The following is a 56,896-nucleotide window of genomic DNA, read 5'->3' on the forward strand; positions in this document are numbered from 1 at the left end:
GCAGTGTCGGGCGCAAGCTGGCAACGCTGAGCCGCTACCAGATGGACAGCGCCGAACGCCTGCAACTGCCCTCGCCGTCCGGCCATTTCATCAGCCGACTGTTTCAACCCCAGCCTGCGCTACTGGTCAGCTACCTGCCGCTCAAAGATGGCGGGCGCCTGGCAGTGACGAATACGCATTTAAGCGATGCCGAATCGGGCGGCGACGTGCAACAGCGACAGGTCGCGGCGGTTAGTGGGTTGCAACACGCCTTCGAGAAAAACGGCACGCTGTGGATCACTGGCGGAGATTTCAGTTTGCTGCCACAGGGGCAATATCAGCGGCTACCTTCCGGACAGCGCGCGCCGTATTCGGCGGAGAGCGAGCTTCGGGGCTTGTGGGAAAGCTTCCCGATGATCCCGAGCAATGAAGACGTAGCCGGTGAGGATCGTCGCACGTGGTACACCCGCTTCCCCAACGACCCGAGCATCAGCGGCCCGGACCGGACGCAGGACTTTCTGTTCTACAGCCCGAAGCTGAAGCGGGTGGAGGCGCGGGTGAGGCAGGCGGATACCCTGTTGATCTCTGATCACATGCCGGTGATTGCGCGATTCAGGGTACCGGCGAAGGTCGAGTAGAAAAGCGCCTCTAAAGCCTGCTTCCCAGGTGCATGGCAGGGGCGCTTGATCTGAACAGACCAGTGCTGGATTGCCCGGCACCGGTCGCTGCAATCAGAACGTGACGCTGGCCGTCAGCCGCGCGGTTCGGAGCGCCCCCTCCTCGACCTGGAGCGTGCTGCTGCCCGTGGTGGCCGGGTAGTATTCCTTATTGAACAGGTTGTCGATGTTCAACTGCAGGCTGGTCTTGTAGTCATGGGTGGGCAAATCCCAGCGCACAAAGGCATCGGCCGTTGTGTAGCTGTCCAGCCAGAAGCTGTTGGCGTCGTCCCCCGGCCGCTCTCCGACGTATCGGGCACCTGCACCGACATGCCACTTACCGGTTTCGGCAGGCAGTGCGAGTTGATGGCTGAGGTACAGGCTCGCAGTATGCATCGGCGCATTGGGCAAGCGGTTGCCTTCCTGCTCGGGTGACTCTTCGTTTTTCAGCACTTCCGTGTGGTCGTAGGCGTAGGTGCCAATGATGCTCCAGTTACGCGCTATCTCTCCGGTCACATCCAGCTCAACCCCTCGTGAGCGGGCCTTCCCCACCGCTTCGTCGATGCTGTCGCCGTTGCTTTGCAGCACGCTGTTCACAAGGTTCTTCTTGACGATGTCATACACGGCCAGGTTCACATTGAGCGCCTGGACCGGGCTGTATTTGATGCCGACTTCGTAGCTGCGCCCTTCGGTAGGCTTGAAGCTGTTGCCCGCGTCGTCAGCATCGTTAGGCACGAAGGAACGGCTGTAGTTGGCGTAGAGCGCGACGTTGTCGGTCGGCTGGTAAACAATCCCGCCAAAAGGGAGAAACTTGTCACCGTTGGAGTCGGCGCCCGGTGCGTACGAACTGCCCAGCCCCTGATCGCTGTATTGATCCCAGTGTTCCTGACGCCCCCCGAATACCAGAATCCAGCGATCATTGAGGTGCCAGTTGTCCTTGAAGTATGCCGAGGTAGTGACCAGGTTATTTTCGGCGTTGCTCTGGACCGCGCTGACCGTCGAAGGCTCAGCCAGATTGCCGTAGGTGGGGTCCTGAATGTTGAGGTTGCCGGTGGTGCTGCTGGCATTGCGATAGGTTTTACCGCGGTATTTATCCAGCGACTCGTTGTCCACCCCGACGACGATCTCATGCCTCTGGCCGAACAACTGCTGATCGCCTATGAAGTCCAGAGCGGTATAGCGGCTCTCATAATCATAGTGCCCGCCATTGGCAATCCGGCGCAGGGTGTCGCCTTTCAAGGTGCTCGGCTGTGCAATCGCCAGGCTGTAACGATCCTCGGTCCATCCGTAGGTCAACCGGCTTCGCCAGGCGTCATTGAGCTGGTACTCGAACTTCGCGGTGGTGCTTTGGCTGATGCCGACGGTCTTGGCCCAGCGCTCATCCAGACGGTCGCGGTAACTGATGTCGGCCGGGTGGCCATTGGCGAACACGGTGCCGCGGTCAAAGGGGCTCGCGTAATCGTTGTAGGTGTACGCCAGCGAGAAACTGGCGCGGTCGCCCACCCAGGCGATCGATGGCGCAATCAGCGTGTGCTCATCGACACCATAATTACGCCAGTAGTCCTCGTGGGAGCGCTCGGCAACCAGCCGATAAGCCAGGTTGGTATCGCCCAGCGGCCCAGTGGTGTCCAGACCAAACGTCCCGCCGCCTTCACTGTAACCAGACCCGGTCAGAGTCGTGCTTTGGGTGAACTGCGGCTGCTTGCTGATCACATTGATCAGCCCGCCCGGCTCCAGCGCGCCGTACATGAGCGATGCCGGGCCTTTCAGCACTTCTACGTGATCGGTGGTGGCGCCGAGATTGCGGCCGATCGCCGAGCGCACCCCGTCCCGCAAAATGGAGTTGTCGTCGTTGCTGCCAAATCCGCGCTTGATGACAGCGTCCTTCGTGCCCCCCAACGTATTCGTCTGGCTCACACCACTGACAAAGCGCATGGCGTCGTTGAGATCTTTGACCTGATAGTCATCCAGGGTTTGCGCAGTGACCGTGTTGACGGTCTGTGCTTCATCCCGATTCTGGGTGGAGGTCTTGCTGGCCGTACTCCCTTCAGAAAGCGTATAGCTCCCCGAGCCGTCAGCTGCATCGCGTGTGGACTGGATGACACTGGGCGCCAGCTCGGTGACCGGCTGGGCCGCCATTGCAAGACCAGGTAGGGCAGAACACAGCAGGACCGATGCATGAGTCCGGTTAAAGAGCTTGACCACGAGCTGACTCCGTAATGAAAAGAACGCTAATGCGATTCGTTACTATTACACGGGTTGAACGCGTATTTACCTCACATGGCTGATGAAGTTTTTTTTGATCCGCTCGGGGTCATGCCTTTGTGCAGCCGATCACTTCCTCGGCTTCACCCGCGCGGTCGGTTCGGCGATCAACGGATCGTCCGGCCAATAGTGCTTCGGGTATCGCCCCTTCAAATCCTTCTTCACCTCGGCATAGGTACTGCGCCAGAAGTTGGCGAGGTCTTGGGTGACCTGCACCGGGCGGCGTGCGGGGGATAGCAGGTGCAGCTTGACGATCTGCCGGCCGTTGGCGATGCGCGGGGTGTCGGCCAGGCCGAAGAGTTCCTGCAGGCGCACTGCCAGAATGGGCGGGGACTCGCTGTAATCCAGGCGCACCGATGAACCCGACGGCACGGTCAGGTGATGCGGCGCCAGTTCGTCGAGCCGCTGGGGCAAGGGCCATGGCAGCAGGTTGTGGAGGATCGATGACAGGTCCAGATTGCCAAAGTGGCTCAGTCGCGTGACCTTGCCCAGGTACGGCAGCAACCAGTGCTCCAGCGTCGCCAGCAAGCCATCGTTGCTCACGTCCGGCCACTCGCTTTCGCTCAGCTTTTGGAGATCCATCTGACGCAACAGGCCGACTCGCGCCTGCCACTGGCGCAGCTCCGGTGTCCATGGCAGCAGCTCCAGCCCTTTGCGCCGCACCAGCGCGAGCAACGCCTGCCCCCGTGCTGAATCGTCCAGCCCGGTGAGCGGCTCCCGGCTGATGATCAGTTCACCGGCCTTGCGCTGACGTTCGGCGCGGAATACGCCCTCGCGCTCGTCCCAATCCAGTTGATCGAACTGCGTCACCTGTTCGGCGAGCACTGTGTTGAACAGGTCGGAATCGAACTCGGCGGCCAGATAGATGCGTTCTTCGCGCTGGCCCTGGCGGCTGCCCAGGTCGGCCACCACCAGCCACGGCTGTTTCATCAGTGCGTCTGGCTCGGCGAACAAGGCGGCACGGCCGTTGGCGAGTCGATACTCCGCGCCGCCAGCACGGCGTTGTTGCGCGACGCGATCGGGATAGGCCAGCGCCAGCAACGCGCCGAGCCAGCGCGGGTGATCAGGATCGACGACCGGTTTCCGGGCCGCGCCCCTCAGATAACCCCGATATTGGCGGGACAACTGCCGCGCTCGCTGCACGCCGCCCTGTGCGCCTTTCGCGGCGCGTTCTGCCCCCGCCAGCAACGTGAGCCGACTGTGCAGATCGGCACCGGCGCCGCGCAAAATGTCGCGCTCGCCCAGCAACGCTGCGACGTCGCACGCCAGTGGTCCCAGACCCAGTTCGTGACCGCGCAGCAGCAAATGGGCGATGCGTGGATGCGCGGGCACCTCCGCCATCGACTGGCCGTGAGGCGTGAGTTTCCAGTCTTCGCCCGGCTTGCGCGTCAGAGCGCCCAGCCGAGCCAGCAGGTCTTGCGCCTGGGCGTACGCGGCGGCAGGCGGCAGGTCCAGCCACGTCAGCTGCGCCGGTTCGACGCCCCACCGCGCCAGTTGCAACGCCAGGCCAGCGAGGTCGGCCTGAAGGATTTCCGCCGCGCCGTAGGCCGCCAATTGATCGTGCTGAGCCTCGGACCACAGCCGATAACAGACGCCCGGCTCAAGCCGCCCTGCCCGACCCGCCCGCTGAGTGGCGCTGGCCCGGGAAATCCGCTGGGTGTCGAGGCGCGTCATGCCGCTGCCGGGATCGAAACGCGGCACCCGCGCCAGCCCCGCGTCGATGACCACCCGCACGCCATCAATGGTCAGGCTGGTCTCGGCGATGTTGGTGGCCAGCACGACTTTGCGTTTGCCCTTGGGCGCGGGTTCGATTGCCGCGCGCTGAGCGCTCAGGTCGAGCTCGCCATGCAGCGGACACAGCAGCACGTCGCTGCGATCGCCGACCGCTTCAATCAGTTGCTGATTGACCCGACGGATTTCGGCCTGCCCCGGCAGGAAAACCAGCACGCTGCCGGACTCGCTGCCCAGCGCATCGAGCACGGTCTGCACCACCCGCGGCTCGATGAACTCCCCCGGCTGAAACGGCCGCCCCCACTGCATCGACACCGGAAACATGCGCCCTTCGCTGCTGACCACCGGCGCATCGTTGAGCAAGCTCGACAGCCGCGCGCCTTCGAGCGTCGCCGACATCAGCAGAATCTTCAGCGGCTGCTCGTCACGAAACAGCGAGCGACCGTTGAGGCTCAGGGCCAGCGCGAGATCAGCGTCGAGGCTTCTTTCATGAAATTCGTCGAAAATAAGGAGGCCGACACCTTCCAGCGAAGGGTCTTCCTGCAAGCGCCGGGTGAGGATGCCCTCGGTGACCACTTCGATGCGCGTGTTGGGGCCGACTTTGCTGTCCAGGCGAATCCGATAACCCACCGTCTCGCCGACGCCTTCTCCCAGCTCGCTCGCCAGTCTTTCAGCAGCAGCACGAGCAGCCAGACGCCGGGGCTCAAGCATCAGGATCGTCTGTCCACCCAGCCACGACTCGTGCAAAAGCGCCAGCGGTACACGGGTGGTCTTGCCCGCGCCAGGCGGCGCTTCGAGCACGGCCTCATCCCGGTCGGCAAGGGCCTGGCGCAAGGCAGGGAGAACGGCATCGATGGGCAAAGAATTCATGGTGGCTCCCAGATCAGCCGGGGAGTATACCCACGAGCATCGCAGGCCCCCAGCCTGTGTGGGGATGCGTTTGCGAAGGGCGCCAGAGAACAGCGTGCTGCCGATTCTCAAACGCCAGAAACAAGGAAGCCCCGCAAGCGGGGCCACAACTTAACCTAGTCTCATCACCGTTTCAAAAAGCCCGGGAGTGGAGGTGCTAGGGCAGCGACGCAAATTTATCACAGAACAGAGCAACGTCAAATCCGAAGATGGGTTCTCAACGCAGTGGCTTTCCTGCCTTAGAATATTTCTCGCTATCAGCGGTGTCTTGATCTGGCAGCGGCATTGCCGTGTGAAGTGAACGAAACCCGCACGCACTGCAGACCGCCTCAGCGGCGGCTTAGCTTCAATGGAGATCCCACGGCGTGTAAAATTTCGGCTTTTCGCCCAAGACAGTTCTTGGCGGCAGTTTGGTTTCCAGGAAGGTTAATTTAGCTATGGTTTGGAACACGCTGGAGGCAAAGCTCTCCACTCCCCGGATGTCCCGTTATCTTCAGAAGAATCAGAACAAGCACGACCGGGCAGCGGAAGCGTATGTCCACAACATGAAAATTGCCGAATCTCTGGTATCGATTTTTCATGTGCTTGAGGTATCCCTGCGCAACGGCATACAGAAGGAGATGGCTATCGAATACAACCGGCTCGACTGGTATGAAGAGTGGAATGACCCTGCCGACGCAGACCTTCAAAAACTCTACAACAAGATCGCCGATGCGAAGAGAGCCCTCGGTGCGCGCAGGGTTAAGGCTAGCCCCGACAATATCGTGGCAGAACTCAGTTTTGGATTTTTGGACATCCTTGTTCAACCGCGCAACCACCAACAAGCTGTCCAAACCTCTGATGAGAGTTTTCTATTCGTGCCCTAAAAGCATGCGTCAGCCTGACAAGATGCGTACACGACTGAATAAGGGGCGCGACTTGCGAAACAGATGTTTCCATCATGAGCCTCTGCTTTGGCAGCCGCTTATGGATATACACCGAGATATTTTGGAGGTCGTGAAATGGATCGACCCGAGCCTGCATGCTTGGGTCCAGGGCCATGACCGGGTTGCGTCGACCGTACACGAATGGATGACATGGAGAGACGCGCCAGTACCCTCACCAACCCCGTGTCAACTCCAAAGCGCCCCAGCATCAACCTGTTTTGCTCATCCCCCCAACGAACTGTCTTCCCCCACGGATACTCTTATTGATTAGGCATTTGCCTTGTATAGTTGCGCCTTCTTCTGAGGAGATCCCCATGCGCATTCCTTCCCGTTTGATTGGCGGTGTTCTGGTCGCCACCCTGCTGACTCAACTGACTGCCTGCGGCAGTATTTTCTACCCGGATCGTCGCGGCCAGATTCAGGGCAGCGGGCGAATGGACCCGGCGATCGTGATACTCGACGCCATCGGCCTGTTGTTCTACATCATTCCCGGCGTGATCGCGTTCGGCGTGGACTTCGCCACTGGCGCTATCTATCTGCCAGGCGGCACTCACGCTCAGATCGATCCGCAAAAGCTTGAACCGGCGGTGCGCACTGACGGCACAGTCGACAACGCCAAGCTGCAAGCCATCATTCAAACAGAGCTCGGCCGTACCTTGCCGCTGGATGATCCTCGTCTGATCCAGCACAAAGGCAGCACCCAGCAGCTTGCCTCCCTGGGCCTTGTACCGTCCGCTTGAGTCTGTGATTTAAAGGAAGCGCCATGAGCACCAGTCCCGAACACGCCCGCTTATTGCGTCTGGCAACCCGCGCCTCGCTTGCCGTGGCGAGCATTCTGATCGTTGCCAAAGCGGTTGCGTGGTGGCTCAGCGGCTCAGTGAGTCTGCTGGCCGGCCTTACGGACTCGATGCTCGACGGCGCGGCGTCTTTCCTCAATCTGCTGGCCGTGCATTACGCGCTGCGTCCCGCCGACGATGATCATCGCTATGGCCACGGCAAGGCCGAGGCGTTGTCGGGCATGGCCCAGGCGCTGTTCATCGCAGTAAGTGCGTTTTTGATCGGCTTTCAGGCGGTCGACCGCATCCAGCACCCGCAGCCCCTCGGCGCTCCCGGGTTGGGTTTGCTGGTGATGGTGTTGTCGATTGGTCTGACGATTGCCTTGCTGATGTTGCAGCACCGCGTGGTAAAGGCAACCGGTTCGGCGGCGATCCGCGCCGATTCCCTGCATTATCGCTCTGACCTGCTGCTCAACTTCAGCATCATGCTGGCGCTGGGCTTGGCCTATTTCGGTTACTCCCAGCTGGACGCTTATTTCGGTCTGGCCATCGCGTTCTACATTTTGTGGAGCGCGATTTCCATTGCCCGGGAAACGGTGTCAGTGCTGATGGACGCTGAGCTGCCTGTCGATGTCAGCGCAAAAATGCTCGAGCTGGCCCAGGGCGTGCCGGGTGTGCTGGGTGCCCACGACCTGCGCACGCGGATTTCGGGCAATCACTGGTTTGTGCAGCTGCACCTGGAGTTGCCGGGCACGCTGACGCTGTCGGTGGCGCACGATTTGTGCGAGCGGGTGGAAGCGGCAATTCAGCACGAATTCCCCAAGGCCGAAGTGCTGGTGCACGCGGATCCGCAGGAAGTGGTGGGGCGTGAGGATGGACCGGTTTTGAATTGACACGGGCGTAGGACCGGCTTTAGCCGGGAACGCGTCTGGTGTCATACCGCAAATCTGATGGCGCGCGCACTGGCCTCTTCCCGGCTGAAGTCGGTCCTACTATCGGTGTGTACTTAGTGGGACTGGCTTTAGCCGGGAAGGCGTCGGTTGTCACACTGCAAATCTGATGGTGTGCGCACCGCCCTCTTCCCGGCTGAAGCCGGTCCCACAAAAACAGTGCGCTGCGCATTTTGCATCCCAGGCTACATCCCGCACTCACTGCTGAATGCTATACCCCCGCCCTGCATAACAACTGGCCATCGCCTGACGGTAGACACCCAGCACTTCCGGTGCCGGCTGATAGGCCGCGCCTGCCGGGTCGAAATTGCTCTGCTGCACGGCGTAGCGGTAGCAGTCGTAGCGGTCCTGTTCGATTTCCTGTTGCGGCTTGCCTTCGGGCGGATAGGCGACAACGTCATAGGGATTCGCGGCCTGCTGAACGGGCTGCGGCGAGTACACCGGTTCGACATTCTGGGGAGGCTCGGCGACCACATATTCCTGGGTGTTCTGCTCGTAGGTGTAATAGGTGCCGGCGGCGACGAAGAACAGCGCGCTGCCAAGCCAGACCTGTTGAGCGTAGTCAGGCAGATAGCGCACGCGGACACCCCGTGGGGGCTGGACGACCACATAACGCGGGCCCTGTGGGCGATACCAGTAGCCGCCTGAGTAGAAGTAGTCCCCGCCGCGATACGGCACGCGGGAATATCCGCCCGGCATGCGATCGATTTCGTAACCCGGGCGATAGCGCGGGCCCGAACCCCAACCATCGCCATGACCACCGGGACGGCCGGGCTGCCAGTTACCGTTATCAGGACGACGGTCGCCGTCGCGCCAGCGGTTGTCTCGGGGCTGGTCGCGGTAGAAGCCCTGCCGCGGCTCCTGGGTCTGAACCACTGTGTCCGGCCGACCCTGAATCGGCAGGCCGCCTTGGCGATCCTGCAACTGACGCTGTTGTTGCTGCTGCTCTTGCTGGCGTCGTTGCTGATCCTGCTGTTGCTGGCGCTGCTGTTGCTGGCGCTGTTGTTGCTGTTGCTGCTGTTGGCGTTGATCGTCGCGGAGGTCGCGCTCGCGTTCCTGCTGCTGGCGCTGCTGATTGGCGCGCTCTTGCTGGTTCTGCTGAATCTGGCGGTTTTGCTGCAGCTGCTCCTGCTGCCGCTGCTGTTGTTGCTGCTGCGCCTGCTGTTGGCGTTGCTGCTGCTGACGCTGCTGATCGTCGGCAAAACCGCGCTGCTTCTCCTGCTGCTGACGCTGCATCTCGAACCCGCGCTGTTGCTGTTGGCGCTGCTGCTGCTGTTGTTGCTGTTGCTGTTGCTGTTGCTGTTGCTGTTGCTGCTGATTATTGTCGTCGGCCCACACCTGAGCACCGATGCTCAAGGCCAAGAGACTGACACCTGCCAAACGCCAGATGCGCGTGTTCATGCTTTCCTCACTGCGGCGCGGATACCTGTTGATAGGACTGCTAGTCGGGTGCGCCGTTCGCCGCACTCTATCAGCGTGGCGGATGAAACTGTAGAAGCACCACTGCGGCCTGAGCTGAAAGGCAGGCACAAAAAAAGAGGGCTCAATGGCCCTCTCTGGAATGCTTCGTCCTGGCTCGACGCTTTTGACGTCGGCTCACCTCGCATCGTCTTCTGGACAGTGCGTAGCCCGGTGGCCTGCTCAACCCTCTCGGGTTGGAGACCGCGGCTGGCCTGATTCGGCGGGCCGCGCTGGACGCTGTGTCCGGGCAGTGATTCTGGTTAAAAGAATAGGCTTTGGGAGACGACACAGGATTGCGAATATTGCTGATGAAAACACCACTTGCGCAATAATTCACTTCAGATTAATAATCCTGCGCAATCCATTCAATAAAGGCGCTTATGGTGAGCAAGCTCGACAGATATGACTTGAGTATTTTGGCCGAACTGCAAAAGGACGCGCGCATTTCCAATCAGGAGCTGGCCGAGCGCATTGGCCTGTCGCCTTCACCCTGCTCGCGTCGCGTCAAGCAGCTGGAAGACGATGGTTATATCGTGGGGCAGGTCGCGCTGCTGGACCGCAAGAAGCTGGGCCTTAGCCTGACGGCCTACGTGCTGATCGGCATGGACCGCCATACGCCCGACCGCTTCGAGAATTTCGAGCACCACATCCGCAACCTGCCGCAGGTGCTGGAATGCAGCCTGGTCACCGGTATCGACGCCGACTACCAGTTGAAGGTGGTCGTCCCGGACATGGATCACTATCAGAAATTTCTGCTCGGCCACCTGACCCGCATCGACGGCGTGACCAGCGTGCGCTCCAGCTTCGTGCTCAATCAGGTCCTAGCAAGCACCGAATTGCCGCTGGTGCATTTGCGTGGGTGAAGCGCGTCCGCGCAGGTACAGGGTTTTTGTGGGAGCGACCGGGGTGGCGATCCACCTTGCTCGCGAAGAGGCGGGTACAGCCGCTAAGTCTTCAGCGGCTGTAACGCAGTCTTCGCGAGCAAGCTCGACTCCCACAGGGGTTGCGTTTGCTTCGCGACGGCCTGTCGTTTTTACTCAAAGCTTTGCCGGCACTTCCCGCCACTGCCCCTGATCCAGCCCATCAAGGCACCAGTCGCCAATCCGCACGCGCACCAGTCGCAACGTCGGCAGGCCGACCGCTGCGGTCATCCTGCGCACCTGGCGGTTGCGTCCTTCTTTGATCACCAACTCCAGCCAGCTCGTCGGCACGCTTTTGCGAAAGCGCACCGGCGGGTTGCGCGGCCACAGTTCCGGCTCGTCCAGTTGCCGGGCCTGGGCAGGCAAGGTCGGGCCGTCGTTCAGCTCGACGCCGTCACGTAGCTTTTGCAGTTGCTCTTCCGTCGGCTCGCCTTCCACTTGCACCCAGTAGGTTTTCGCCAGCTTGTGCTTGGGGTCGGCGATGCGCGCTTGCAACTGGCCGTCGTTGGTCAGCAGCAGCAAGCCTTCGCTGTCGCGGTCCAGGCGACCGGCTGGGTAGATGCCAGGGATCTCGATGAAATCCTTGAGCGTCGCCCGGCCTTCGCCATCGCTGAACTGGGTCAGCACGTCGAAGGGTTTGTTGAACAGAATCAGCCGAGGTTCGGCGGGCGGTGCTTTGGCGACACGCCGGGGCGCGCCCGTGCGATCAGGCGAAGGACGGCGGGGATCAGGACGTTGATTGCGGGGCATGGTAAACCGGTAAAGATGACGGAAACGGAAAAGACCACTAAAACAGAAAGGGCCACTTTAGTGGCCCTTTCGTTGAACGCCTAGCGCCTTAACGGAGCCCTTAGCGGAACGGCGGTTCGTCGAAGCTGCGCAGCTTGCGCGAATGCAGCGAGTTGAGCTGCGTGCGCATCAAGTCCAGCGCGGCGATGCCGATCTTCAAATGCTGGGTGACCGCACGCTCGTAAAATGCGTTGGCCGAACCCGGCAGCTTGATCTCGCTGTGCAGCGGTTTGTCCGAGACACAGAGCAAGGTCCCGTAAGGCACCCGCAGGCGATAACCCTGGGCGGCGATGGTGCCGCTTTCCATGTCCACCGCCACGGCGCGAGACAGGTTGATCAGCGGCCGCTCCTGAGCCCAGCGCAGTTCCCAGTTGCGATCGTCGTAAGTCAGGACCGTGCCGGTGCGCAGACGCTTCTTCAGATCGTCGCCGCGTTCGCCGGTGACTTGGGCGGCTGATTCCTGCAACGCCAACTGCACCTCGGCCAGGGCCGGGATCGGGATATTCGGCGGCAGCACGCGGTCAAGAATGCCGTCGCGACGCATGTAGGCGTGGGCGAGGACGTAGTCACCGATGGTCTGCGACTGACGCAGGCCGCCGCAGTGACCAATCATCAGCCAGCAATGCGGACGCAATACCGCGAGGTGGTCGGTGATGTTCTTGGCGTTGGACGGGCCAACGCCGATGTTGACCAATGTCACGCCATGGCCGTCTTCGGCGATCAGGTGGTACGCCGGCATCTGGTAACGGTGCCAGACCACGCCGGAGACGATGGCCTGGGCTTCGCCGTAATCCATGCTCTTGTCGACAACAACGTTGCCCGGCAGGACCATCTTCACGAAGCGCGGGTCGTCGCGCAGTTTTTCCAGGCCATGCACGATGAACTGGTCGACGTAGCGGTGGTAGTTGGTCAGCAGGATCCACGGCTGAACATGGCGCCAGTCGCTGCCGGTGTAATGCACCAGACGGCGCAGCGAGAAATCCACCCGGGCGGCGTCGAACAGCGCGAGCGGCAGCGGATCGGTGTTGGCCCAGTCGTACAGACCGTCAGCGATGCCATCGGTGGCCGCCGACAAATCGGTGCTCGGGAAGACCCGCGCCAGGGTCGCGGCGGTGACGCCGGTACCGGCTAGCTCATCGCCCTGCTCGACCACGTAGGGGTACGGAATGTTCTGCTCGCTGACGCCCACTTCCACCGTCACGGTGAAGTCGTTCATCAGCGGCACAAGCTGTTCGAGCAAATATTTGCGGAACGCCGCCGGGTGGGTGACGGTGACGCTGTAGGTGCCCGGCAGCTGAACCTTGGCGTAGGCGCGGGTGGTCAGCGGCACTTCGCCCTGGCAGTGATAGGTCAGACGCAGTTCGGGGTAGCGAAACGTCAGACGCTCGGCGGCGGTAGGTTCGACGCGGTCTTTCAGGTAGCGCTTGAGCGCCTGGCTCAAGGCGGTGGTTGCCCGTGCGTGCAGCTCAGCGAGCCGGTCCACGGCGTGTTCGGCAGTTTCTACGACAATGAAAGCTTCGGTCACGATGCATATCCTTCTTATCTTGCAAGCGCATATCTTGCCTGCAACAGATGACGAAGGCACGAGTTGCCTGTGGCCGACGCGGCAATGGACGCGTTATAGCTGCGGCGATGACCGCGCGACCAGCGCCTGAACATCCATCCCGCGCGGCAAGGCGCCGTAGACGCGTCCCGGCCGCTCAAGGCGTCCGGCGATAAACCCGTCGCTGACCACGGCATTGCCCGCTTCCAGCAGCAGCTTTGCCTGCAACGCGACGGCGATGTCTTCGGTCAGTTGCCGGGCGCGGTACTGAATGTCGCCGGTGTCCTGAAATGCCTGCTTCAACTGCTGAATATGCGCGGCCAGACGCGTGTCGCCATGACCGTCGCCAAGCTCATCGAACAGCGCATCCAGCACGCCCGGTTCTTTGGATAACGCCCGCAGGACGTCCAGGCACTGCACGTTGCCGGAGCCTTCCCAGGTCGAATTGACCGGCGCCTCACGGTAGAGGCGCGGCAGAATGGTGTCCTCCACATAGCCTGCACCACCCATGCATTCCGCCGCTTCGTTGATCATGGCCGGCGCGCGCTTGCAGATCCAGTACTTGCCCACCGCCGTCACCAGCCGTGCGAAACGGGCTTCGTGGCCGTCGTCCAGACGCTCCAGCGAGCGTCCCATGCGCAGGGTCAGCGCGAGGGCCGCTTCACTTTCCAGCGCCAGATCGGCGAGCACGTTTTGCATGAGCGGCTGCTCACTGAGCAAGCGACCACTGACGCTGCGGTGGGCGCAATGGTGCGCGGCCTGGGTCAGCGCCTGACGCATCAACGCGCTGGAACCGGTCATGCAATCGAAGCGAGTCATCGCCACCATTTCGATGATGGTCGGCACGCCGCGCCCCTCCTCGCCCACCATCCACGCCAGGGCGCCGCGGAATTCCACTTCGCTGGAGGCGTTGGACCAGTTGCCCAGTTTGTTCTTCAGCCGCTGTATGTAGAACGCGTTGCGGGTGTCGTCCGGGCGATGGCGCGGCAGCAGGAAACAGGTCAGGCCCTTGTCGGTCTGCGCCAGGGTGAGAAAGGCGTCGCACATGGGCGCTGAACAAAACCATTTGTGCCCGACCAGTTCATACGCCTGACCGGGCCCGGGCAGGCCGACCGGATAGGCCCGCGTGGTGTTGGCGCGCACGTCGGTGCCGCCCTGTTTCTCGGTCATGGCCATGCCGATGGTGGCGCCGGCCTTGTGGGCGATGCCGACGTTGCGCGGGTCGTAGTGGGTGGCGAGGACCTTCGGCAGCCAGACCTCGGCCAGGTCCGGTTGAAGGCGCAGGGCCGGGACGCTGGCGAAGGTCATGGTCAGCGGACAACCGCTGCCGGCTTCGGCCTGGGTGTGCAGATAGCTCATCGCCGCGCGGGCGACGTGGGCACCTTCCCTGGGATCGGTCCACGGCAGCGACGGGATGCCGTGCTCGACGGCGGTTTGCATCAACTGGTGGTACGCAGGATGAAACTCCACCAGATCGATGCGATGGCCGTAGCGATCATGGCTGGCGAACACCGGCTTGTTCTGGTTGGCGAGAAAACCCGCTTCCATCAACGGGCCGCCGGCCAGCGCGCCGTAGGCGTCGATTCTGTCTTGCGCCCAGCCTGCGCCGAAACGCCGGGACCACTCTTGCAGCGGCAGGTCGATGCGGTACAGGTTGGTGCCGTCCAGAGAAGGCGGCTGATTGGTGACCTCGTGGGTCTCGGCGAACTGGTGCAGATTGATGGGCTGGTCCATGAGGCGACTCCGGTCCGGGCAGCACGGGGCGGTTGGCTGCTGACCTAGTGAATCACGCACACTGCGCCGGCGACAGCGCCATAGAAGACGAAATCACGGCGGTTTTGCCTTGTGGGCGCACGATCTCGGAATGGATGCAGATCAACTGTAGGAGCGTGGCTTGTCCCGCGATCTGGCGCGGAGCGGCAGCACACTTGGCATCGATTTCTCCTGATCCACCGCATGCGCCGATTCGACGACCGGTTCCCGGCCGATCGCGGGACAAGCCACGCTCCTACACCGTTTGCGCGGCGATCTGCACATCCAGGCTCAAGCGGAACTGGCTACCATTGCCCGGTTCGGACTGATGGCTCAGGCGCCCGTCCTGCAATTCAATCAACTGTCGGCAAATTGCCAGGCCGATGCCCAGCCCGCCGTATTCCCGCGTTGTCGATCCATCCACCTGGAAGAAGTTGGCGTACAGCGTTTCTTCATCAAGTCGACTGAAGCCGATGCCGGTGTCGATGACGTCGATCACCAGCCGCACGTGCTCGGCGTCTGGGCGCTGGCCGTTGACGCGGATTCTGATCGAACCGGTTTTGGTGAACTTGATCGCGTTGTCCAGCAGGCACTCCAGGCACTGGCGCAACTTGACGCCGTCACCTTCAAGGCTGTCCGGCAGCGTTTCGTCCAGCTCCACACTCAGCGCCAACGCCTTGCTGCGGGCCAGCGGCTCGAACCCACTGCGCAGCTGAAACAGCACATGGCGCAGGCTGAACGGCTCGCTGCGCACAGTGACCCGACCGGCTTGCAGTTCGGTCAGCGTGAGGATGCCGTTGACGATGCCCATCATGCTTTGCGCCGAATCGGCGGCGGTCTGGCGATACAGCTCGATCTCGCTCTGCGCCGCGTCCATCTGCATCAATTCCAGCGAACCGATCACGCCGTTCATGGGCGTGCGCAGTTCATGGGTGAGCGTGGCCAGAAACTCGTCTTTCAATCGGTTACTCACCGCCAGTTGCTGGTTGAGGGTTTCAAGCCCCTGCTGCGATTCCGCCATGATCTGCGCCTCACGCTCGCGCATGGCGTTGATGCGGTCGGCCAGCGCCAGCGACAGCAATGCCACCTCGATCACCGAACCGATCTGGCTGGCGTACATGGTCCAGAAGGTGTTGGGCAAATGCCCCAGCAGCATGGTCGCGTTGACCACCCCGCCGATCAGGAACGCCGACCAGCCGATGATGAAGTACCGCGCGACCCGCCGGCCCTTGAACCACGCCGCCAGCCCGATCAACAGCACGACCGGCGTGAACAACAACACCAGCCCGGTCACCAGGCGCAGCGCAACGCCGTAATCCATGCTCAACGCGAGGGCCATGATCAGCGCGGCGCAAACCATCATCACCCGCAGCGGCACGTCCAGCCAGCGCCCGAGGCTCGGCGTCTGCAGGAATTTACGGGTGAACTGGCTGGCAAACAGAATCGCGGCGGCGATGAGGAAGGTGGTTGAGGTATTGGCCCACCACGGGTTATTCGGCCAGAAATACTCGATCGCCGCGCCGTTGACCGACACCTGATACAGGCCGAAAAAGGTGATGTAGAGGATGTAATACAGGTACGCGGTGTCGCGCACGCTGAGGTAGATGAACAGGTTGTAGACGAGCATCACCGCCAGCACGCCGTAAATCATGCCGAGGATGTACAGCCGCGACGGCTGCTCTTCTATATAGGCGTGACTGGCCCACAGATTGAGCGGCGCCTGCACCGAGCCGTGGCTGGCGACGCGCAGGTAAACGGTCTTGGTTTCGTGGGCGTTCAGGTTGAGATCGAACACGTAGTTGTTCTGCTTAATCTGCCGGCTGGCAAACGGCAGCATGTCGCCGGTCTGCCAAGCCAGACGGGGTCGCGCGTCGCCGTCGCCGAGGTAGAGATCAACATGGTCCATCGGCGGGTAGGCCATTTCCAGCAGCCAGTCGGCGGACGCCAGCGGGTTGCCGGGGCGATACGTCAGACGCACCTTCAGCCAGAAAGCGGAGCGAGAGTACCCGGCGTTGAGCGACTGACCGGCAAGCGGTTGGAAGCGTGAGGCGCCCTCAGGGGACGAGACTTGCTGGATGGTTGCATCGCCGGTGGGGTCTTCGAACACTTGGGTGTCGCGCCCCAGTGCCAGGCTGCGGGTCTTTTCATCAAAATCGACGGCGCTGGCGAACATCGGCAACAGGCAGAGCAGGAAGATCAGCACCAGGCGCATGGGGCACCGCCTTGGCACTGATGAAGTCCACGAGCTGCCGTGGGCAAATCGCACGGCTTCGCAATTCTGCGAGCGACCGCTGTATCGGTCGAATAGGTCAGCGGGCAACGCACTTGCATTCACTCTTCTGGCGGAATGTATGAAGCGCCACAGGATAGCGACCGATAGCTCGATGACACCATCTAAATCTGCGCATTGTGCGGGGCGGGTTTGTTCCCGTGTAGGACTGGCTTTAGCCGGGAAGGCGTCGGATGTCTCACCGCAAAATTGATGGTGTTTGCACTGGCGCTTTCCCGGCTGAAGCCAGTCCTACTAACAGCATGCGTCCTGCCGCAAAATTGATGGTGTTTGTACTGGCGCCTTCCCGGCTGAAGCCGGTCCCACCGGCAAAAACTTTAGTGGTAAGCTCGCGCACCATGAATATCTATAGCTCCCGCCCTGTTGTCCTCTGTCTCTCCGGTCACGACCCCAGTGGCGGCGCCGGCTTGCAGGCAGATATCGAAGCCCTGCTCGCCCAGGGTTGCCACGCGGCTCCCGCCATCACCGCCCTCACTGTTCAAGACACCGTGAACGTCACTGACTTTCGCGTGCTGGATCGTGAGTGGGTGCTGGCGCAAGCCAATGCCGTGCTCAACGATTCCGTCGTCGCGGCAGTGAAGCTGGGCATGCTGGGTTCGCTGGAGATGGTCGACACCGTCGTCGAACTGCTGACGGCGCATCCGCACCTGCCCATGGTCTGCGATCCGGTGTTGCGTGCCGGTGGCGGCGGTCGGCTGGGCAAGGACGAAGTGGGTTACGCCATGCGCGAGCGTCTTTTGCCTCTGGCGACTATCGCCACGCCGAACCTGCCGGAAGCGCGCATTCTGGCTGAGCTGCCTGAAGGCACGGCCGATGAGTGCGCCGAGAAGCTGCTGCCGTTCTGTGAGCACCTGTTGATTACCGGCGGTCATGGCGATGAGCACGAAGTTCACAACCGCCTGTACATCCGCGGCGGTCAGTCACGCACCTTTACCTGTCAGCGTCTGCCGGGCAGCTATCACGGCTCCGGCTGCACACTGGCCAGCGCACTGGCGGGAAGACTGGCCCAGGGTCAGGACCTGATCGGCGCTGTGCAAATGGCGCTGGACTACACTTGGCGCACGCTGCGCGATGCCGAACAGCTGGGCCGGGGACAATTCGTTCCGCGCCGCCTGCCGCTGGATTTCTGCTCGTAACGCCACGAAAAAGAGGCACCTTGATGAGATTACGTGGCTTGTATGCCGTGACCGACAGCCAGCTGTTGGCCGGCAAATTCCTGTCTTACGTCGAAGCCGCCCTCGATGGCGGTGTGACCCTTCTGCAATACCGCGACAAATCCGGTGACGAGACCCGCCGCCTGCGCGAGGCCTCAGCGCTCCTCAAACTGTGCGAGCGCTACAAGACCCGCCTGATCATCAACGACGACGCCGAAGTGGCCGCGCGGCTGGGTGTCGGCGTGCATCTGGGGCAAACCGATGGCTCGCTGCCGGACGCCCGCGCCCTGCTCGGTCACAAAGCCATTGTCGGGGCGACCTGCCACGCGCAGCTTGAGCTGGCCGACAAGGCCAAGGCCGACGGCGCCACCTATGTCGCCTTCGGCCGCTTTTTCAATTCCCAGACCAAACCCGGCGCGCCGACCTGCAGCCTCGACCTGCTCAGCCAGGCGCGCAAGCGCATCAATCTGCCCATCGCGGTGATTGGCGGGATTACCCTGGACAACGCCGCGCCGCTGGTAGCCCATGGCGCCGACTTGCTGGCCGTCGTGCACGGGCTGTTCGGCGCGGAAACCACCCAGGAAGTCACCCGCCGCGCCCGCGCCTTCAACGATTTGTTCAAGCCCGCCTGATTCTGAATCAGGCCGGTTACGCACTCATTCATTCCCGATTCAAACAGAGACCTCATCATGTCCCGTTCTGAAACCCTGTTCGCCAACGCCCAGAAACACATCCCCGGCGGCGTCAACTCGCCGGTCCGCGCCTTCAAAAGCGTCGGTGGCACGCCGCTGTTCTTCAAGCACGCGGTGGGCGCCTACGTCACCGATGAAGACGACAAGCGTTACGTCGATTACGTAGGCTCGTGGGGCCCGATGATTCTGGGCCACAGCCACCCGGACGTGCTCGACGCCGTGCGCAAGCAGTTGGAACACGGTCTGTCGTACGGCGCGCCGACGGCGATGGAAACCGAGATGGCCGATCTGGTCTGCTCGATCGTGCCGTCGATGGAAATGGTGCGCATGGTCAGCTCCGGCACCGAAGCGACCATGAGCGCGATCCGTCTGGCCCGTGGTTTTACCGGTCGGGACAGCATCATCAAATTCGAGGGCTGCTACCACGGCCACTCCGACAGCCTGCTGGTGAAAGCCGGTTCGGGGGCACTGACCCTGGGCGTACCGAGTTCGCCCGGCGTACCGGCGGCGTTCGCCAAGCACACGCTGACCTTGCCGTTCAACGACATCGACGCGGTCAAGACGATGCTGGCTGACGTTGGCCAGGAAGTGGCGTGCATCATCGTCGAGCCGGTGGCGGGCAACATGAACTGCGTGCCGCCCGCGCCGGGTTTCCTGCAAGGCCTGCGCGAGGCCTGCGACGAACATGGCGTGGTGCTGATTTTCGATGAAGTGATGACCGGTTTCCGCGTTGCCCTCGGCGGCGCGCAGGCGTACTACGGCGTGAAGCCGGACCTGAGCACCTTCGGCAAGATCATCGGCGGCGGCATGCCGGTTGGCTGCTTCGGCGGCAAGCGCGAAATCATGTCGCACATCGCGCCGCTGGGCCCGGTATATCAGGCCGGCACTCTGTCGGGTAACCCGCTGGCGATGGCGGCGGGTCTGACCACCCTGCGCCTGATCAGCCGCCCGGGTTTCCACGACGAACTGACTGCCTTCACCACGCGCCTGCTGGAAGGCCTGCAACAGCGCGCCGACGCCGCCGGCATCCCGTTCGTGACCACCCAGGCGGGCGGCATGTTCGGCCTGTACTTCAGCGACGCTAAAGAAATCGTCACCTTCCAGGACGTGATGACCAGCGACGCCAATCGCTTCAAGCAGTTCTTCCACCTGATGCTGGAAGGCGGCGTGTACCTGGCGCCAAGCGCCTTCGAGGCCGGCTTCACCTCCATCGCCCACGGTGACGCGGAGTTGCAGCAGACGCTGGACGCGGCAGAAAAGGCGTTTGCTCAACTGAAATGACCGGCAGACCGGGCGGAACGGATGCCGCCCGAGTGTCTACGGCCTGGTCAACCGCCCTGAATTCAGGTCTATCAAGTCCGCGCAGCAGAAAATCAGTAAAGACTTTGTAAGGTTGCCCTCGCTTATTTCATAATGCGCAGCCAGCACGTTTCGCTGGACGGGCATGCCCGCACCTTTTTCAGAGGTAAGTCGACTTCCATGAATCGCACCGGCCGCACCCTTGCATTGGGCTGCCTGTTGCTTCTTCATCCCCTGCTGGCTAATGCAGGTGGCAACTCGTTGTTGATCCCGGCGGTGGGTCGTTGCACCCTCGATACCCAGCCAGACAACCTGCCAGCAGCGTTGTCCGCTTGTCAGCAGGCGGCTCAGGATGGGGATGCGCAGGCGCAATACGAGTTGGGGGAGTTCTATTACGAGGGCAAAAGTGCGCCACGTGACTTGCCCCAGGCACTCAACTATTTCGAAAAAGCTTCATTGCAGGGCCATGCCCAGGCGCAGTACCAGCTGGGCTTGATGTTCTTTCGTGGCGAAGGGGTGCAGGCCAACAACATTCAGGCGTATATCGTGCTGAAGATGGCGGCGGTCAACGGTTCGGAAGATGCACTGGACCAGGCGGATGAAGTGTCGGCACAGATGAAGCGCGAGGATCTCGAAGTGGCCACGCAAGTGCTCGGGCAGATCTTCCGCAAATACCTGCTGGAGCTGCAAACCGCTGAAGGACGCACACCGTTCGCGCCCTTCCCTGCCGACAGCGTCAAGCCCTGATCCCGGTGTTATTGCCGATCGCCTGTCCGGTATCGGCTACTTGTAGACCGTCGGTTACTTGTCCGGCATGGGCATCGGAAACGGCATGACGTTGCCGGTGTGACGCGCCTCGGTGATCTTCGCTGTGCCCATCCGCTCGACTTCATCGATCCGCACGATCGAGTGCATCGGCACGAAGCTGCGTACAACACCATCGAACTGCGCCTTCAGCTTCTCTTCACTCGGGTCGACCACCACGGTGGTGCGCTCGCCGAAGACGAATTCTTCCACTTCCAGAAAACCCCACAGATCGCTCTGATAGATCTGTTTGGCGTACATCTCGAACACCTGTCCCTGGTTGAGAAAAATCACCTTGTAGATTGGAGCTTCGCGTTTGGTCATAACAGGCAGGCAGTGGTCAGCGTTTTGAAAAGGGCGCGAACTATAGCATGCCGCTGGTTAGACGACGCTAGGAAGCCGGGGCCCGCATCCCTATAATGCGCGGTTCTTTGAATCACCTGATGAACCCGCGCATGGCCAAGAAGCTTTACATCGAAACCCACGGCTGCCAGATGAACGAGTACGACAGCTCGCGCATGGTCGATCTGCTGGGCGAACATCAAGCACTGGAAGTCACCGCACGGGCGGAAGACGCCGACGTCATCCTGCTCAACACCTGTTCAATCCGCGAGCGGGCGCAGGATCGGGTGTACTCCCAGCTTGGCCGCTGGCGGGAACTGAAGCTGGCGAACCCGGAAATGGTCATCGCCGTCGGTGGCTGCGTGGCGAGTCAGGAAGGCGCGGCCATCCGCGACCGCGCACCGTACGTCGACGTGGTATTCGGCCCGCAGACCCTGCACCGCCTGCCGGAAATGATCGACGCGGCGCGCATCACGCGCCTGCCCCAGGTTGACGTCTCGTTTCCCGAAATCGAAAAATTCGACCACCTGCCCGAGCCCCGTGTCGATGGCCCGAGCGCTTATGTGTCGGTCATGGAAGGCTGCAGCAAATACTGCACGTTCTGCGTGGTGCCTTACACCCGTGGCGAAGAAGTCAGCCGGCCGTTCGACGACGTCATTAACGAGGTGCTTCATCTGGCCGAAAACGGCGTGCGTGAAGTGACCCTGCTGGGCCAGAACGTCAACGGCTATCGCGGCACAACCCACGACGGGCGCCTCGCTGATCTGGCCGAATTGATCCGCGTGGTTGCAGCCATCGACGGCATCGACCGCATTCGCTACACCACCTCGCACCCGCTGGAATTCTCCGACAGCCTGATTCAAGCCCACGCCGAAGTGCCGGAACTGGTGAAGCATCTGCATTTGCCCGTGCAATCAGGTTCTGACCGGATTCTTGCAGCGATGAAACGCAATCACACCGTGCTCGAATACAAGTCACGCCTGCGCAAGCTGCGCGCGGCGGTACCGGACATCTGCATCAGCTCCGACTTCATCGTCGGCTTCCCGGGCGAAACCGAGAAGGATCACCTGCAAACCATGAAGCTGGTGGAAGACGTCGGCATGGATTTCTCCTACTCCTTCGTTTACAGCGCGCGCCCCGGCACGCCCGCGGCCGATCTGCCCGACGACACGTCGGAAGAAGTGAAGAAAGAACGCCTCAAGCAGCTGCAGGACCTGATCAACCGTCAGGGTCTGGACATCAGCCGCAAGATGGCCGGCACCGTGCAGCGCATTCTGGTCACCGACTATTCGAAGAAGGACCCCGGTGAATTGCAGGGCCGTACCGAGAACAACCGGATCGTCAATTTCCGTTGCGACAACCCCCGGCTGATCGGCCAGTTCACCGACGTGTACATCGACAGCGCCCAACCCCACTCGCTCCGCGGGTCGTTGTTGCAATAAGCCAAAAGCGCCCCAATGTAATCGTCACGTCTATTTTTTCGTGCAGGCCCAAGCGTTGAATCAGGTGCCGGACAGCCGCCATACGTCGGCTGCACCGGCCCGCGATTCGGCGCACGGGCCCGGCGGGCTGTCTGCCAAAGGGCATCCTGCCGGGCGTCTGCTGACCTCATTTACCCATTAGTGCGCGAACCCTTCCGGACACTGCCTGCAGGGGTTATCCTTCACGTCACTTCACATTGCCGTCGGGCGGCCCAAAACCACTTTGAACGCACCTATCGAACCACATCGCTTCAGCCTCGAACCTATCGAGGCTCACCGCTTCGCCAATCTGTGCGGGCAATTCGACGAGCATTTGCGCTTGATCGAACAGCGCCTGGACATCGAGATCCGCAATCGCGGAGGCCAGTTCGAGATGATCGGCGAGCGCAAACAAACCACCTCGGCAGAGAACCTGCTGCGCCGGCTGTATCGGGAAACGAAAGCGACCGAACTGTCCCCGGACATGGTCCATCTGTTTCTGCAGGAATCCGGCGTCGAAGAGCTGGACAACCACCCTGCTGCCGAGGTCGGCGTCGCTTTGCGTACCAAGAAAGGCATGATTCGCCCCCGTGGCTTGAATCAGCAGCGGTACGTGAAGGAAATCCTCGCCAACGACATCAACTTCGGCATCGGCCCGGCCGGTACCGGCAAGACCTATCTGGCGGTGGCCGCTGCGGTGGATGCGCTTGAGCGCGAGACCATCCGCCGCATTCTGCTGGTGCGTCCTGCCGTAGAAGCGGGCGAAAAGCTCGGCTTCCTGCCCGGCGATCTGTCCCAGAAAATCGACCCGTACCTGCGCCCGCTGTATGACGCGCTGTACGAAATGCTCGGCTTCGAATACGTCGCCAAGCTGATCGAGAAGCAGGTGATCGAAGTCGCGCCGCTGGCGTACATGCGCGGTCGTACCCTTAATAACAGCTTCATCATTCTCGACGAGAGTCAGAACACCACCGTCGAGCAGATGAAAATGTTCCTGACCCGTATCGGCTTCGGCTCCACGGCCGTGATCACCGGTGACGTGACCCAGATCGACTTGCCCAAGGGCACGAAATCCGGTCTGAACCACGTCATTGAAGTGCTCAAGGACGTGCCGGGCATCAGCTTCACCCACTTCAAGCCCAAGGACGTCGTGCGCCACCCGCTGGTGCAGCGCATCGTCGAAGCCTACGAGCGCTACGAAGAACGCACCGACAACCCGGCCGCTCCCCACGGTTCACCGGACACTCGCCGCGATGCTTGAGCTGGATCTGCAACTTGCGAGTCAGGCCAGCGCCCCGAGCGAAGCCCAGTTCCGCCTCTGGTGTGAAATGGGCCTGCGCCAGCGTTCGGCTGACTCGGAACTGACCATTCGCCTCGTCGACGAAGCGGAAGGCCGAGAGCTGAACAACACGTGGCGGCACAAGGATTACGCCACCAACGTGTTGTCGTTTCCTGCCGACGTCCCCGACGAGATGCTGGACATTCTGTTGCTGGGCGATCTGGTCATCTGCGTGCCTGTGGTCACCCGTGAAGCCGCTGAACAGGGCAAATCACTGGATGCCCATTGGGCGCATCTGGTGATTCATGGTTGCCTGCATCTGTTGGGCTACGATCACATCGATGATGACGAAGCGGAAGAGATGGAAGCGCTGGAACGGGAGTTGCTAGCAGAACTTGGCTATCCGGATCCCTACGCGGACGACGAACCTGTCGACGCTGTTCATTCAGAAGCATCGCATTCCGATACACCCCATTTAGAAACATCAGCCAAGGACCACGAGTAAGGGCTATGAGCGAAGACCGATCGAGCAACGGGCAAAAGTCATGGTTGGGCAAACTGACCCAGGCATTTGCCCATGAGCCGAAAAACCGTCAGGAGCTATTGGAGCTGCTGCGCGAAGCCCATCAGAACAAGCTGCTGGACAGTGAAGCGCTGGCCATCGTCGAGGGCGCTATCCAGGTCGCCGACCTGCAGGTCCGCGACATCATGGTGCCGCGTTCGCAGATGATCAGCATCAAGGCCAGCCAGACCCCGCGCGAATTCCTGCCGGCCGTGATCGATTCGGCGCACTCGCGCTACCCGGTCATCGGCGAAAGCCACGATGACGTGCTGGGCGTATTGCTCGCCAAGGACCTGCTGCCGCTGATTCTCAAGGAAGACGGTGGCAGCGGCGACGTGAAAAGCCTGCTGCGCCCGGCGACCTTCGTCCCTGAATCCAAGCGTCTGAACGTGCTGTTGCGGGAATTCCGCGCCAACCACAATCACATGGCCATCGTCATCGACGAATACGGCGGCGTCGCAGGTCTGGTGACCATCGAAGACGTGCTCGAGCAAATCGTCGGCGACATCGAAGACGAGCACGACGTCGAGGAAGACAGCTACATCAAGCCGCTGCCCAGTGGCGATTTCCTGGTCAAGGCGCTGACCCCGATCGAGAGCTTCAACGAGTTCTTCGACAGCGGGTTCTCCGATGACGAATTCGACACCGTCGGCGGTCTGGTGATGAATGCGTTCGGGCATCTGCCCAAGCGTAATGAAATCACCGAAATCGGCGCGTACCGTTTCCGCATCCTGAATGCCGACAGCCGTCGTATTCACTTGCTGCGCCTGAGCCCGATCAACCGCACGTAATGCCCTACCCGCTTTAAGGAATGTAAATGCGCTGGATCACCCGCCCCGGCTGGCCCGGTAACCTGCTGGCCATGGTGGCCGGCGCGTTGATTACCCTGGCCCTGGCACCGTTCGATATCTGGCCCCTGGCGATTGTCGCGCTGGTGGTTTTCTATCTCGGTCTGCGTGACCTCACACCGCGTCAGGCCCTCTGGCGCGGCTGGTCCTACGGGTTCGGCCTGTTCGGCGGCGGCACCAGCTGGATTTACGTCAGCATCCACACCTATGGCGAGGCGCCGGTCTGGCTGGCGGCTTTCCTGATGGTGCTGTTCTGCGCAGCGGTGGCGTTCTTCTTCGCCCTGCCGGCGTGGATCTGGGCCCGCTGGATCCGCCGCAACGAAGCGCCGCTGGCAGACTCACTGGCCTTCGCGGCCCTGTGGTTCGGCCAGGAGATGTTTCGCGGCTGGTTCCTCACCGGTTTCCCCTGGCTTTATTCCGGCTACAGTCAATTGGACGGCCCTCTCAAAGGACTCGCGCCACTGGGCGGCATGTGGCTGATCTCCTTTGTGCTCGCCCTGAGTGCCGCGCTGCTGTGCAATCTGCCTCGTTTGCGCACCCGCGCGCCAAAATTGGCGGCAGGCATTGCGTTGCTGCTGGCGCCATGGGTTGCCGGGCTGGCGCTGAAGCATCACGCCTGGACCGAGCCTGCCGGCAAGCCACTGACCGTCGCAGCCATGCAGGGCAACGTCGAACAGAGCATGAAGTGGGACCCGGCGGCGCTCAACGCGCAACTGGCGCTGTACCGCGACATGACGTTCACCTCGAAGAAAGCTGACCTGATCATCTGGCCGGAAACCGCCGTGCCGGTGCTCAAGGAATCGGTCGAAGGCTACCTGTCGGTGATGGGCAAGTTTGCGGCCGAGCGCGATTCGGCGCTGATCACCGGCGTGCCACTGCGAGAGAAAGGCACCCATGGGGAATACCGTTACTACAACGCCATTACCGTAACCGGTGAAGGCGATGGCACTTACCTGAAGCAGAAGCTCGTGCCATTTGGTGAGTACGTGCCGTTGCAGGACCTGCTGCGGGGGTTGATCGGGTTCTTCAACCTGCCGATGTCCGACTTTGCGCGCGGCCCGTCCGGGCAAGCGCTGTTGCAGGCCAAGGGTTATGAGATCGCGCCGTTCATTTGCTATGAAGTGGTGTACCCGGAGTTCGCCGCAGGGCTGTCGGCGCAAAGCGATCTGCTGCTGACGGTGAGCAATGACACGTGGTTCGGCACCTCGATCGGTCCGCTGCAGCACTTGCAGATGGCGCAGATGCGCGCCCTGGAAGCCGGCCGCTGGATGATCCGCGCCACCAACAACGGCGTCAGCGCGCTGATCGACCCGTTCGGCGAAATCACTACCACCGTGCCGCAGTTCGAGCGCGCCGTGATGTACGGCGAAGTCACCCCGATGCAAAACCTCACGCCGTACCTGCACTGGCGCTCGTGGCCGTTGATCGTGCTGTCACTGCTGCTGATCGGCTGGGCGTTCTTCGCAGGTCGGATGGCGAAGGCGGTGTGAGCCCTCGAGCGCAGCCAGCTCCGCTGACTGCGCTTGGTCCTACAACTGGCCTGCACCCGCCTGACTGAATGCACGCGGACCATTAGTGGGACCGGCTTCAGCCAGGAAGAGGCCGGCACGAACACCATCAAACATGCGGTGTGTCACCTGACGCTTTCCCGGCTAAAGCCGGTCCCACATTAAACCGCAGCCAGTCTCACCGAATGCGGACGGTCCCACCATTGAGCCACAGCCAGTCCCGCTGACCGCGCGCGATCCTACAATTGGGCCTGCACCCGCCTGAATGAATGCACGCGGACTATTAGTGGGACCGGCTTTAGCCGGGAAGAAGCCGGCACGAACACCATCAAATATGCGGTGTGACACCCGACGCTTTCCCGGCTAAAGCCGGTCCCACAATAAATCTCGCCAGTCCCGCTGACTGCGCACAGTCGCACCATTGAGCCTCAGCCAGCCCCGCTGACTGCTTGAGGTCTCACAGTTGGCCTGCACCAGCCTGATTGAACGCACGCGGTCTATTAGTGGGACAGCTAAAGGCAGTCCCACTCAAGCATCCATTCGCAGTCCCACAGTGGATAGTCCCCCCGGTGCATCACCAGGCCTGCTCGAATCGGGTTGTTAATGACATAGCGAGCCATTTCGACGAGCTCCTCATCGGCCCTGACCCCATGATCGTGATAACCCTTCTGCCATGTCATTTTTTTTGCGCCATGTGCCTTGTTCACTGCGAAAGCGGTTCTGCCCTTCAGCGCTTGCATGAGCGCAGGCAGTGATCCTGACTTGAGTTCAAACAGCCAATGCAGATGATCGGGCATAACCACCCAGGCGAATGAGTGCACAACGCCTGAGTCGTGCAAACGTTTCATTTCCTGAACCGCTAGGCGGCCTATTTGAATATTACTGAACAGAGGGGCGCGATCCTTCACCACAGAGGTTACGAGATAGACGTTCCCCTGTTGGGAATATCGACCGATACGCAAAGACCGTTCATGTTTGCTTCCATACATTTCGCCGCTCTCCCTCGTTGTGAAGGCGAACAGTAAAAGCAGTGAAACGCTTTACCTAGGGTGAGTGGGTATCGAGAGATGTCTGGTGAATGATGACATCCCTGCGGGACCGGCTTCAGCCGGGAAGAGGCCCGCATGAACACCATCAAACATGCAGTGTGACACCCGACGCCTTCCCGGCTAAAACCGGTCCCACAATAAATCGCAGCCATTCCCGCTGACCGCACGCGACCCTACAATTGGGCTGCACCCGCCTGACTTAATGCATGCGGTCATGAGTGGGACCGGCTTCAGCCGGGAAGAGGCCCGAATGAACACCATCAAATATGCGGTGTGACACCTGACGCTTTCCCGGCTAAAGCCGGTCCCACTAACAGCGTGCGCGGTGTCAGGGGATACGCGCTTTGACAGCGGGACCGAACGCCTGCTGCTCAGCTCACCGGTAAAACAACCGATACCCCACCAACCCCGCCGCTTCGTTGATCAATTGCCCGTTCTGCCACACCGCCCTTGCCTCCGGCGTCCAGCCACCGAACGGGCGGGCGTTGTCCACGCTCAGGAAGCCGACCGGGACTGGAACCACGCTGAACCCGGCCTTCTCGAAACTCCAGACCGAACGCGGCATGTGCCACGCCTGGGTCACCACGACCACGCGCTTGATGCCCTGCGGCAACAAGATCGCGGCCGTCATCTTGGCGTTTTCCCAGGTCGTGCGGCTTTCACCTTCTTGCCAACGGACAGTCACGCCAAAGTCGTCGCGCAGGGAGTCGGCCATGATCGCCGCCTCGCTCGGCGGCTCGCCGTAATGCAGCCCGCCGGTGGTGAGGATCGGCAGGCCCGACGCCTTCGACAGACGCGCGGCGTATCTCATGCGTTCCAGCGCAACCCCCGTCGGGATGTCGTTGCCCCAGCTCGGGTCATTCCGTTCCCGGCCCGAGCCCAGAATCACGATCGCATCTGCGCGCTGGGCCAGCGTTGCCCACTCGCTCTGCGGCAGCGGCGGGATGCGCTCGATGCCCTTCGCCGACCACTCCACCACAATCGGCAGACTCATCGCGGCCATCCCGCCAACGCCCATCACGAACAGCACCCGCGCCAACACCGGTCGCCTGTTTCTCAAGCACCAGGCGAGCACTAACAACAGCAGGAAAAGGCCCGGAGGCAGCAGCAGATTTTTGATGAAGTAACGAAAGGGCATCGGGCATCTCCAAAGATGCCCGAAGCCTAGAAGCAATGACGCTAAGCAGCAATGCTCGATTGGCCGGGGTCAGCCCCCGCAGAAGTTAACGCTTGAAATGTTTGCTGGAACTGTAGCGACTCAACTTTGCCGACACCTTGGCTCGACGCTGATCCTTGAGCCAGATGACATTGGCGTGGGGATGGGACGCTCGCATCGGCTCTGAAGGCTCCCGTGAGGTGCTGGAACTTCCCCTCGTGGCGATCGGAGAATCCTCTTTGACAACGACTTCGGTTCTGCCCAGATAAGCCTCGATCAACTGAAACTCGGCGTGACTCAAGCCACGCAACTCAAGCTCAACGGGGGATTCGTTTCGAAGTCGCACCGCTGTTTTTGCCGTGTCCAGAGCCAGGCCCAGACGATCGATCAGACGGTCATACACATCAGGTTGCTCTACTTCATGCTGCAGCTCTGCCATCCGTTCACCTCACTGAAGATAAACACTTACCCCCGTCAGTGAGCTTAGCGCCGCTGCAAAAACCGGCGCGATGCCGCGACCAACGGCGGATGCCGCAGATGCCGAGTCTTGAGCACGCAATCAGGGTTTCCCTCGGCTTGGTAGCCTCATGTATGCTACGGCGCTTCCTGTAAATCCACTTCCGCCCAACCGGGCATGGATACATCGCAATGCGGACGGCCCCGTCTGGCATGCGAAGGCTTCCTGATCCGGTCACGCCGAGAAGCGGTCAAGGGTCACTCATTTCAGCCAAAAGTAGCCATGCACGAACTCTACCAGCCCCGCGAAATCGAAGCCGCCGCCCAGACCTTCTGGGACGAGCAAAAGTCTTTTGAAGTCAGTGAACAGCCAGGCAAGGACACCTTCTACTGCCTGTCGATGTTCCCTTACCCCAGCGGCAAGCTACACATGGGTCACGTGCGCAACTACACCATCGGCGACGTGATCGCCCGCTATCAGCGCATGCAAGGCAAAAACGTGCTGCAGCCGATGGGCTGGGACGCGTTCGGCATGCCGGCGGAAAACGCCGCGATGAAGAACAACGTCGCCCCCGCCAAGTGGACCTACGAAAACATCGCCTACATGAAGAACCAGCTCAAGAGCCTGGGTCTGGCGATCGACTGGTCCCGCGAAATCACCACCTGCAAACCCGATTACTACCGCTGGGAACAATGGCTGTTCACTCGCCTGTTCCAAAAAGGCGTGATCTACCGCAAGAACGGCACCGTGAACTGGGACCCGGTCGACCAGACCGTCCTGGCCAACGAGCAAGTCATCGACGGGCGCGGCTGGCGGTCGGGCGCGGTGATCGAAAAACGCGAAATCCCGATGTACTACTTCAAGATCACCGCCTACGCGGATGAGCTGCTGGAGAGCCTCGACGAGTTGCCGGGCTGGCCTGAACAGGTCAAGACCATGCAGCGCAACTGGATCGGCAAATCCCGTGGCATGGAAGTGCAGTTCCCGTACGACCAGGCGTCCATCGGCGAAGCCGGCACCCTGAAAGTCTTCACCACCCGCCCCGACACCCTGATGGGCGCGACCTACGTCGCCGTTGCCGCCGAGCACCCGCTGGCGACCCTCGCGGCGCAGAATAATCCCGAGCTGCAAGCGTTCATCAACGAATGCAAAAGCGGCAGCGTCGCCGAAGCCGACGTCGCTACCCAGGAAAAGAAAGGCCTGCCGACCTCGCTGTTCGTCGAACACCCGCTGACCGGCGAGAAGCTCCCGGTGTGGGTCGCCAACTACGTGCTGATGCATTACGGCGACGGTGCGGTCATGGCCGTGCCTGCACACGACGAACGCGATTTCGAGTTCGCCACCAAGTACAGCCTGCCGATCAAAGCCGTTGTGCGCACCAGCGCGGGCGATGAAACCCCTGCGCCTTGGCAGGACGCGTACGGCGAGCACGGCCAGCTCATCAATTCCGGTGAGTTCGACGGCCTGGACTTCACCGGCGCGTTCGACGCCATGGAAGCCGCGCTGCTCAAGAAAGAACTGGGCAACTCACGCACCCAGTTCCGCCTGCGCGACTGGGGCATCAGCCGCCAGCGCTACTGGGGCTGCCCGATCCCGATCATCCACTGCGACACGTGCGGCGACGTGCCTGTCCCGGAAGATCAACTCCCGGTCAAGCTGCCTGAAGACGTGGTACCGGACGGCGCGGGCTCACCGCTGGCGCGCATGCCCGAGTTCTACGAGTGCAGCTGCCCGACCTGCGGTGCGCCGGCCAAGCGCGAAACCGACACCATGGACACCTTCGTCGAGTCCTCGTGGTATTTCGCCCGCTATGCCTCGCCTCACTACGAGGGCGGCATGGTTGACCCTAAGGCCGCGAATCACTGGCTGCCGGTTGATCAGTACATCGGCGGTATCGAACACGCGATCCTGCACCTGCTGTACGCGCGCTTCTTCCACAAGCTGATGCGCGACGAAGGCCTGGTCAGCTCCAACGAGCCGTTCAAGAACCTGTTGACCCAGGGCATGGTCGTGGCCGAGACGTTTTATCGTCTGGAAGCCAACGGCAGCAAAACCTGGTTCAACCCGGCGGATGTCGAGTTCGAACGCGACAGCAAGGCCAAGATTATCGGCGCCAAGCTGATTGCCGATGGCCAGCCGGTTGAAATCGGCGGCATCGAAAAGATGGCGAAATCTAAGAACAACGGCGTCGACCCTCAGTCGATGATCGACCAGTACGGCGCCGACACCTGCCGCCTGTTCATGATGTTTGCCTCGCCGCCTGACATGAGCCTGGAGTGGTCTGACTCAGGCGTTGAAGGCTCCCATCGCTTCCTCAAGCGTGTCTGGCGTCTGGCGCAGGCTCACGTGACGGCGGGCGCTGCAGGCGCACTCGACAAAACCGCGCTGAACGACGACCAGAAGGCCATTCGCCGCTCGATCCACCTGGCCATCAAACAGGCAGGTCAGGACGTGGGCCAGCACCACAAATTCAACACCGCTATCGCTCAGGTGATGACGCTGATGAACGTGCTGGAAAAAGCGCCGCAGGTGTCGGCTCAGGACCGCGCGCTGTTGCAGGAAGGTCTGGAGACGGTCGCCCTGCTGCTGGCGCCGATCACCCCGCACATCAGCCACCAATTGTGGGCGGCGCTGGGCCACTCAGGTCCAATCATCGACGCCGGTTGGCCTGTGGTGGATGACTCGGCACTGGTGCAGGACACGTTGCAGCTGGTGATTCAGGTCAACGGCAAACTGCGTGGCCATATCGAGATGCCCGCCAGCGCCACCCGCGAGGAAGTCGAGGCTGCCGCACGGATCAACGAAAACGTGCTGCGCTTCATCGACGGCCTGACGATCCGCAAGGTCATCGTGGTGCCGGGCAAACTGGTTAATATCGTCGCCAGCTGACGCAATCATCGGGCGCCTGTCTGCAGGCCCCGCATAAATTTCAAGAACCCGGGATGCCGGGTTCTAACGGATTCAAGGGAGCAACAAGATGATCAAACGCAATCTGCTGGTAATGGGACTCGCGGTTCTGCTGAGCGCCTGCGGTTTCCAGCTGCGCGGCACCGGCACCAACGCCCTGTCGATCAAGGAACTGGACGTGAGCGCGCGCGACGCTTACGGCGACGTCGTCACCCAGCTGCGTCAGACCCTGACCAACAGCGGCGTGCACGTCTACACCGGCGCCCAGTACAAGCTGTTCATCGCCCGTGAAGACGAAGCCCAGCGCACGGCGAGCTACGCCGGCTCCGGTCGCTCCGCCGAATACGAGCTGACCACCGTGCTCAAGTACGAAATTCACGGCAGCAAAGATGTTCTGCTGCTTGATGACTCCGTGCAGTCGCAGAAAGTCTTTGTCCATGACGGCAACAACCTGATCGGCTCTGACCAGGAAGCCGATCAGATCCGTAAGGAAATGCGCACTGACCTCGTGCAGAAAGTGCTGGCCCGTCTGCAGCAGCTGACACCTCAGCGCCTTGACGAGCTGCAAGCCAAAGCCGACGCCGCTGCCCGCGCCCAGGCGGATGCCGAAGCCGCTGCTCAGCGCATTCGCGACGAGACGCCACAGCAGTCGCCTATCGAAATCCCGTCCAAGTGACGGCGTCGGGGCCGGTTCGCCGGCCCTGATCTTTTCTGACCCATGAAACTCGCCCCCGCCCAGCTTTCCAAACACCTTCAAGGTGCGCTTGCGCCTGTCTACATCGTCAGCGGCGATGACCCGCTGCAATGTCAGGAGGCGTGCGACGCCATCCGTGCGGCTGCGCGCCAGCAAGGCTATGACGAACGTCAGGTGTTCAGCGCCGACTCGAGCTTCGACTGGGGCACCCTGCTTCAGGCGGGCGCGAGCATGTCGCTGTTCGCCGAGCGCAGGCTGCTGGAGTTGCGCCTGCCGTCCGGCAAACCCGGCGACAAAGGCGCCGCCGCACTGCTGGAATACTGCGGCCGCCCTGCCGAAGACACGCTGCTGTTGATCAGCCTACCCAAGCTCGACGGCTCGGCGCAGAAAACCAAATGGGGCAAAGCGCTGGTCGAAGGGCCGCAGACACAGTTCGTGCAGATCTGGCCGGTGGACGCCAGCCAGTTGCCGCAATGGATTCGTCAGCGCCTGTCACAGGCCGGCCTCGCAGCGACCCCGGACGCCATCGAACTGATCGCGGCGCGGGTTGAAGGCAACTTGCTCGCCGCTGCGCAGGAAATCGAAAAGCTCAAGCTGATGGCCGAAGAAGGCCAGATCACGGTCGAGACCGTGCAGGCGGCGGTGGCCGACAGCGCACGCTTCGATGTTTTCGGTCTGACTGACGCCATCCTCAACGGCGAAGCGGCCCACGCGCTGCGGATGCTCGAAGGCCTGCGCGGCGAAGGCGTCGAGCCTCCGGTCATTCTCTGGGCGCTGTCCCGCGAGCTTCGCGTGCTGGCCAATCTGGCGTTGCAGTTCAGTCAGGGCATCCCGCTGGACAAAGCCTTCAGCCAGGCGCGTCCGCCCATCTGGGACAAGCGCAAGCCGTTGATGAGCAAAGCCCTGCAACGCCACTCGGCGCGACGCTGGGGCCAGTTGTTGATGGACGCCCAACACATCGACGCGCAGATCAAAGGCCAGGCCCAGGGATCGGTCTGGAGCAGCCTCAGTCGTCTGACACTGCTGATGGCGGGGCAACGGCTGGCATTGCCGGCGGAATAATCTGTAACGTTTCGATAGCTCAGGTTAATTGGACAGCGGCGCCTAACTGGCAGAATATCCCCCTCCTCCACCCCACCACTTGAGCGAAAACGCCATGAGCAAAGCCAAAAAGCGGCCGAACAAGGCCAAATCCATCATCGCCCAGCCACTGTTCCGCAGCCGTCAGGAACAACCCGGCAAGGGCAAAGGCAGCTACCGCCGCGAAGCCTTCCAGTCTAAAAGCTGGGAGGCTTCTTCCGTTATGGCGGCTTGAAAACTTCAGGTTACTGACTGACGCCCCACCGACAGGGCCGGCATGTTAAGGTCTGCACCTTCCGGTTTAGCCCTGTGGACCCCAGAATGCCCCCAAGCTTTCCCCGTCGCTGGCACCTTCGCCAGTTGATCGCCGCTTCCAGCCTCTTCGCGCTGGTTGCCTGTGCCGAGCAGCCTACCGCTGCCGTTGCCACCCCGCTCCAGGCCGCACCCGCGGCGCAAGTCGTCAAAAGTCTGCCCGTGCCCTCCGGCGCTGTTGCGCAACCTGACGACGGCAACTTTGAAATCCAGCCCGCAATGACCTTCAGCGAGTGGCAGAGCCAGTTTCGTGCTCTGGCGCTGAACGCGGGTGTGCGTCCGGAGGTGTTTGATAACGCATTTGCCGGCGTCACGCCGGACATGAGCGTGGTCAAGGCCGATCGCAGCCAGCCGGAGTTCAGTCGTCCGGTGTGGGAATACCTCGATGGCGCCATGTCCGCCGTGCGTGTACGCAAGGGTCAGGCCCTGCTGAATCAATATGCCGACGCGCTGAGCGCCATCGAGCAGCGTTATGGCGTCGATCGCCAGGCACTGGTCGCCGTGTGGGGGATGGAGAGCAGCTTCGGTCAGTTCCAGGGCACGCAGTCGGTGATTCGCTCGCTGGCGACGCTGGCCTATGAGGGACGCCGACCACAGTTCGCCCAGGATCAACTGATCGCCGCGCTGCAGATCATTCAGCACGGCGACATCGATGCGCCGAGCATGCTGGGCTCCTGGGCTGGCGCCATGGGCCAGACGCAGTTCATACCGACGACCTACAACACCCACGCGGTGGATTTCGACGGCGACGGTCGCCGTGATATCTGGAACTCCCCCACCGACGCACTGGCCTCCACTGCACATTACCTGCAAAGCTCGGGCTGGCAGAAAGGCCAGCCCTGGGGATTCGAAGTGCAGCTGGCTCAGGGGTTTGACTACGCCCTGGCGGACGCCTCAACGCGCAAATCCATCGGCGAATGGCAGCAGCTGGGCCTGAAGCTGCCGAGCGGCTCTGCGCTGCCGGCCAATCTGCTGCAACAGCAAGCCGCCTTGCTGCTGCCTGCGGGCTATAAAGGCCCGGCCTTTCTGGTGATGGATAACTTCCGCGCCATCCTGAAGTACAACAACTCGTCGTCCTATGCGATGGCGATCGGCTTGCTGTCCGAACGATTCAGCGGCGGCGGTTATGTGCAGGGAAGCTGGCCGCGCGGTGATCGTCCGCTGAGCCGCACCGAGCGTATCGAGCTGCAGACGCTGCTCTCGGCCCGACAGTACGACGCAGGCGCGCCGGACGGGATCATCGGCGCCAACACGCGCAAGGCGATTCGCAGCGCGCAGCAATCCTTTGGCTGGCCGGCGGACGGGTACCCGACCCAGGAATTGCTGCAGCAGTTACGCCAGCCGTAACTGCGCAGAATGAAACGCAACACAAAAAAACGGGCCGGATATTTCTATCCGGCCCGTTTTGCTTTCTGCGTCAGCGACGCCGTGATCAACCCGCCGTGAGCAGCGACTTGACCAGCTTGGCTTGCTCGTCCGCATGGTACGAGGAGCGGACCAACGGGCCGGAGGCGACGTTCTTGAAGCCCATTTTGTAGCCTTCTTCGGCGAACCAGTCGAATACGTCAGGGTGCACGAAGCGCTGCACCGGCAGGTGGTTGCGCGACGGTTGCAGGTACTGACCCAGGGTCAGCATGTCGATGTTGTGCTCGCGCATGCGCTGCATGACTTCGATGACTTCTTCATCCGTCTCGCCCAGGCCCAGCATCAGCCCGGATTTGGTCGGCACGTGGGGGACCATTTCCTTGAAACGCTTGAGCAAGGTCAGCGACCACTGGTAATCCGAACCCGGACGCGCGGCCTTGTACAGGCGCGGTACGGTTTCCAGGTTGTGGTTGAAGACGTCTGGCGGCGTCGCGGCGGTGATTTCCAGCGCGATGTCCATACGGCCACGGTAATCCGGGACCAGGGTCTCCAACTGCACGTTCGGCGACAGCAGGCGGATTTCGCGGATGCAGTCGGCGAAGTGCTGAGCGCCGCCATCGCGCAGGTCGTCACGGTCCACGGAAGTGATCACGACGTACTTGAGTTTGAGGTCAGCGATGGCGACGGCGAGGTTCTTCGGCTCATCGGTGTCCAGCGCCTTCGGACGGCCATGGCCGACGTCGCAGAACGGGCAGCGACGGGTGCAGATGTCCCCCATGATCATGAAGGTCGCGGTGCCGCCAGAGAAGCACTCGCCCAGGTTCGGGCAGGACGCCTCTTCGCACACGCTGTGCAGCTTGTGCTTGCGCAGCAGCGCTTTGATGCGGTCGACTTCCGGCGAGACCGGGATACGCACACGAATCCAGTCCGGCTTCTTCGGCAGATCGACCGTCGGAATGATCTTCACCGGGATGCGCGCCACTTTTTCCGCACCGCGCAGCTTCACGCCGGCTTCCACTTTAGGACGCGCCACACGCTCAGGCGTGGCCACGTTTACCGTCGGGATCAGGGTTTGTACGGCATTCTCTGTATTCACGACAGTGTCAGCTGCCTCATACGCAGTAGTCATATCAATCGATTCCGCCCGTTAGGGTCGTCTGCTCAGCGTAGTCGAGGTGGTTGACGAGCTGCGCACGCAGCCGGGCACTAACCTCGGCAAATTCAATCGGACCTGCCTGTTCGCGCAGCTGGGTCATTGCCAGCCCCGCATACCCGCAGGGATTTATCCGTTTAAAAGGGTCCAGATCCATATCGACGTTCAGCGCAAGGCCATGAAACGAACAGCCGTTACGGATGCGCAGCCCCAGTGAGGCAATCTTGGCGCCGTCGACGTAGACCCCTGGCGCATCAGCCTTGGCTGTGGCGGTGACACCATAACCGGCCAGCAGGTCGATCAGGCTGTGTTCGATCCGGGTGACCAGGTCGCGAACGCCAAAGCCCAGACGGCGCACGTCCAGCAGCAGATACGCCACCAGTTGGCCGGGGCCATGATAAGTCACTTGGCCGCCGCGATCGACCTGCACCACCGGGATATCCCCCGGAAGCAATAAATGCTCGGGCTTGCCGGACTGGCCCTGGGTGAAGACAGGCGGATGCTGCACAAGCCAGACCTCATCGGCGGTTTCGCGGTCGCGGCCGTCGGTGAAGCGTTTCATCGCCTGCCAGGTGGGCTCGTAGTCGGTCAGACCGAGTTCACGAAAGCCCAGAGCCGCGCCCATCACAGCACCATGTGCACGAAGCCGGTGGCCCGCAATTCGCTGTTGATGTCGTAAAGCTGGTCTTGCCCGGTGGCAATGATGTGCAGCTGAACGGTGGTGTACTTGCCGTTGCTGCTCTGGCGCTCGGCCAGGGTTTTCATGTCGACGGTGGCGTGCTTCTCAAGAATCTCGATGACCTTGTCTTTGAAGCCCACGCCCGTGTCGCCGATGATCTTGATGGGATAGTCGGCGCAGGGAAATTCGATTTTTGGCGCTTTTACTTCGGTATCTGTCATGGCAGTAACGGCCTCGTAAGCCGGAAAACGGACAGGCCCCCGGCGCGATCGGCGACGGGGGCGTACGGAGCAACGGTCAGCGTTTGATCAATCGTTGATCAGTTGAACAGACCGTAGAAGAACAAGCGGATGCTATCCCACAGGCGGCGGAAGATACCACCCTCCTCGACGGCGTCCAGAGCGATCAGGTTGGCACTGTGCACGACCTTGTCGTCCAGCTTGACCTCAACCTTGCCGATGACGTCGCCTTTGGCGATCGGCGCAACCAGCTGTTGATTCATGGTCATGCTCGCGGCCAGCTTCTTCAGCTCGCCTTTTGGCATGGTCATGGTCAGGTCTTCAGCCAGACCGGCTTTGACTTGACGCTCTGTGCCTTTCCAGACCGGCGCCTGAGCCAGTTCGGTGCCCTTCTGATAGAAGGTCTGGGTTTCGAAGAAACGGAAACCGTAGGTCAGCAGCTTCTGGGTTTCGGCAGCACGAGCTTGCTCGCTGTTGGTGCCGAACACGACAGCAATCAGACGCATGCCATCACGCACGGCCGAGGACACCATGCAGTAGCCGGCTTCTTCGGTGTGACCGGTTTTCAGACCGTCGACGGTCTTGTCACGCCACAGCAGCAGGTTGCGGTTTGGCTGCTTGATGCCGTTCCAGAAGAACTCTTTCTGCGAGTAGATCGCGTAGTGCGCCGGGTCTTCGTGGATGATCGCGCGCGCCAGCAGGGCCATGTCATGGGCGGTGGCGTAGTGATCAGGGTTCGGCAGGCCGGTCGGGTTCATGAAGTGGCTGTTGACCATACCCAGGTCGGCAGCGGTCTTGTTCATCAGGTCGGCGAAGGCGTCTTCGCTGCCGGCGATGTGCTCGGAAAGCGCAACGCTGGCGTCGTTACCCGACTGAATGATGATGCCGTGCAGCAGGTCACTGACGGTGACCTGGCTGCCCACTTTGATGAACATCCGCGAACCGCCGGTGCGCCAGGCGTTTTCGCTGACGGTCACCGGGTCGTTTTCGCCGATCTGGCCACGACGGATTTCCAGCGTGGCGATGTAGGCGGTCATCAGCTTGGTCAGACTGGCCGGTGGCAGGCGCTGGTCGCCATTGTTTTCGACCAGAACGTTGCCACTGTTGGCGTCCATCAGCACATAAGCCTTGGCAGCCAGTTGCGGTGGCGATGGCGTCATCTGTTCGACCGCAAACACGGCAGGCGTGGTGAATAGCGGGATAAGCAGGCAAAGGCGTTTTGCAAAGCTGGTGATGTTCATCCGTCTCTCGAAAATGCTAATGGGCAAACATGCCCTTGCGGGCAAAGCGGGTGCCGGGCTACCCCGGCAAACGGGCTCACATTCTACAGAACGTGCCGTGAAAAGCTGCTGACAACGACAAACCCGGTCGGCACGTCGTCGGTCAGGCAGCGAAACGCGCCTCCGTTGCCGGGGCGTTAATCGCTGATGAAAGCGTTACTGGTCCGACGTGACGACGCTTGGCGAGCCGAGATTGGCCGACCTTACGCTGTTTTGCAGCTGCTGGGCTTCACCCGGCGTGTCGACCGGTCCCATCCGCACGCGATAGAGCGTCTGTTGGTTGCGCGCGATCGAACTCACGAACACCGGCGCGCGGACCATCCCGCTCAATTTCGACCTCAGGAGTTCCGCAGCGTCCGGGTTGGCGAACGCTCCCACTTGGAGAAACAGCCCAGACGCTTGTCCGGAAGCGTTTTTTTTTGCGTCGATCGGCACGGGCGTGACCGGAGCGGCGTGTTGCTGCGGCGGTGGCGTCCATTGCTCGATCGTACCGGCCGATGCGGTAATCACCGGCGCCGCTGCCTGCCGAGGCGGCGGATTGCTGCTTGCCACTTGCGGCTGATCCAGCATCAGCGGCGCCGGTTTGCCGCGCTGCGCCCAATACTGAGAAGGGTCGATGCCTTCAACTTTCACCCGTGCGGTGCCGTTTTCGGCATAACCGAGCTTCTTCGCCGCTGCATAGGACAGGTCGATGATGCGGTCCGAATAGAACGGGCCGCGATCGTTGACCCGTAGGATCACGGTGCGGTTGTTGTCCAGGTTGGTCACGCGAACATAGCTGGGCAGTGGCAGCGTCTTGTGCGCCGCGCTCATGCCATACAGGTCATAGACTTCGCCGTTGGCCGTATTTTGCCCGTGGAACTTGGTGCCGTACCACGACGCCGTTCCCGTCTGGGAATAGGTCCTGGAATCGCTGAGGGGGAAATAGGTCTTGCCCAGCACCGTATACGGGTTGGCCTTGTACGGGCCGGTGTGCAGGGTCGGAATGGCATCGGGGATGCGCGACACATCAACGTCCCACCAGGGCGCGCCGTCTTTGTGCGCCCTGTTGATGTCCAGCCCTGGCTGCGAGCGAATGACGTTGCCCTGCTGCCGCTGCGTCGTTGTCGTCGGGCGGCTGGTCGAGCAGCTGACGATCAGCAACGTCAGTGCCGTGAAGGCCATCAGTTTCAATGGTTGGTGCATCGGCAGTGGCCGCATTACTTGACGTCCCGGGCTTGAACAAGCATTTCAGACAGTTGATGCACGGCCATGGCGTACATCACGCTGCGGTTGTATCGCGTGATTGCGTAAAAATTCTTCAGGCCCATCCAGTATTCAGGGCCTTTGTCGCCATCGAGGCGAAATGCCGTGACCGGCATGTCGTCGCGCAGCGCATCATGACTCGCCCAGCCCAACGCTCGCAACTCCCCAACAGTCTTCACCGGATCGATGCCCGGGCTCAAGCCCTGATCGACGCGGTCACCGCGCACGTCCGCGCGGCTGACAACCGGCTGGCCGGCCACCCAGCCGTGACGCTGAAAGTAGCTGGCCACGCTGCCGATTGCATCGTCCGGGTCGTTCCAGATGTTGATGTGGCCATCGCCGTCGAAGTCCACTGCATAGGCGCGGAAACTGCTCGGCATGAACTGGGGCAAGCCCATCGCCCCGGCGTAGGAGCCTTTGAGCGTCAGCGGATCGACCTGCTGTTCGCGGGACAGCAACAGGAACTCGCGCAGCTCCTTGCGGAAGAAGTCGGCGCGCTGGGGATAGTCGAACGCCAGGGTCGACAATGCGTCCATCACCCGGTAATTCCCGGTATTGCGGCCGAAAAACGTCTCGACGCCGATGATCGATACGATCACCTGAGCGGGTACGCCGTACTCGTGCTCGGCGCGCGCCAGGGCGGCCTCGTGCTGACGCCAGAAGTCGACGCCCCGGGCAACGCGGGCGTCGGTGAGGAACATAGGGCGATAGTCTTTCCACGGCTTGACGCGTTCGGCAGGCCTGGAAATAGCATCGAGGATTGCCTGCTTGCGCTGCACATCGCGGAACACATCGATCAGTTGTTCACCCGCGAATCCATAATCGCGGGTCATTTCGCTGACGAACTGGGCGACTTGAGGAGAGCCGTCATAGTCACCGGCAAGTGATTCCTGCACTGAGCCGAAGATGCCCATCAGACCGACCAGCGGCGCATATCGAGCAGCCCAGCCACGCACTACTTGCATTGAGTTCTTCACCTTAATCAAACCTGAGCGATCCATTTGCGATGCGTATGGACCGACATCAAAACACCAAACGCTGACAGCAGCGTCACCAGCGAAGTTCCGCCGTAGCTAATGAAGGGCAACGGCACGCCTACGACCGGCAGCAGACCGCTGACCATACCGATATTGACGAAAACGTAAACAAAAAAGGTCATGGTCAGGCTGCCCGCGAGCAGCTTGCCGTAGAGCGTCTGCGCCTGGGCGGTGATCACCAGCCCGCGGCCGATGAGCAACAGATAGATCAGCAGCAGCGCGCAAATCCCCACCAGCCCGAATTCCTCGCCGAGCACCGCAATGATGAAGTCGGTGTGACTTTCAGGCAGGAAGTCCAGGTGCGACTGCGTCCCCATGAGCCAGCCTTTGCCGAATACGCCGCCCGAACCGATCGCCGCCTTGGACTGAATGATGTTCCAGCCGGTGCCGAGCGGATCGCTCTCCGGGTCGAGGAAGGTCAGGATCCGCTGCTTCTGGTAGTCGTGCATGAAGAAGAACCACATGCCCACCGCGACCGGGACCGCTGCCGCCACCACGCTGATGATCCAGCGCCAGCGCAGGCCGGCCATGAACAGCACAAAGGTGCCGGAGGCCAGAATCAGCAGCGAGGTGCCGAGGTCCGGCTGACGCACGATCAGAATGAACGGCAGACCGATCAACCCGAGGCTCACCGCCACGTGCTTGAGGTGCGGTGGCAGCGTGCGCTTGGACAGGTACCAGGCGATGGTCGCCGGCATGATGATCTTCATGAATTCCGAGGGCTGAAAGCGGATGACTCCGGGAATGTTGATCCAGCGCGTCGCGCCCATGGCGTTGTGGCCCATGACGTCCACCGCCACCAGCAGCAGAACGCCGATCACATAGGCGGCGGGCACCCAGCGGGCCATGAATCGGGGTTCAAGCTGCGCGATGACGAACATCGACACCAGGCCGATGCCGAAGGAGGTCGCTTGCTTGATCAGCAGGTCCCAACTCTTGCCGCTGGCCGAATACAGCACGAACAGACTGCCCGCCGCCAACGTCAGCAGCAGGATCAGCAGCGGGCCATCGACGTGAATCTTCTGCAGAAACGTGGCGCGACGGCGCATCACATCTTCGCTGGACAGGATGCGGTCGAAATTACTCTTCACGGGCCGCGGTCTCCGGAGGCTGTGCATTGCTGGCGTATTCGGGTTTCAGATGGCCCTGAGGATCAAGCAGCCAGGCGTCCATGACCTGCCGCACCACCGGCGCGGCAACGCCCGATCCCGACTCGCCGTTTTCGATCATCACCGCAACGACGATCTTCGGGCTGTCGGCCGGCGCAAAGCCGACGAACAAGGCGTGGTCGCGGTGGCGTTCCTGGACTTTCGAGCGGTCGTACTTCTCGCCCTGCCGAATGGCCACGACCTGGGCCGTGCCGCTCTTGCCGGCGATGCGGTACTGGGCACCGATCGCGGCCTTGCGCGCGGTGCCGCGAGCGCCGTGCATCACTTGCTGCATGCCGTGGTTGACCTTGGCCCAGTCAGACGGATCACGCAGGACGATGTCAGGCATCGGGTTGTGGTCCACCGGCTTCTGCCCTTCGACGGTCCTGGCCAGGTGCGGGCGGTTCCATTTGCCTTTGTTCGCCACCAGCGCGGTGGCCTGGGCCAACTGCAGCGGGGTGGCCTGCATGTAGCCCTGGCCGATCCCCAGAATGAGTGTTTCACCCGGGAACCACGCCTGCCGCCGGGTGACACGTTTCCAGTCACGGGAGGGCATCAGGCCGGGGGATTCTTCGAACATGTCCAGCGAGACTTTCTGGCCGATGCCGAACTTGTTCAGGTAGGCCGACAGCCGATCGATCCCGACCTTGTGGGCCAGATCGTAAAAGTAGGTGTCGTTGGAGCGCATGATCGCCGTGTCCAGATCCACCCAGCCATCGCCGGTGCGGTTCCAGTTGCGGTATTTGTGGTCGTAGTTCGGCAGCATGTAATAGCCGGGGTCGAACACCCGCGTGCTCGCCGTGATAACGCCAGTATCGAGACCGGCAATCGCCACCGCCGGCTTGATCGTCGAACCCGGTGGATACAGGCCCCGCAAGATACGGTTGAACAGCGGGCGGTCGACCGAATCTCGCAGTTCGGAGTACGCCTTGAAGCTGATTCCGGTGACGAACAGATTCGGGTCGAAGCTCGGCTGGCTGACCATCGCCAGCACCTCGCCGGTGCTTGGGTCCAACGCCACCACGGCGCCGCGACGCCCGGCCAGCGCGGCTTCGGCGGCTTCCTGCAACTGGATGTCGAGGCTCAGGACGATGTCCTTGCCGGGCACCGGATCGGTCCGTTTGAGCACGCGCAAGACGCGGCCGCGGGCGTTGGTTTCGACTTCTTCGTAACCGACCTGGCCGTGCAGCTCGGGCTCGTAAAAGCGCTCGATACCGGTTTTGCCCATGTGGTGAGTGCCGCTGTAATTCACGGGATCGAGGCTTTTCAGCTCTTTCTCGTTGATCCGCCCCATGTAACCCACCGAGTGGGCGAAGTGCTCGCCCTGCGGATAGTGACGAACCAACTGCGCCACCACTTCAACGCCCGGCAGCCGGAACTGATTAACGGCGATACGGGCGATTTGCTCTTCGGTCAGCTCGAACAGAATGGGCACCGGCTCGAACGGCCGTCGCCCCTGCTTCATGCGTTTTTCGAAGATGATCCGATCATCCGGCGTCAGCTCAAGCACTTGAACGATGGTGTCCAGCACTTGGGTCCAGTCACCGGAACGTTCGCGGGTCATGCTCAGGCTGAAGCTCGGCCGGTTGTCGGCAATGACCACGCCGTTGCGGTCGTAGATCAGCCCGCGACTCGGCGGAATCGGCTGCACGTGAACGCGATTGTTCTCGGACAGCGTCGAGTGGTACTCGTACTGGATGACCTGCAGGAAATACAGCCGCGCGATCAGCACGCAGATCAGCACGACGACCGCGACTGCACCGACCACGACTCGGCTGCGCACCAGGCGTGCGTCCTTTTCGTGGTCTTTCAGGCGGATCGGCTGAGACATTTAGGGCAGGTTCACAGTGAAGGCAGCGGCGCTACTTGTGATAAGGGTGACCGGACAGCACGGTCCAGGCACGATAAATCTGCTCGCCGATGAGGATGCGCACCAGCGGGTGCGGCAACGTCAGTGGCGACAACGACCAACGCTGCTCGGCCCGTGCACAGACTTCCGGCGCCAGCCCTTCCGGACCGCCGACCATCAGGTTGACCGTGCGCGAATCCAGACGCCAGCGATCGAGCTCGCCCGCCAGTTGCTCGGTGCTCCAAGGCTTGCCATGCACTTCAAGCGTGACGATCCGCTCGCCCGGCTGCACTTTCGCCAGCATGGCCTCGCCTTCCTGACGGATGAGGCGTGCCACGTCGGCGTTCTTGCCACGGGTATTGAGCGGAATTTCCACCAGGTCCAGCGCCAGTTCGGATGGCAGACGCTTGGCATATTCATGCCAACCTTCTTCCACCCACTTGGGCATGCGGGAACCGACAGCGATCAGACGCAGACGCACAACGACGCCTTAGGCCTGGTCTTTGTTCAGCTTGTCGAAATGCTCGTGAGCGTTTTCCGGGCTGTGGTGTGCAGCGCTGGCCGAACGGCTCTGCTCGGCACCGGCCCACAGACGCTCGAGGTCGTAAAACTGGCGAGCGGAGGCGGTCATCATGTGAACAATGGCGATGTCCAGGTCGAGCAGCACCCAGTCGCTGTCGCCCTTGCCTTCTTCGCCCAGCGGCTTGAGGCCCTGCTTTTTGACTTCTTCGCGGACCTTGTCGAGCATCGCGTTGATCTGGCGATTGGAAGTACCGGTCGCGATGACCATGTAATCAGTGATGCTTTGTTTGTCACGAACGTCCAGCACCTGGATATCCTGGGCCTTGACGTCTTCCAGGGCAGCCCTGATCACTTCGATGATTGGGTTTACAGCGCGTTTGTCAGTCATAAAAAACTCTTTTAACTCGTATGTTTGGGCGTTTCTTCGCGCACTTGGCTGCGTAGCAACACACCTTCAGTTCGACGCACGGTACAGCCCGTGCGTATCGATATAGGCCAGTACCGCGTCTGGCACCAGAAAACGTACCGACTTACCGCTGGCCAGCAGTTGACGGATCTGGGTGGCAGACACCGAAAGCGGCGTCTGCCAGACGAACGTAATCTTTCCCCCGGGCCCCTTGAGGGCCTTTGGATCACTGACGGCACGTCCCGCGAGCAGATTTCGCATCGCATCCGGGGACTCGCTGTCGGCGTCCGGGCGTTGCAGCACCACGATATGGCAGTGCTCCAGCAACTCTTCCCACCGATGCCAGGAAGGCAGCCCGCAAAAGGCGTCCCAACCCAGCAATAAAAATAGCTGGTCATCGGCGGCGAGTTCCGCGCGCATCGATTCCAGCGTGTCGATCGTGTACGACGGCTTGTCGCGCAACAGCTCGCGATCATCCACCGTCAAGGGTGGCACCCCGGCGACCGCGCACTGCACCATCGCCAGACGGTCCTGCGCCGAGACACTTGGCGTGTCGCGATGAGGCGGTCGGGCGCTGGGCGTCAAACGCAGCTCATCAAGTTCCAGCAGTTCGGCAACTTCCAGTGCGCCACGCAAATGGCCAATGTGCACCGGGTCGAACGTGCCGCCGAGTATGCCGATGCGCTGTGGCACCCGTGCCGTGTTCAGCGGAACCGCAATCGGATCGGCCATTGCCTGCGCGCCGCTGCCTGAAGCCTGACCGACGTGGGCCAAGTCAGACCGGCCCCTGCCCGCGCAACTGCGTGCCGTCGCCGACGACGATGTATTTCTCGCAGGTCAGGCCTTCAAGCCCCACGGGACCGCGCGCGTGAATCTTGTCGGTCGAAATGCCGATTTCCGCGCCCAGGCCGTATTCGAAACCGTCGGCAAAGCTGGTGGGCGCGTTGACCATCACCGAGCTCGAGTCGACTTCAGCCATGAAGCGGCGAGTCTGGGCTTGCGAGTCGGAGATGATGGCGTCGCTGTGATGCGAGCCGTAGTGATTGATGTGTTCAATGGCCTGGTCCAGGCCGGTGACGATGCGAATCGACAGGATCGGCGCAAGGTACTCGGTGTGCCAGTCGTCTTCAGTGGCCGCCAAGACATCGATCAGGTCGCGGGTGCGCTCGCAGCCGCGCAGTTCGACGCCTTTCTCGCGAAACTGGGCGGCCATGGGCGGCAGAAACTCTGCGGCAATAGCTTGATCGACCAGCAGGGTTTCCATGGCGCCGCAGATGCCATAACGGTAGGTCTTGGCGTTGAAGCTGATGCGCTGGGCAGCGGCCAGGTCGGCATGGGCACTGACGTAGACGTGGCAGATGCCGTCCAGGTGTTTGATGACCGGGACTTTGGCGTCACGGCTGACGCGTTCGATCAGGCCTTTGCCTCCACGCGGCACGATGACGTCCACGTACTCCGGCATGGTGATCAGTGCGCCAACGGCGGCACGGTCGGTGGTTTCGACGACTTGTACGACGGCGGCCGGCAAACCTGCGTCATCAAGGCCGCGCTGGATGCAGGCGGCGATGGCGCGGTTGGAATGTATGGCTTCGGAGCCGCCACGCAAGATGGTGGCATTCCCGGATTTGAGGCAGAGGCTGGCGGCGTCGATGGTTACGTTGGGACGCGACTCATAGATGATGCCGACGACGCCCAGTGGCACGCGCATTTTGCCGACCTGGATGCCGGAGGGCTGGAAGTTCATGTCGCGCAGGGTGCCGATGGGGTCTGGCAGGCTGGCGACCTGGCGCAGGCCGGCGATCATGCTGTCGATGCGGGCCGGGGTCAGGGAGAGGCGTTCGAGCAGAGCGGGTTCGAGTCCATTGGCGCGGCCAGCGGCGAGGTCTTGTTCGTTGGCGGCGGTCAGCTCGGCACGGGAAGCGTCCAGCGCGGCAGCGGTGGCTGCGAGGGCGCGGTTCTTCTGTGCGGTGCTGGCACGGCCGATCACGCGGGAGGCTTCGCGGGCGGCGCGACCCAGGCGGGTCATGTAGTCAAGAACGGACTCAGTCATGGTCTCGGGGGTCTTGGCAAATGGGAAAGCGGCGGATTATAGCTGTCGGGCGTGCTGAACGACAGCGGCGACAGGCGGATGGTCGGAATAAGGGTGTTTTGTTGTTCTCGGGGCGGAGCGGCGGTAGTGCGATCGGGGGTGTATACATTATCTCCAGCGGCACGAATTATGGTTCCGCCCTTACGGCGGGTCACTTTTTCCAACAGCCGAAAAAGTAACCAAAAAGGCCGTGCTCCTGGTTTGGTTGCTCCTTCGTCGCAATACCCTCACTCCGGTCTCGCTCCGTGGGCCCGCGCCGAACGGACATCCATGTCCTGACGGCGCTCTCGCCGCATCCATGCGGCTCGGCCCACTGCGCGAGACCTTCGTTCAGCCTGCACCCAAGTCGCGTTTGGCGGTGTCTGGACTTTTTGCGTATGAAGATCAAAAGCAGATCAGAAGCGAAGCAGATCAAAGGCTTCCCGGCTGAAGCCGGTCCTACGGGGGGCGGCGGCGGTCCCACTGGCGGGATGATATGCCTTTTTAGTGGGACCGGCTTTAGCCGGGAAGGCGCCCGTGTGGGCGCTGACATTGGTAGGGGACGACATTGGTAGGGGACTGATTTATTTACAGCGCTTCACCGTAAATCAATCTGTCCCCGGCTTCGCGCCCACCCTCACCCATTCAGCTCCAATTAAGGCCGATGTTGATATGATCGCGGTCCATTCTCTGACTGCCGTTGTTTATGCCTGACCAATCGCCACGCGCCCTGCCGGACAGTTTTTTTCATCGCGATGCGCAGACGCTTGCCCGGGAGTTACTCGGCAAGGTCATTCGTCACAAGGTCGACGGGGTGTGGTTGTCGGCCCGGATTATTGAGACGGAGGCGTATTACGTGGCCGAGAAAGGCAGTCATGCGTCCCTCGGTTACACGGAAAAACGTAAGGCTTTGTTTCTGGAAGGCGGGCACATTTATATGTATTACGCCCGCGGCGGTGATTCGCTGAATTTCAGTGCGGAGGGCCCGGGCAATGCGGTATTGATCAAATCGGCCTATCCCTGGGTCGATGCGGTGTCCGATGAGAACGCCCTCGCCCGCATGCTGCTGAACAATCCCGACGCCAGTGGCAACGTGCGCACGCCCGAGCGGCTGTGCGCTGGACAGACATTACTGTGCAAGGCGCTGGGCCTGAAAGTGCCGATGTGGGACGCCAGGCGCTTCGATGAAGAGCAACTCTTTGTCGAGGACGTGGGTCAGCGACCGCCGCGGATTATTCAAACCACGCGCCTGGGCATTCCCGCCGGGCGTGACGAGCACCTGATGTACCGGTTCGTTGACGCCGCCTATGCCCGCTTCTGCACACGGAACCCGATCAGACGCGGGCAAGTCGAAGGGCCCGACTATATTCTCATCGAGCAAGGAAACTGAACCCATGGGCGCATGGCTCGACAGCATCACCTCCTGGCTAAGCGCCAACCCTTCCTGGCTCGGCGCGGCGATTTTTATCGTCGCGTTCATCGAATGCCTGGCGATTGCCGGCATCGTCGTCCCAGGCACCGTTGTGCTGTTCGCGATTGCCGCACTGGCCGGCAGCGGGATACTCCCATTGAGCGAAGCGCTTTTGCTGGGCTTCCTCGGCGGTATCCTGGGCGACCTGGTGTCGTACTTCCTCGGCCGGCGCTTCCATCAGAGGATTCGTCAATTGCCGGGTCTGCGCAGTCACCCGGAGTGGATCGGCAGCGCCGAGAACTACTTTCAGCGCTACGGCATTGCCAGCCTGCTGGTCGGCCGCTTCATCGGCCCGCTGCGCCCGATGCTGCCGATGGTGGCCGGGATGTGCGACATGCCGTTCGTGCGCTTTGCCGGCGTCAGCCTGATCGCCGCGGCCGGATGGTCCGTGGCCTATATTCTGCCGGGCTGGGCGACCGGTGCTGCGATTCGCCTGCCGCTGCCGGAAAACTTCTGGCCCCAGGCTGCCGTGGTGGGCGGCGGGCTGGCGCTTCTGCTGGGCATCAGCATCCAAAGCAGCCTGCGACAAAAGCCCTACGCGACGAAAGTTATCGCCCTGACCTGCTTCATTTTGCTGGCAAGCGTTTTCCTGGGCTGGCCGTACCTGGCCGATTTCGATCAGGGCATCATGACTGTGGTGCAGGCCAGCCGGAGCGCTGCAGCCGAGAACTTCGTGGTGATGGTGACGGGCCTGGGGGATTTCCGGACTCAGTTCTGCGCGGCCGCCCTGCTGACCATTCTGCTGGTCGTCACGCGGCAATGGCGCCATGCAATCTTCGTGATCGGCACCACCCTTGGCGCGGCGCTGATCAATCAGAGCATGAAATACACCTTCGCCCGCGCACGGCCTGAGGTCCTGAGGGAGGCCCTGGGGACTTACAGCATGCCGAGCGGACATGCCTCGGCCTCGTTTGCGCTATTCATGTCGCTGGCGGTGCTTGCCGGCCGGGGTCAGCCGGTGAGGCTGCGATTGACCTGGCTGCTGCTGGGCGGGATTCCGGCGTTGGCGATCGCCATGTCTCGGGTATATCTGGGGGTGCACTGGCCGACGGATGTCACGGCCGGGATGCTGCTGGCGTTTTTCACCTGCGCCGCGAGCCTTGCCTTCGTGCAGAACAAGAAGCCGTTGGAGGCGCTGCCAATCAAGGTGTGGTGGCTGGTGCTGCCGGCGATGGTGGCGCTGTTCGGCGGGTTCGGCCTGCACTCGTTCCCCCACGGTTTGATCCGCTACCAGTACTGACGCGACGTGCATGCGGCCCGGCGGGGTAACGAGCCGTGCTGCGAGCAACATCTATCTTCAGGCCTGCATGTCGCCCTGCATTTCGTCGAGCAGGTCCTGAATCGCATCAAGCCGTTCTTCGGCGTCTTCGATTTCCAGCAACTCGATCTTGTCTTCTTCCGCGAACGGCAACAGGTACGCCAGTTGATTGGCCAGCGAGTGCTGACCGCTGGCGGTGAGGCCCATGTTCAGCGCGGCCACCATCGGGTGTTCAGCCAGCGCCGCGAGCAAGGCGACCAGATCGTCGTCCTCTTCCTGCAGCGGTTGCTCCTGGGGATCGTCCAGCCACTCGACTTCGCCGACCAGCAGGTTGTCGCGCTGGGTGCTGTAGTCCTTCACCCGAAAACGTCGAGCCCCCACAACGCGAATGCCGAGCAGGCCGTTATCCTGCTTCTGGAAATCGGTCACCCGTGCTTCGCAGCCGATCAGCGAGAAACCGTCCGGCACGTCGCCCGTCTCACTGCCTTCAGTGATACAGACCACGCCGAAGCCTTCGCCCTGCTTCATGCAGCGGCCAATCATGTCGAGGTAGCGCGCCTCGAAGAGCTGCAGATCGAGCACGCACCCCGGGAACAGCACGGCATTCAGTGGAAACAACGGCAACGACATAAACCCATCCTCAAGCAAACAGAGACACCGCCAACGGCAGGAACAAGGCCGTGGCGACACCCATCAAACTCATTGCCAGCGCCGCGAAGGCGCCGCATTCCTCACTTTCCTGCAGGGCCGCCGACGTACCCACCGCATGGGCCGTCAGCCCGAGGGCCATGCCTCGCGCTTCCGGGCTGGTTACCCGCGCCAGGGTCAGCAGACCGGGGCCGAATATGCCGCCGATCACCCCGGTTATCAACACAAACACCGCGGCCAGCGCCGCCACGCCGCCAATCTGCTCGGCGACGAGCATGGCGATCGGCGAGGTCACGGACTTGGGCGCCATGGTCATCAGGATCATGTGATCGGCGCCGAGCATCCAGCCCAGCCCCACGCACAGCCCGGTGGCCAGCACGCCACCCACCACCAGCGTAGTCAATACCGGCCAGAACAGTTGCCGGATGCGCCGCAGATTCAGATAAAGCGGCACCGCCAACGCAACCGTGGCGGGGCCCAGCAGAATGCTGAGGATTTCGGTGCTCTTGCGATATTCGACGTAGGACAGTCCGCAGCTCACCAATACGCCAATCACCACCAGCATGGAGATGAGCACCGGTTGCAGAAACACCCAGCGGGTTTTCTCGTAACCGGCCAGCACCAGTTGATAAGCGCCCAGCGTGATGGCGATGCCGAACAAGGGGTGATGAATCACCGACAGCCAGGCGCCGTGCCAGTCCAGACTCATGATGGCTCCCGGCGATTGGCCTGGCGGTCGATGAGTTTCTGCATCAGCCAGCCGGCGAAGGTCAGCGAGACCATCAGAGAAATCACCAGCGAGCCGACGATCGCCCAGAAATCTTCGGCGATCTGGTCCGCATACACCATCACGCCCACGGCAGGCGGTACCAGCAGCAGCGGCAGGTAGCGCAGCAGGCTGCTGGCCGCCAGGCTGATGGGTTCGCTGACTTCGCCGCGGGTCATCAGGTAGATCATCAGCAGCACCAGCCCGATGATCGGGCCGGGCAGGATCGACAGAAACAGGTGATTGAGCGCGGTTCCGATCAGTTGGAACAGCACAAGCCAGGTCAGGCCTCTTAGCAACATAGAAAACTCCAGCAGATTCGCGCCGACATTATAGGCACGCCACCCGCTCTGCCTATGGGGTGGCATTCGCCAGTTGAGGGAACGTTGACCCGCGCGGTGCGGCGTGCTGATCTTCAGTGCCAAGCAATAACAGCGCCGACGCCACGCTGCCTGTGAAGATCGCGCGCAAAAACAATAACTGACAAGGAGAATAGCGATGCCCCACGTACCCGTTGCAGAACTCAAACGCTATGAAGGCAAGGACCTGGGATGCTCCGAATGGCTGACCATCGATCAGGCGCGGATCAATCTGTTTGCCGAGGCCACCGGCGACTTTCAGTTTATCCACGTTGATCCGGTGAAAGCGGCGCAAACCCCGTTCGGATCGACCATCGCCCATGGCTTTCTGTCGCTGTCGCTGATCCCCAAGCTGATGGAATCCCTGATGGTCGTGCCCGAAGGCATGCAGATGGCGATCAACTATGGCCTGGACAGCGTGCGATTCATTCAGCCGGTGAAAGTGAATTCGCGCGTTCGTCTAAAAGTCACGCTGGCGCAGGTCACCGAAAAGAAGCCCGGCCAATGGCTGCTCAAAGCCACGGCAACGCTTGAAATCGAAGGCCTGGACAAGCCCGCGTTCATTGCTGAACCGCTTTCGCTGTGCTTCGTATAACCCCGCCGCCCCTCTACAAAGCCCCTGCAAACCTTCCACAAACATGAAACAGTCGTAACAGACTGTTTCATGAGCGTTCCTCGCTGCGGCATACTCGCTGCGGCTGTGTGAGCGACTCGATACACGTACGCGATCAGATCACGCCGAAACATCTTTTTTTCGGGATTTACCATGCGCGCGTTTGCTCCTTTGGCCCTGACCTTCCTTCTTGCCGCTTGCGGCGACGGCGAATCGCTGTTGCCCCCGGACGCTCGCCTGCCCGACGGCGGACGCTATCGCGGCGACGTGATCAATGGCGTGCTGCAAGGCAAGGGTCGGATCGATTACCCCAATGGCAGCTGGTACGCCGGGGAATTCAAGAGCGGGCAGTGGAACGGCCAGGGCGAGTGGCACGCCAGCAACGGTGACGTGTACCGCGGCGGTTTTCAGGACGGGCTTTTCCATGGCCAGGGCTCGCTGACGACCAGCGCCGGCAGTTACGTCGGCGGCTACAAGCTGGGGCGGCGCGACGGGGAAGGCACGCTGAAAGAGCACGGCATGAGCTATCGCGGCGAGTTCAAGGCCGACCTGTACGACGGCGCCGGTCATCTGGAACTGGACGACGGCAGCGAGTATCAGGGCCAGTTCGCCCACGGCAAACCCAACGGCGAAGGCCAGCGCAACGATTCGGCGGGCAACCAGTTCAGCGGCAAGTTCGTCGATGGCCAGCTTGAAGGCACGGGCAATTTCAACAGCGCCGATGGCGATCAGTACGTCGGCGGCTTTCACAACAATCAGCTCAATGGCCGCGGTCGCTACGAAAACGCCGATGGCGATGTCTGGTCGGGGCAGTTCAAGGATGGCGCGTTCACCGGCAAGGGCGAGTTGATCGGCTCCGATGGCACCCGCTATCAAGGGGACTTCAAGAACTGGCGCTTCGCAGGCTCAGGCAGCCTGAAGCTACCGGACGGCAGCGTGTACATCGGCCAGTTCGAGAACGATAACTATCAAGGCAGCGGCGTGCTGACCACGGCGGACGGCGAAGTCCAGAGCGGCACCTGGTCCAACGGCCAGCGCGTGCGCGATGCGGCCGGAAAGCTGCTGCCGGACCCGCTGGAAATGGGCCTGCTCGCCCAGGGCGCCCTGGTCGAAAAAGCCCTCGCCGCCGTGCCCGCCTCCACGCCGGCCATCGAGCTGTACAGCCTCGTCGTGGGTGGCGATGGCAAGCAGAGCGTCTTTCTGCGCGAGGCGGATTACGTGAACAAGCTGCTCGCCACGCGCTTCGGTGCGTTTGGCCAGATCACGCTGGTCAACCATCGCGATCACATGGCCGATCGCCCGCTGGCAACCCGCGAAACCATCAGCCGCGCCGTGCAGACGTTGGCCAAGCGCAGTGGTCCGGAAGATTTGATCTTCATTTACCTCACCAGCCACGGCACCCATGAACACGAGCTGGTGCTGGATCAGCCGCGCCTGGAGCTGTCCGACCTGCCCGCCAACGAGATGGCCGGCGTGCTGGCGCCGCTGAAAAATCGCGACAAGGTGGTGGTGATTTCCGCGTGCTATTCGGGCGGTTTCATTCCGGCGATCAAGGACGAGCGGACGATGGTGATTACCGCATCCCGTGAGGACCGGGTGTCCTTTGGCTGTTCTGAAGAGGCGGATTTCACCTACTTCGGCGAGGCGCTGTTCGGCAAGGCGCTGGTGGAAACCGACGATCTGGTGCAAGCGTTCAATGAGGCAAAAGACATCGTCGCTCAGCGTGAAACGGACGAAAGCTTCGAAGCCTCCGAGCCGCAGATGTGGGCACCGAAAGGCGTGGTCAACCATTGGCGGCAGCTGCGCAAAAGTCAGGCGGAGCGCGCGCTGAATACCGTTCGACGCTGAGTCCCATCGCACCTGATGCAGGATCGGCTTCAACCGGGAAGGGGCCGGGCGGGTCCGCCTGCAAACCGGTTCCGACAGATTGATCCAGGCTCAAGTGCGGGATGCGCGAACATTTCATGTGTTTTTGTGAAACCCTCCCGCTACGCCCGCAGTCTGTTCCGGTACAGCGCCTATGCTTGTGGCGTATCAAGGGAGAAAGATCATGTACTTGACGCCTCAGCACATTTTGCTTGCCGGAGCTACCGGATTGACTGGCGAGCACTTGCTCGACCGCCTGCTCAACGAACCCACTGTCACCCGCCTCCTCGCCCCCAGCCGTCGTCCCCTGGCTGAACATCCACGTCTGGAAAACCCGGTCGGCGATCTTCAGCGTTTGCTGCCCACCCTCGAAGGTCCTGTGGACATCGCCTTCTGCTGCCTGGGCACCACGATCAAACAGGCCGGCTCCCAGGAAGCCTTCCGGGCCGTCGATCTGGACATGGTCGTGGCGTTTGGCAAACGTGCTCGCGAGCTGGGGGCGCGTCATCTGCTGGTGATCAGCGCCGTGAACGCCGACCCGCAATCGAGCATCTTTTACAGCCGTGTGAAAGGCGAGATGGAAGAAGCGCTGAAGCTTCAGGGCTGGCCGCAACTGACCATCGTCCAGCCGTCGCTGCTGATTGGCGAGCGGCAGGATCAGCGTCTGATGGAGCAGCTGGCCGGGCCGATTGCCAAGCTGATTCCCGGCAAATACGGCGGCATCGAAGCCTGCAACCTCGCCCGCGCGTTGTGGCGCCTGGCGCTGGAAGAGCAGGACGGCGTGCGGGTGGTTGAATCGGATGATTTGCGGCGGTTGGGGAAGTAGCGCCAAGCTGATCTACCTGACGACACAAACGGTGTAGGAGTGAGCTTGCTCGCGATCAGGTTCTGACAGTCACCATTAATGGAACGGTCAGACCGCAATCGCGAGCAAGCTCACTCCTACAGGGATCGCCGTTCTGAGTTACATCCCGCCCGTCGCCTGAAACCCCACACCCAGCGCGGTCAGAATCGACAATGGCAATAGCAGCGTGTCCAGCAGCGCGCTGCCGGGCAGGTCGAGCATCGGGTATTTCGGCGCCTCGGTGCCAAAGCGCTCCTTCTCGCAGCAGCCCCCTTCAATAGCGTACAGATCCAGTCGCGTGCCGGCATAAACGACCGGCGCGCCGGGCTGATTGGCGTCGAGGGTGCGCACGGTCGAGCAGCCCGTCGTCAGCAACAGGCCCAGCGCAAGGACAACGAGCTTATTCATCGGCGCCAAAATGATGCTCGCCCCAACGCGGCAGCATGTCCTGCGGGATGTTGAGCAGGTTCAGAATCCGCGCGACGACGAAATCCACCAGATCGTCGATCGTCTGCGGCTGGTGATAGAAACCGGGCGACGCCGGCAGAATCACCGCGCCCATGTTCGACAGCTTGAGCATGTTCTCCAGGTGGATGCTGGAGAACGGCGCCTCGCGGGGCACCAGGATCAACTGCCGGCGCTCCTTCAACGTCACGTCTGCGGCGCGCTCGATCAGGTTGTTGCAGGCCCCCGTGGCGATTGCCGACAGCGTACCGGTCGAACACGGCACCACCACCATCGCACTCGGCGAGCCTGAACCGGACGCCACCGGCGACATCCAGTCTTCCTTGCCGTACACCCGAATCTGGCCCGCTGTCGCGCCGGTGTATTCGTTGAGGAAGGCCTGCATCATCTGCGGTTTGGGCGGCAGATTGACGTCGGTCTCGGTGGCCATGACCAACTGCGCGGCCTTGGAGATGAGGAAATGCACTTCGCGGTCTTCGCGCACCAGGCAGTCCAGCAGGCGCAGGCCGTATTGCGCGCCGGACGCGCCGGTCATCGCCAGGGTAATGCGTTCCGGGCCGCTCATTGCAGGGCCTTCGCGAGTTTGCCGTGCAGGCCGCCGAAGCCGCCGTTGCTCATGATGACCACGTGGGTACCGGGCTCTGCCTGGTTTTTCACAAGCTCGATAATGCCGTCGAGGCTGTCGCACACCAACGATGGAATGGTGCACTCCGCGGCGGTTGCCGCCAGATCCCAACCCAGATTGGCCGGCGCATACCAGACCACCTGATCGGCCTGGACGACGCTTTCCGGCAGGCCGTCGCGGTGGGCGCCGAGCTTCATGGAGTTGGAGCGCGGCTCGACGATGGCGATGATTGGCGCATCGCCAACCTTTTTGCGCAGTCCATCCAGCGTGGTGGCGATGGCGGTCGGGTGGTGGGCGAAGTCATCGTAGATGGTGATGCCGCGCACTTCGGCGACCTTCTCCATGCGCCGCTTCACGCTCTTGAACGCACTCAGCGCGTCGACGCCCTGCTGCGGCACCACACCAACGTGGCGGGCAGCGGCGAGGGTCGCCAAGGCATT

At 61.7% G+C, this 56,896-nt stretch carries 54 protein-coding genes (2 of these 54 cut by a window edge); 25 read left to right on the plus strand and 29 right to left on the minus strand.

Features of this window, described 5'->3' with window-relative positions; genetic code table 11:
- Positions 1-617, plus strand: the 3' portion of a protein-coding gene (locus BBI10_RS09855; RefSeq protein ID WP_065988346.1) for an endonuclease/exonuclease/phosphatase family protein. It extends 478 nt beyond the left edge of the window; only the last 617 of its 1,095 coding nucleotides appear in the window; its start codon lies off the left edge, out of view; the stop codon is at positions 615-617.
- A gap of 93 nt (positions 618-710) precedes the next feature.
- Here BBI10_RS09855 and BBI10_RS09860 read toward each other — a convergent pair whose 3' ends face one another.
- Complete coding sequence (locus BBI10_RS09860; protein WP_083233073.1) at positions 711-2,774, minus strand: TonB-dependent siderophore receptor; 2,064 nt, start codon at positions 2,772-2,774, stop codon at positions 711-713.
- A 195-nt stretch (positions 2,775-2,969) separates the two neighbouring features.
- Entirely contained in the window at positions 2,970-5,501 is a 2,532-nt protein-coding gene (hrpB, locus tag BBI10_RS09865; protein WP_065988348.1) for an ATP-dependent helicase HrpB, read from the minus strand.
- A 476-nt stretch (positions 5,502-5,977) separates the two neighbouring features.
- Between hrpB and BBI10_RS09870 the strand changes: the two genes are divergently transcribed.
- The 3 genes from BBI10_RS09870 to BBI10_RS09880 all read left to right on the plus strand — a co-directional run bounded on the left by BBI10_RS09870 (position 5,978) and on the right by BBI10_RS09880 (position 8,135).
- A complete protein-coding gene (locus tag BBI10_RS09870) occupies positions 5,978-6,406 on the plus strand; it encodes a hypothetical protein (protein WP_244160335.1) in 429 nt (142 codons plus the stop codon).
- A gap of 374 nt (positions 6,407-6,780) precedes the next feature.
- Positions 6,781-7,206 (plus strand): polyribonucleotide nucleotidyltransferase, encoded by a 426-nt coding sequence (locus BBI10_RS09875; RefSeq protein WP_065988349.1) that lies wholly within the window; start codon positions 6,781-6,783, stop codon positions 7,204-7,206.
- A 23-nt stretch (positions 7,207-7,229) separates the two neighbouring features.
- Positions 7,230-8,135, plus strand: a complete 906-nt coding sequence (locus BBI10_RS09880) for a cation diffusion facilitator family transporter (protein ID WP_065988350.1) — start codon at positions 7,230-7,232, stop codon at positions 8,133-8,135.
- A 255-nt stretch (positions 8,136-8,390) separates the two neighbouring features.
- Here BBI10_RS09880 and BBI10_RS28345 read toward each other — a convergent pair whose 3' ends face one another.
- A complete protein-coding gene (locus tag BBI10_RS28345; protein WP_065988351.1) occupies positions 8,391-9,116 on the minus strand; it encodes a DUF6515 family protein in 726 nt (241 codons plus the stop codon).
- Between BBI10_RS28345 and BBI10_RS28350 the strand changes: the two genes are divergently transcribed.
- Both BBI10_RS28350 and BBI10_RS09895 read left to right on the plus strand, forming a co-directional pair.
- Entirely contained in the window at positions 9,102-9,869 is a 768-nt protein-coding gene (locus BBI10_RS28350; RefSeq protein ID WP_347876464.1) for a hypothetical protein, read from the plus strand. The two genes, BBI10_RS28345 and BBI10_RS28350, sit on opposite strands and share 15 nt — an antisense overlap.
- 164 nt (positions 9,870-10,033) lie before the next feature.
- Positions 10,034-10,516: an Lrp/AsnC family transcriptional regulator gene (locus BBI10_RS09895; RefSeq protein ID WP_192133544.1), complete on the plus strand. Its 483-nt coding sequence runs from the start codon at positions 10,034-10,036 to the stop codon at positions 10,514-10,516.
- 174 nt (positions 10,517-10,690) lie between these two features.
- On the opposite strand, the gene BBI10_RS09900 is transcribed toward BBI10_RS09895, so the two are convergent.
- The 4 genes from BBI10_RS09900 to BBI10_RS09915 all read right to left on the minus strand — a co-directional run bounded on the left by BBI10_RS09900 (position 10,691) and on the right by BBI10_RS09915 (position 16,869).
- The gene (locus BBI10_RS09900; RefSeq protein WP_065988353.1) at positions 10,691-11,323 is read right to left on the minus strand and encodes a pseudouridine synthase; all 633 of its coding nucleotides are present in this window, start codon (positions 11,321-11,323) and stop codon (positions 10,691-10,693) included.
- 100 nt (positions 11,324-11,423) lie between these two features.
- Positions 11,424-12,887: an AMP nucleosidase gene (gene amn, locus BBI10_RS09905; RefSeq protein ID WP_065988354.1), complete on the minus strand. Its 1,464-nt coding sequence runs from the start codon at positions 12,885-12,887 to the stop codon at positions 11,424-11,426.
- 93 nt (positions 12,888-12,980) lie between these two features.
- Entirely contained in the window at positions 12,981-14,627 is a 1,647-nt protein-coding gene (locus BBI10_RS09910) for an acyl-CoA dehydrogenase family protein (RefSeq protein ID WP_065988474.1), read from the minus strand.
- Positions 14,628-14,913: 286 nt separating this feature from the next.
- Complete coding sequence (locus BBI10_RS09915; RefSeq protein WP_065988355.1) at positions 14,914-16,869, minus strand: sensor histidine kinase; 1,956 nt, start codon at positions 16,867-16,869, stop codon at positions 14,914-14,916.
- Positions 16,870-17,285: 416 nt separating this feature from the next.
- Between BBI10_RS09915 and BBI10_RS09920 the strand changes: the two genes are divergently transcribed.
- The 4 genes from BBI10_RS09920 (at position 17,286) to BBI10_RS09935 (ending at position 20,839) form a co-directional block, all read left to right on the plus strand.
- Positions 17,286-18,083, plus strand: coding sequence for a hydroxymethylpyrimidine/phosphomethylpyrimidine kinase (locus BBI10_RS09920; protein ID WP_065988475.1), 798 nt, complete (start codon positions 17,286-17,288; stop codon positions 18,081-18,083).
- 23 nt (positions 18,084-18,106) lie between these two features.
- Positions 18,107-18,733 (plus strand): thiamine phosphate synthase, encoded by a 627-nt coding sequence (gene thiE / locus BBI10_RS09925; RefSeq protein WP_065988356.1) that lies wholly within the window; start codon positions 18,107-18,109, stop codon positions 18,731-18,733.
- A gap of 57 nt (positions 18,734-18,790) precedes the next feature.
- On the plus strand, positions 18,791-20,074 hold the full coding sequence (gene hemL / locus BBI10_RS09930; RefSeq protein ID WP_065988357.1) for a glutamate-1-semialdehyde 2,1-aminomutase: 1,284 nt from the start codon (positions 18,791-18,793) through the stop codon (positions 20,072-20,074).
- Between the two features lie 198 nt (positions 20,075-20,272).
- Positions 20,273-20,839: a tetratricopeptide repeat protein gene (locus tag BBI10_RS09935; protein WP_065988476.1), complete on the plus strand. Its 567-nt coding sequence runs from the start codon at positions 20,273-20,275 to the stop codon at positions 20,837-20,839.
- 54 nt (positions 20,840-20,893) lie between these two features.
- Here BBI10_RS09935 and BBI10_RS09940 read toward each other — a convergent pair whose 3' ends face one another.
- Positions 20,894-21,220: a DUF1820 family protein gene (locus BBI10_RS09940; protein WP_065988358.1), complete on the minus strand. Its 327-nt coding sequence runs from the start codon at positions 21,218-21,220 to the stop codon at positions 20,894-20,896.
- Positions 21,221-21,351: 131 nt separating this feature from the next.
- Between BBI10_RS09940 and miaB the strand changes: the two genes are divergently transcribed.
- The 5 genes from miaB to lnt all read left to right on the plus strand — a co-directional run bounded on the left by miaB (position 21,352) and on the right by lnt (position 26,877).
- Positions 21,352-22,680, plus strand: a complete 1,329-nt coding sequence (gene miaB, locus BBI10_RS09945) for a tRNA (N6-isopentenyl adenosine(37)-C2)-methylthiotransferase MiaB (RefSeq protein ID WP_167355784.1) — start codon at positions 21,352-21,354, stop codon at positions 22,678-22,680.
- Between the two features lie 262 nt (positions 22,681-22,942).
- Positions 22,943-23,959: a PhoH family protein gene (locus tag BBI10_RS09950; RefSeq protein ID WP_065988359.1), complete on the plus strand. Its 1,017-nt coding sequence runs from the start codon at positions 22,943-22,945 to the stop codon at positions 23,957-23,959.
- A complete protein-coding gene (gene ybeY, locus BBI10_RS09955; protein WP_065988360.1) occupies positions 23,952-24,482 on the plus strand; it encodes an rRNA maturation RNase YbeY in 531 nt (176 codons plus the stop codon). Before BBI10_RS09950 ends, ybeY begins: the two co-directional genes overlap by 8 nt.
- 5 nt (positions 24,483-24,487) lie before the next feature.
- Entirely contained in the window at positions 24,488-25,330 is an 843-nt protein-coding gene (locus BBI10_RS09960) for an HlyC/CorC family transporter (RefSeq protein WP_065988361.1), read from the plus strand.
- 26 nt (positions 25,331-25,356) lie between these two features.
- The gene (gene lnt, locus BBI10_RS09965) at positions 25,357-26,877 is read left to right on the plus strand and encodes an apolipoprotein N-acyltransferase (RefSeq protein WP_065988362.1); all 1,521 of its coding nucleotides are present in this window, start codon (positions 25,357-25,359) and stop codon (positions 26,875-26,877) included.
- Between the two features lie 530 nt (positions 26,878-27,407).
- On the opposite strand, the gene BBI10_RS09970 is transcribed toward lnt, so the two are convergent.
- From BBI10_RS09970 to BBI10_RS09980, 3 genes are all read right to left on the minus strand, one after another.
- Positions 27,408-27,884 carry an REP-associated tyrosine transposase gene (locus BBI10_RS09970; RefSeq protein WP_065988363.1) on the minus strand — a complete coding sequence of 159 codons (477 nt, stop codon included), beginning with the start codon at positions 27,882-27,884 and terminating at the stop codon, positions 27,408-27,410.
- Positions 27,885-28,320: 436 nt separating this feature from the next.
- Positions 28,321-29,082 (minus strand): YdcF family protein, encoded by a 762-nt coding sequence (locus BBI10_RS09975; RefSeq protein ID WP_065988364.1) that lies wholly within the window; start codon positions 29,080-29,082, stop codon positions 28,321-28,323.
- Positions 29,083-29,167: 85 nt separating this feature from the next.
- The gene (locus BBI10_RS09980) at positions 29,168-29,539 is read right to left on the minus strand and encodes a hypothetical protein (RefSeq protein ID WP_065988365.1); all 372 of its coding nucleotides are present in this window, start codon (positions 29,537-29,539) and stop codon (positions 29,168-29,170) included.
- Positions 29,540-29,839: 300 nt separating this feature from the next.
- On the opposite strand from BBI10_RS09980, the gene leuS reads away from it, so the two are divergent.
- The 5 genes from leuS (at position 29,840) to BBI10_RS10005 (ending at position 35,897) form a co-directional block, all read left to right on the plus strand.
- The gene (leuS, locus tag BBI10_RS09985) at positions 29,840-32,446 is read left to right on the plus strand and encodes a leucine--tRNA ligase (RefSeq protein ID WP_065988366.1); all 2,607 of its coding nucleotides are present in this window, start codon (positions 29,840-29,842) and stop codon (positions 32,444-32,446) included.
- Between the two features lie 88 nt (positions 32,447-32,534).
- Complete coding sequence (gene lptE, locus BBI10_RS09990; protein ID WP_065988367.1) at positions 32,535-33,140, plus strand: LPS assembly lipoprotein LptE; 606 nt, start codon at positions 32,535-32,537, stop codon at positions 33,138-33,140.
- A 42-nt stretch (positions 33,141-33,182) separates the two neighbouring features.
- On the plus strand, positions 33,183-34,220 hold the full coding sequence (holA, locus tag BBI10_RS09995) for a DNA polymerase III subunit delta (protein ID WP_065988368.1): 1,038 nt from the start codon (positions 33,183-33,185) through the stop codon (positions 34,218-34,220).
- 94 nt (positions 34,221-34,314) lie between these two features.
- The gene (gene arfA / locus BBI10_RS10000) at positions 34,315-34,473 is read left to right on the plus strand and encodes an alternative ribosome rescue factor ArfA (RefSeq protein ID WP_037017982.1); all 159 of its coding nucleotides are present in this window, start codon (positions 34,315-34,317) and stop codon (positions 34,471-34,473) included.
- 86 nt (positions 34,474-34,559) lie between these two features.
- Positions 34,560-35,897, plus strand: coding sequence for a lytic murein transglycosylase (locus BBI10_RS10005; protein WP_065988369.1), 1,338 nt, complete (start codon positions 34,560-34,562; stop codon positions 35,895-35,897).
- 85 nt (positions 35,898-35,982) lie between these two features.
- Here BBI10_RS10005 and lipA read toward each other — a convergent pair whose 3' ends face one another.
- The 12 genes from lipA to BBI10_RS10065 all read right to left on the minus strand — a co-directional run bounded on the left by lipA (position 35,983) and on the right by BBI10_RS10065 (position 47,523).
- Entirely contained in the window at positions 35,983-36,966 is a 984-nt protein-coding gene (lipA, locus tag BBI10_RS10010; protein WP_167355787.1) for a lipoyl synthase, read from the minus strand.
- 79 nt (positions 36,967-37,045) lie between these two features.
- Complete coding sequence (gene lipB, locus BBI10_RS10015) at positions 37,046-37,693, minus strand: lipoyl(octanoyl) transferase LipB (protein ID WP_065988371.1); 648 nt, start codon at positions 37,691-37,693, stop codon at positions 37,046-37,048.
- Positions 37,693-37,968, minus strand: coding sequence for a DUF493 domain-containing protein (locus BBI10_RS10020; protein WP_065988372.1), 276 nt, complete (start codon positions 37,966-37,968; stop codon positions 37,693-37,695). The genes lipB and BBI10_RS10020 overlap by 1 nt, the downstream gene beginning before the upstream one ends.
- 98 nt (positions 37,969-38,066) lie before the next feature.
- Positions 38,067-39,227: a D-alanyl-D-alanine carboxypeptidase family protein gene (locus BBI10_RS10025; RefSeq protein ID WP_065988373.1), complete on the minus strand. Its 1,161-nt coding sequence runs from the start codon at positions 39,225-39,227 to the stop codon at positions 38,067-38,069.
- 195 nt (positions 39,228-39,422) lie between these two features.
- Positions 39,423-40,466: a septal ring lytic transglycosylase RlpA family protein gene (locus BBI10_RS10030; protein WP_065988374.1), complete on the minus strand. Its 1,044-nt coding sequence runs from the start codon at positions 40,464-40,466 to the stop codon at positions 39,423-39,425.
- Positions 40,466-41,476 (minus strand): lytic murein transglycosylase B, encoded by a 1,011-nt coding sequence (gene mltB / locus BBI10_RS10035; protein ID WP_065988375.1) that lies wholly within the window; start codon positions 41,474-41,476, stop codon positions 40,466-40,468. Before mltB ends, BBI10_RS10030 begins: the two co-directional genes overlap by 1 nt.
- A gap of 17 nt (positions 41,477-41,493) precedes the next feature.
- Entirely contained in the window at positions 41,494-42,597 is a 1,104-nt protein-coding gene (rodA, locus tag BBI10_RS10040; protein ID WP_065988478.1) for a rod shape-determining protein RodA, read from the minus strand.
- A gap of 31 nt (positions 42,598-42,628) precedes the next feature.
- A complete protein-coding gene (mrdA, locus tag BBI10_RS10045; RefSeq protein ID WP_065988376.1) occupies positions 42,629-44,527 on the minus strand; it encodes a penicillin-binding protein 2 in 1,899 nt (632 codons plus the stop codon).
- Positions 44,528-44,558: 31 nt separating this feature from the next.
- Positions 44,559-45,026: a 23S rRNA (pseudouridine(1915)-N(3))-methyltransferase RlmH gene (gene rlmH / locus BBI10_RS10050; protein WP_065988377.1), complete on the minus strand. Its 468-nt coding sequence runs from the start codon at positions 45,024-45,026 to the stop codon at positions 44,559-44,561.
- Positions 45,027-45,035: 9 nt separating this feature from the next.
- Entirely contained in the window at positions 45,036-45,455 is a 420-nt protein-coding gene (gene rsfS / locus BBI10_RS10055; RefSeq protein ID WP_065988378.1) for a ribosome silencing factor, read from the minus strand.
- A gap of 66 nt (positions 45,456-45,521) precedes the next feature.
- Positions 45,522-46,166 (minus strand): nicotinate-nucleotide adenylyltransferase, encoded by a 645-nt coding sequence (gene nadD, locus BBI10_RS10060; RefSeq protein ID WP_167355788.1) that lies wholly within the window; start codon positions 46,164-46,166, stop codon positions 45,522-45,524.
- Positions 46,167-46,248: 82 nt separating this feature from the next.
- Positions 46,249-47,523 carry a glutamate-5-semialdehyde dehydrogenase gene (locus BBI10_RS10065; RefSeq protein WP_065988379.1) on the minus strand — a complete coding sequence of 425 codons (1,275 nt, stop codon included), beginning with the start codon at positions 47,521-47,523 and terminating at the stop codon, positions 46,249-46,251.
- A 724-nt stretch (positions 47,524-48,247) separates the two neighbouring features.
- On the opposite strand from BBI10_RS10065, the gene BBI10_RS10070 reads away from it, so the two are divergent.
- Together BBI10_RS10070 and BBI10_RS10075 are read left to right on the plus strand one after the other, a co-directional pair.
- The gene (locus BBI10_RS10070) at positions 48,248-48,931 is read left to right on the plus strand and encodes a DNA-3-methyladenine glycosylase (protein WP_065988380.1); all 684 of its coding nucleotides are present in this window, start codon (positions 48,248-48,250) and stop codon (positions 48,929-48,931) included.
- A 4-nt stretch (positions 48,932-48,935) separates the two neighbouring features.
- Positions 48,936-50,252, plus strand: coding sequence for a bifunctional DedA family/phosphatase PAP2 family protein (locus BBI10_RS10075; RefSeq protein ID WP_065988381.1), 1,317 nt, complete (start codon positions 48,936-48,938; stop codon positions 50,250-50,252).
- A gap of 57 nt (positions 50,253-50,309) precedes the next feature.
- On the opposite strand, the gene BBI10_RS10080 is transcribed toward BBI10_RS10075, so the two are convergent.
- From BBI10_RS10080 to BBI10_RS10090, 3 genes are read right to left on the minus strand one after another with little or no spacing between them, the layout of a single operon-like run.
- Positions 50,310-50,900, minus strand: coding sequence for an LON peptidase substrate-binding domain-containing protein (locus BBI10_RS10080; protein ID WP_065988382.1), 591 nt, complete (start codon positions 50,898-50,900; stop codon positions 50,310-50,312).
- A gap of 10 nt (positions 50,901-50,910) precedes the next feature.
- Positions 50,911-51,627, minus strand: coding sequence for an LrgB family protein (locus tag BBI10_RS10085; protein ID WP_065988383.1), 717 nt, complete (start codon positions 51,625-51,627; stop codon positions 50,911-50,913).
- Positions 51,624-51,986 carry a CidA/LrgA family protein gene (locus BBI10_RS10090; RefSeq protein WP_065988384.1) on the minus strand — a complete coding sequence of 121 codons (363 nt, stop codon included), beginning with the start codon at positions 51,984-51,986 and terminating at the stop codon, positions 51,624-51,626. Before BBI10_RS10090 ends, BBI10_RS10085 begins: the two co-directional genes overlap by 4 nt.
- A gap of 196 nt (positions 51,987-52,182) precedes the next feature.
- On the opposite strand from BBI10_RS10090, the gene BBI10_RS10095 reads away from it, so the two are divergent.
- The 3 genes from BBI10_RS10095 to BBI10_RS10105 all read left to right on the plus strand — a co-directional run bounded on the left by BBI10_RS10095 (position 52,183) and on the right by BBI10_RS10105 (position 55,348).
- Positions 52,183-52,638, plus strand: a complete 456-nt coding sequence (locus BBI10_RS10095) for a MaoC family dehydratase (protein WP_065988385.1) — start codon at positions 52,183-52,185, stop codon at positions 52,636-52,638.
- Positions 52,639-52,809: 171 nt separating this feature from the next.
- A complete protein-coding gene (locus BBI10_RS10100; RefSeq protein ID WP_065988386.1) occupies positions 52,810-54,504 on the plus strand; it encodes a C13 family peptidase in 1,695 nt (564 codons plus the stop codon).
- 202 nt (positions 54,505-54,706) lie between these two features.
- Positions 54,707-55,348 (plus strand): oxidoreductase, encoded by a 642-nt coding sequence (locus BBI10_RS10105; RefSeq protein WP_065988387.1) that lies wholly within the window; start codon positions 54,707-54,709, stop codon positions 55,346-55,348.
- A 138-nt stretch (positions 55,349-55,486) separates the two neighbouring features.
- On the opposite strand, the gene BBI10_RS10110 is transcribed toward BBI10_RS10105, so the two are convergent.
- The 3 genes in view from BBI10_RS10110 to mpl are tightly spaced (each overlapping or abutting the next) and all read right to left on the minus strand, a layout consistent with a single transcriptional unit that may run on beyond the window.
- Positions 55,487-55,774, minus strand: coding sequence for a YceK/YidQ family lipoprotein (locus BBI10_RS10110; RefSeq protein WP_065988480.1), 288 nt, complete (start codon positions 55,772-55,774; stop codon positions 55,487-55,489).
- Positions 55,767-56,396 carry a flavin prenyltransferase UbiX gene (gene ubiX / locus BBI10_RS10115; protein WP_065988388.1) on the minus strand — a complete coding sequence of 210 codons (630 nt, stop codon included), beginning with the start codon at positions 56,394-56,396 and terminating at the stop codon, positions 55,767-55,769. The genes BBI10_RS10110 and ubiX overlap by 8 nt, the downstream gene beginning before the upstream one ends.
- Positions 56,393-56,896 carry the 3' portion of a UDP-N-acetylmuramate:L-alanyl-gamma-D-glutamyl-meso-diaminopimelate ligase gene (gene mpl, locus BBI10_RS10120; RefSeq protein WP_065988389.1) on the minus strand. The gene runs 846 nt beyond the window's last position, so the window shows 504 of its 1,350 coding nt (coding positions 847-1,350); its start codon lies off the right edge, out of view; its stop codon occupies positions 56,393-56,395. Before mpl ends, ubiX begins: the two co-directional genes overlap by 4 nt.

The organism is Pseudomonas graminis, from assembly GCF_001705435.1.
Classification (GTDB): Bacteria; Pseudomonadota; Gammaproteobacteria; order Pseudomonadales; family Pseudomonadaceae; genus Aquipseudomonas; species Aquipseudomonas graminis_B.

Coding starts and splice junctions, on each gene's coding strand:
- BBI10_RS09860 (WP_083233073.1), bottom strand. CDS start 2,774: ATGGCGGCCCAGCCGGTCACCGAGCTGGCGCCCAGTGTCATCCAGTCC.
- hrpB (WP_065988348.1), bottom strand. CDS start 5,501: ATGAATTCTTTGCCCATCGATGCCGTTCTCCCTGCCTTGCGCCAGGCC.
- BBI10_RS09870 (WP_244160335.1), top strand. CDS start 5,978: ATGGTTTGGAACACGCTGGAGGCAAAGCTCTCCACTCCCCGGATGTCC.
- BBI10_RS09875 (WP_065988349.1), top strand. CDS start 6,781: ATGCGCATTCCTTCCCGTTTGATTGGCGGTGTTCTGGTCGCCACCCTG.
- BBI10_RS09880 (WP_065988350.1), top strand. CDS start 7,230: ATGAGCACCAGTCCCGAACACGCCCGCTTATTGCGTCTGGCAACCCGC.
- BBI10_RS09895 (WP_192133544.1), top strand. CDS start 10,034: ATGGTGAGCAAGCTCGACAGATATGACTTGAGTATTTTGGCCGAACTG.
- BBI10_RS09900 (WP_065988353.1), bottom strand. CDS start 11,323: ATGCCCCGCAATCAACGTCCTGATCCCCGCCGTCCTTCGCCTGATCGC.
- BBI10_RS09915 (WP_065988355.1), bottom strand. CDS start 16,869: ATGCGCCTGGTGCTGATCTTCCTGCTCTGCCTGTTGCCGATGTTCGCC.
- BBI10_RS09920 (WP_065988475.1), top strand. CDS start 17,286: ATGAATATCTATAGCTCCCGCCCTGTTGTCCTCTGTCTCTCCGGTCAC.
- thiE (WP_065988356.1), top strand. CDS start 18,107: ATGAGATTACGTGGCTTGTATGCCGTGACCGACAGCCAGCTGTTGGCC.
- hemL (WP_065988357.1), top strand. CDS start 18,791: ATGTCCCGTTCTGAAACCCTGTTCGCCAACGCCCAGAAACACATCCCC.
- BBI10_RS09935 (WP_065988476.1), top strand. CDS start 20,273: ATGAATCGCACCGGCCGCACCCTTGCATTGGGCTGCCTGTTGCTTCTT.
- BBI10_RS09940 (WP_065988358.1), bottom strand. CDS start 21,220: ATGACCAAACGCGAAGCTCCAATCTACAAGGTGATTTTTCTCAACCAG.
- miaB (WP_167355784.1), top strand. CDS start 21,352: ATGGCCAAGAAGCTTTACATCGAAACCCACGGCTGCCAGATGAACGAG.
- ybeY (WP_065988360.1), top strand. CDS start 23,952: ATGCTTGAGCTGGATCTGCAACTTGCGAGTCAGGCCAGCGCCCCGAGC.
- BBI10_RS09960 (WP_065988361.1), top strand. CDS start 24,488: ATGAGCGAAGACCGATCGAGCAACGGGCAAAAGTCATGGTTGGGCAAA.
- lnt (WP_065988362.1), top strand. CDS start 25,357: ATGCGCTGGATCACCCGCCCCGGCTGGCCCGGTAACCTGCTGGCCATG.
- BBI10_RS09970 (WP_065988363.1), bottom strand. CDS start 27,884: ATGTATGGAAGCAAACATGAACGGTCTTTGCGTATCGGTCGATATTCC.
- BBI10_RS09975 (WP_065988364.1), bottom strand. CDS start 29,082: ATGCCCTTTCGTTACTTCATCAAAAATCTGCTGCTGCCTCCGGGCCTT.
- BBI10_RS09980 (WP_065988365.1), bottom strand. CDS start 29,539: ATGGCAGAGCTGCAGCATGAAGTAGAGCAACCTGATGTGTATGACCGT.
- leuS (WP_065988366.1), top strand. CDS start 29,840: ATGCACGAACTCTACCAGCCCCGCGAAATCGAAGCCGCCGCCCAGACC.
- lptE (WP_065988367.1), top strand. CDS start 32,535: ATGATCAAACGCAATCTGCTGGTAATGGGACTCGCGGTTCTGCTGAGC.
- holA (WP_065988368.1), top strand. CDS start 33,183: ATGAAACTCGCCCCCGCCCAGCTTTCCAAACACCTTCAAGGTGCGCTT.
- arfA (WP_037017982.1), top strand. CDS start 34,315: ATGAGCAAAGCCAAAAAGCGGCCGAACAAGGCCAAATCCATCATCGCC.
- BBI10_RS10005 (WP_065988369.1), top strand. CDS start 34,560: ATGCCCCCAAGCTTTCCCCGTCGCTGGCACCTTCGCCAGTTGATCGCC.
- lipB (WP_065988371.1), bottom strand. CDS start 37,693: ATGGGCGCGGCTCTGGGCTTTCGTGAACTCGGTCTGACCGACTACGAG.
- BBI10_RS10020 (WP_065988372.1), bottom strand. CDS start 37,968: ATGACAGATACCGAAGTAAAAGCGCCAAAAATCGAATTTCCCTGCGCC.
- BBI10_RS10025 (WP_065988373.1), bottom strand. CDS start 39,227: ATGAACATCACCAGCTTTGCAAAACGCCTTTGCCTGCTTATCCCGCTA.
- BBI10_RS10030 (WP_065988374.1), bottom strand. CDS start 40,466: ATGCGGCCACTGCCGATGCACCAACCATTGAAACTGATGGCCTTCACG.
- mltB (WP_065988375.1), bottom strand. CDS start 41,476: ATGCAAGTAGTGCGTGGCTGGGCTGCTCGATATGCGCCGCTGGTCGGT.
- rodA (WP_065988478.1), bottom strand. CDS start 42,597: ATGCGCCGTCGCGCCACGTTTCTGCAGAAGATTCACGTCGATGGCCCG.
- mrdA (WP_065988376.1), bottom strand. CDS start 44,527: ATGTCTCAGCCGATCCGCCTGAAAGACCACGAAAAGGACGCACGCCTG.
- rsfS (WP_065988378.1), bottom strand. CDS start 45,455: ATGACTGACAAACGCGCTGTAAACCCAATCATCGAAGTGATCAGGGCT.
- BBI10_RS10065 (WP_065988379.1), bottom strand. CDS start 47,523: ATGACTGAGTCCGTTCTTGACTACATGACCCGCCTGGGTCGCGCCGCC.
- BBI10_RS10070 (WP_065988380.1), top strand. CDS start 48,248: ATGCCTGACCAATCGCCACGCGCCCTGCCGGACAGTTTTTTTCATCGC.
- BBI10_RS10075 (WP_065988381.1), top strand. CDS start 48,936: ATGGGCGCATGGCTCGACAGCATCACCTCCTGGCTAAGCGCCAACCCT.
- BBI10_RS10080 (WP_065988382.1), bottom strand. CDS start 50,900: ATGTCGTTGCCGTTGTTTCCACTGAATGCCGTGCTGTTCCCGGGGTGC.
- BBI10_RS10085 (WP_065988383.1), bottom strand. CDS start 51,627: ATGAGTCTGGACTGGCACGGCGCCTGGCTGTCGGTGATTCATCACCCC.
- BBI10_RS10090 (WP_065988384.1), bottom strand. CDS start 51,986: ATGTTGCTAAGAGGCCTGACCTGGCTTGTGCTGTTCCAACTGATCGGA.
- BBI10_RS10095 (WP_065988385.1), top strand. CDS start 52,183: ATGCCCCACGTACCCGTTGCAGAACTCAAACGCTATGAAGGCAAGGAC.
- BBI10_RS10100 (WP_065988386.1), top strand. CDS start 52,810: ATGCGCGCGTTTGCTCCTTTGGCCCTGACCTTCCTTCTTGCCGCTTGC.
- BBI10_RS10105 (WP_065988387.1), top strand. CDS start 54,707: ATGTACTTGACGCCTCAGCACATTTTGCTTGCCGGAGCTACCGGATTG.
- BBI10_RS10110 (WP_065988480.1), bottom strand. CDS start 55,774: ATGAATAAGCTCGTTGTCCTTGCGCTGGGCCTGTTGCTGACGACGGGC.
- ubiX (WP_065988388.1), bottom strand. CDS start 56,396: ATGAGCGGCCCGGAACGCATTACCCTGGCGATGACCGGCGCGTCCGGC.